The sequence below is a fragment of the Olsenella sp. An290 genome, from assembly GCF_002159535.1.
In the GTDB taxonomy this organism is placed as follows: Bacteria; Actinomycetota; Coriobacteriia; order Coriobacteriales; family Atopobiaceae; genus Thermophilibacter.
The window spans coordinates 1-41,525 of sequence record NZ_NFIU01000016.1 but is presented as its reverse complement, the minus strand read 5'-3'; the positions used below and the strand labels follow the sequence as shown (position 1 = coordinate 41,525).

The following is a 41,525-nucleotide window of genomic DNA, read 5'->3' as shown; positions in this document are numbered from 1 at the left end:
CCATTCCGAACCCGGAAGTTAAGCCCCCGAGCGCCGATGGTACTGCGGAGTCAGTCCGTGGGAGAGCAGGACGTCGCTGACCAACAAGGGGCATTTTCCTGTGGCGGGGCCCCATTGTTTCGGGCTCGTTGCCCCAGCTTCCCCGCTGCTTTCCGCTTGCTATCACTAAGCTTCCAAAATTGAACGAAGAGATTTATTAAACTTCCTCTTGCATTGTCATTTCGGGTGATACTGTACCTAGCGACCGCCTGTAAGCAATGTGTCGCGGAGGTAGTTCCCATGCCCGATCGCCAGAACGATGCGTCTCTCGTCGACGAACGACCCGCCGAGGTATCCCAGGACGAGCGCTTGATCGACGCCGACTACTTGGACGAGCTTCTCGAGGACGGGCGCGCCCGCTCCGTTTTTGGGTCATGTGCGCGCTCTAGAATCCTTGCGCTCTGCGTTGAGCCTGGAATGGGCGTCGAGGAGATGGTCGTGTCCATCGTCGCGCTCCATGCCCAGCAGGGACATAAGGTCTATCGCCATGATCTTCTCGCGCTCTCGCCCTCGGACGCGTCTTCGCTTATGGTGCGGGTCTGTCGCGAAGCGACTCGCTCGAAGTCCCCCGCCTTCGTCGCGTTTGAGAACGTCCCGCCCTCTGATGAGGGAGGGGTTCGCCGGCAGGCTCGCGCCGTGCGGAGACTCATCGAATCGGGCATCTCCTGCGTCCTCACCCTTGCTCCCGAGGCGCGGCAGCTCCTCGAGCCTCTGCCCGAGTGCCTTGTCCTCGGATCGCGCGATCTTCTCGCCCGGCGCGTGATGGGAGCCGAGCGAGGGGAGGCCGCCTATCCGATCAGGCGCCTTACGCACGGGATTCCTACGCTCGTCCGCGGCCTTCTCTCGGCGCGTCTTGCGGAGGGGCGCGTCGTTGACCTCCCCGCCTCCTATACTGATGCGTTTCGCGCGCTCGTTGACGGCTGCCTGAGGCTCACGCTCTCAGATGAGGAGCTGCGCCTCAGGTATGCGCTCCTTCTTTTGGGCCAAGGGACCCTCCACGATCTTGAGGTCGCCCTCGGCTCCGTTCCCTCCGAGCTTGTCGGAATGGTGGCCGACAACGTTGCGCTGCTCGAGTTCTCGTCTGACCTCACGCGCTTCAGCGCGTTGCGCGGCCACAGCCTGCGCGTGCTCGCGTCGCTGAGGCCGGAGCTCTCCTCTATGGCGGGCCTTTTCCCAGATGTTTTGGTGGGTGTCGTCCGGGCGCTCACGGAGCGTGGCGACTATGCGCGCGCCGCGGCCATCTGCGACTTCTCGCGCTCCCTGGATTGGCGCGAGGTGGCGCTTGGGCATGGGGCGGGCTTTCTGGAGGCGGGGTGCACCAATCTGATGAGGGACGTTCTTGGGCCGGGGCCGTCCATCGCTCCGGACGGCTCCCGTGACTTTGCCCTCTGGGCGGCGACGCGCGCGCTCTCGCTCTCAAATCCGGGCCGCGAGGTCTTTTCCTGGGCGCCCGACGAGCAGGAGGCGATAGGCGGCGACCTGCGCGAGGCCCTGCTCTTTCTGGACGCACGCCGGGCCCTCCGGGCGCTGCCCCCGCTTGTCGCCTTTGCGGAGGGTGCGTGGAGCGAGCTCGAGACGCGTCTTCTGGCGCATCGCGAGGCGACGCAGCTCATGGCGCAGGGGCGCTTTGCGTCGGCCATGCGTCTGCTCGTGGCAAACCCCGGCACGGGAGACGGGCCGTCCGTCTCTCGGGCCCTTCTCAGGATTGATCTTGAGCTGGCGCGGCTCTTCCTCTGCGACCCGCCCGTGCAGGGCACCGCAGACCTGGAGCGAGCTCGAGGGATGCTCTCCTCCGAGCAGCTGCGCGGCCTCTCCGGCACCGTGGCATCCGTGAGCGTGCTGCGCGGGCTGCTGGGCGAGGGGGAGAGCGCCGGCGCGCTGGCAGACGACCTTGTCTCCCGGGCGGAACGAAGCGGCGATGTCGTCGTCCAGGTCTTCGCCCTTGTGGCCGGCTGCATCTTTGACCTGCGCAGGGGCGCGCTCGCGCGAGCTGGCGTCCGCTCCGTGCTCGCCCGCGCCGTCGCGGGCCGCGCGGGGCTCGAGTACCTTGCGCGCGTGGCGGTGATGGTGGGGGACGTGGCGAGGGGCCTCTCCGGCGACGAGGTGACGCCGCTTTCCGTGCAGCCCCACGATGACCTGGGGCGGGTCTGCGTTGTGCTCCACGAGACGCTCGTGCCGGAGGGCGAGCTCGCCCATGAGGAGGTGGACCTTCCCGACGACCCGCCTCGCGAGGCGCTCTGGCTGCTCGTTGCCCTGAGCATCGGGGTGGGTGACTTCTCCCGACGCCTGCTGAACGCAATCCCCCCGAGCTGGCGCCAGGCGCTGATGCGGCTGGGGACGGGATGGGCCGCCGCGTCGTCCGGAGCTGCGCCCGCGGCCTGGGCGGGCGATGCCTGGGCCGGTCGGCCGCCGCTCGACGCGGCGCCCATTCAGATCAGGCTCCTGGGCGACTTCGTGCTCAACGTGAGGGGCGTGCGCGTCCCGGACGCCCGCCTCGAGCAGCGCGGCGCCAAGTCCATGCTCGAGTTTCTCGCCCTGCGGCACGGGGCTGCCGCACGTCGTCACCAGCTCGTCGAGCAGGTCTGGCCCGACTGCGAGTATGGGGCGGGGTTCGGGCGGGTCTACCAGGCGACGAGCGTGGTGAGGTCGATCGTCTCGGAGATCGACGACGGGCTCGACCCGTTCATCGTGAGCAGGACCACGCGCGCGGTGTCCCTGGACCCGGCCCTGGTGAGCGTGGACGTGGACGAGTTCAGGACGTGCGCCCGCGAGGCCTCGGACGCGCGCGACGACATGCGGGCGCTCGAGATGGCGCGCCGTGCGGAGGAGCTCTACACGGGCGACCTCTACCTCCCTGCGGTGGACGCCACGGGCTTTGTGTCGGCACGTCGGGACGAGCTGCGAGAGCTCTACGCGGACGCCATGGTGGCGGGCTCAGACGCGGCGCTTCGCCTGGGCCGGCGCCGCACCGCGGTGCGGCTCGCCCAGAACGCGCTTGCCATCAACGAGCTGCGAGAGGATGCGGTCATCGCCCTCGTGCGGGGCCTCAGGGCAAGCGGGCGCAACGTGGAGGCAGAGCAGCAGTACCGGCGCTACGCGCGCCGCCTCATGCTCACGGTGAAGGAGCCGCCCTCGAGGCTTCTGAGACGGGCCGCGCTGGGGGAGCGGGAGGAGCGTCCCGGGGTCATCCGGCAGGAGGTGGTGCCGGCCTAGGGCTGCGGTGCGCTTTTGGTGAGTGACGACCTTGTCGGCCGTTGGCCGAAGGGGTATGGGTAAAGTGGTGGGCGTGGCTGTGCCGTAGGGAGCACGGTCCTGAGAACCAACAGGGGAGCCGCATGCCTAACTTTCTCTCCAAGCTGCTGTCGATAGGCGCCGACCGCGAACTCAAGGAGTTCGAGAAGATCGCGGCGCGCGTCAACGACCTCGAGCCCAAGTTCACGGCCATGTCCGAGGACGAGCTCAGGGGCTGCACGGCAGCGTTCCGCGAGCGCTACGCTCAGGGCGAGACCCTCGATGACCTTCTGCCGGAGGCCTTTGCCGCGGTGCGCGAGGCCTCTCGTCGAACGACGGGCCTGCGCCACTTTGACGTCCAGATCATCGGTGGCATCGCGCTTCACCGGGGCACCATCGCCGAGATGAAGACCGGCGAGGGCAAGACGCTCGTCTCCACCCTCGCGGGCTACCTCAACGCCATCCCCGGCAAGGGCGTCCACATTGTCACGGTGAACGACTACCTGGCCCGCCGAGACAGCGAGTGGATGGGCCAGATCTACCGCTACCTGGGCATGAGCGTGGGCCTCATCCAGAACGGCATGCGCCTCAACCTCAAGAAGCCTGCCTACGCGGCCGACGTCACGTACGGCACGAACTCCGAGTTCGGCTTTGACTACCTGCGCGACAACATGGTCACGCGCGCGAGCATGCGCGTCCAGCGCGGTCACCACTACGCCATCGTCGACGAGGCGGACTCCATCCTCATCGACGAGGCGCGCACCCCGCTCATCATCTCCGGTGCGGGCACCAAGTCCGCAAGCACCTACAAGGACTTCGCCCGCGCCGTGCGCGGCCTCACCCCCGAGGTCGACTACACGATGGACGAGGCCAAGCACACCATCGCCACGACCGATGACGGCCTGAAGCGCGTCGAGGCGGCCCTGGGCATCGAGGACATCTACGCCGACGTCTCCGGCCAGCTCGTCAACCACCTGCAGCAGGCGCTCAAGGCCGAGTACATGTTCCATCGCGACCAGCAGTACGTGGTCGTTGACGGCGAGGTCAAGATCGTCGACGAGTTCACGGGCCGCATCATGGAGGGCCGTCGCTACTCCGAGGGCCTGCACCAGGCGATCGAGGCCAAGGAGGGCGTGCACATCCGCGAGGAGAACCAGACGCTCGCAACCATTACCCTCCAGAACTACTTCCTCATGTACGACAAGCTCTCCGGCATGACGGGCACGGCCATGACCGAGGACGCGGAGTTCCGCGAGGTCTACCACATCCCGGTGCAGGTCATCCCGCCCAACAAGCCGGTGATCCGCGTGGACCACGACGACCTCGTCTACCGCACGCTCGACTGCAAGTTCAAGGCGGTGGCCGATGACGTCGTCGAGCGCCACGCCAAGGGACAACCGTGCCTCGTGGGCACCGTCTCCATCGAGAACTCCGAGAAGCTCTCCCGCATCCTCGACAAGCGCGGCATCAAGCACAGCGTGCTCAACGCCAAGTATCACGAGCGCGAGGCCCAGATCGTGGCGCAGGCCGGCCGTGAGGGCGCGGTCACCATTGCGACGAACATGGCCGGCCGTGGCACGGACATCCTGCTGGGCGGCAATGCCGAGGAGCTGGCCGAGGAGGCGGTGCTCTCCCTCGACTTCGGCGTCGAGCAGGCCACGGTGAAGAGCGTCCTCGCTGCGGGCGACCCGGCCAGGCTGACCTCCGAGGAGCTGGCCAGGCAGGGGATAGAGATCGAGCCCGAGGTTCTTCTCGCCATCGCCGAGGAGCGCACGCGCGCGCTCGCCGAGGCGAAGGAGCGCTGCGCGGTCGAGCGCGAGCACGTGATCGCCGCCGGTGGCCTCTACGTCATCGGCACCGAGCGCCACGAGAGCCGCCGCATCGACAACCAGCTCCGCGGCCGCTCCGGCCGTCAGGGCGACCCGGGCGAGACCCAGTTCTACCTCTCGCTCGAGGACGACCTCATGCGCCTCTTCGGCGGCGATCGCATGGAGAAGATCGCGGCCATGATGCAGAAGTACCAGATGCCCGACGACATGCCCATCCAGTCCAAGATGGTCACGCGGGCCGTCGAGAGCGCCCAGCGCAAGGTCGAGGAGGTCAACTTCTCGATGCGCAAGAACGTCCTCGACTACGACAACGTCATGAACACGCAGCGCCAGGTCATCTACGAGGAGCGCAACAACATCCTCGACGGCAAGGACCTCATGGCGCACATCGACGAGGTCACCCTTGACGTGGCCAAGCGCGTGGTGGGGGCGTACTGCCCCGAGAACGCCCCGCGCGGCGAGTGGGACGTGAAGGGCCTCAACGGCTGGCTCGAGGAGCTTACGGGTCGCAAGGGCGACCTGGAGGTTCCCGAGAAGGCCAAGCAGGCCGACGTCGTGGAGCTCGTCGACGCCTTTGTCGACCGCTGCTTCTCCGAGAAGAGCGAGCGGCTTGGCGCGGACATCATGCAGGCCCTTGCGGCCCAGGTCATGCTGCGCGTCATTGACACGCGCTGGATGTCCTACCTGCAGGAGATGGACTATCTCAAGACGGGCATCGGCCTGCGCGGCTTTGGCCAGCGCGACCCGCTCGTGGAGTACAAGAGCGAGGCCTACGCGGCCTTCACCGAGCTTGTGGCCACGATGTACGAGGACTTCCTGCGCATGATCCTCCACTTCGAGGTCATCGTGAAGCCCGCCGCCCCCGCCAAGGAGGAGCCCGTCGAGGACGAGCCCGCGGAGCTCCGTGGCGCGCAGTACTCCGGCCCGCGCGAGGTCGACGGCGACCAGGGCGCCCGCCCCGCCATGGCGCCCGCGCCCGCCGGCGCGGCCCCGAGCGCGCCGCAGCCCGGTGCCGGCAAGCCGCGCACCTACCGCAAGTCCGAGGACCCCGACCCGTACGTGGGCGTGGGCCGCAACGACCCCTGCCCGTGCGGGAGCGGCAAGAAGTTCAAGAACTGCCACGGCAGGAACCGATAGATGGCCGACGTCACCGCGGCGACCTTTGACGCGCTCGCCGGACGCCTTGCCGAGGTGGAGGGGTACCTCCACCTCGACGAGCGGCGCCTGGAGGTGCGCGAGCTCGAGGCGAAGAGCTCCGAGCCGGGCTTCTGGGACGACGCCGACTCCGCGCGCGAGCTCATGGCGCGCCTGGCCTCCGCCAGAGACGACGTCTCGGCCATCGAGGCGGCGCGCGCCAAGCTCGAGGACGCCCGGGCCGCCTTCGAGCTCGGCGAGGAGACGGGCGACGAGGACCTGCTCGCCGAGTCCGCCTCCCTCGCTTCCGGGCTCGAGCACGACCTCTCGGAGCTCGAGCTCTCGAGCTGGTTCACCGACGAGCTCGATCACGGCGACGCCATCGTGACCATCACGCCGGGCCAGGGCGGCCTCGAGGCGCAGGACTGGTGCGAGATGCTCTTCCGCATGTACCAGCGCTACTGCGACCGTCGCGGCTGGAAGGTCACCGTCAACGACGCGGTGCCCGGCGAGGCCATCGGGCTCGACCGCGCCACGTTTACCGTGAGCGGGAAGAACGCCTACGGGATGCTTCGCGCCGAGCAGGGCGTGCACCGCCTGGTGCGCATCTCACCCACCGACGCCAAGAAGCGTCGCCAGACCACCTTTGCCGGCGTCGAGGTGCTGCCCGTGCTGCCAGATGACGTCGAGGTCGAGATTGACCCCAACGACCTGCGCATCGATGTCTATCACGCGTCCGGCCACGGTGGCCAGGGCGTCAACACCACGGACTCTGCCGTGCGCATCACGCACCTCCCCACGGGCATTGTGGTCACCTGCCAGAACGAGCGCAGCCAGCTTCAGAACAAGGCGTTTGCCATGAGCGTGCTCAGGAGCCGCCTCTACGAGATGGAGCTCGCCCGCCGTGCCGAGGAGCTCGACGAGCTGCGCGGCCCCAAACGCGACATCGGCTTTGGCAACCAGATCAGGAGCTACGTCCTGTATCCCTATCAGCTCGTCAAGGACCTGCGGACCGGCGTGGAGACCGGCAACGTCGAGTCCGTCCTCGACGACGGCGACCTCGACCGCTTTGTCGTTGGCTACCACCGCTGGGCGGTCGGTGAGGAGCGCGCGTCGTGACCCTGTGGCGCACGGTCGTTCGCGACGCCTTCCTCATCATCGTGGGCTCGCTCATCTTTGCCGTCGGCGTCGACGTCTTTGAGATTCCCTACGGCCTGGCCGCGGGTGGCGTCACGGGTCTCGCCACGGTCTTCTCGGCCATCGCCGACGGCCTGGGCGTCTTTCTGCCCGTGGGCCTGCAGACCATTGCCATGAACGTGCTGCTCCTGGCGCTCGTGGTGCGCTCTGGGGACCGCGGCTACATCGCGCGCACCGTCGCGGGCATTCTGGCCTGCGGGTTTTTCACGGATGCCCTCGTGCCCTTCCTGCCGGCCGTCGGCGGGGAGAACGACCTTCTCCTCTGTGCGCTCTGGGGCGGCATCATCACGGGCGTAGGCCTGGGGCTCGTCTTTCGGACCGGCGGGAACACCGGTGGCACCGACATCGTCTCCCAGCTCCTTGCGAGAAGGACCGGCATGCCCGTGGGCACGGCCGTCATCATCGTGGACGGCGTGATCATCGCCTTCTCCGCCACGGTCTTCTCGATCGAGCAGGCGCTCTACGCGGCCGTGGCCATGTTCATCTGCGGCAAGGTCATCGACGCCGTGGTCGACGGGCCGCGCTCCGCGCGCGCCGCCTACATCATCTCGACGGAGCACGAGAAGATCGCCAACGAGATTCTCTACACGCTCAACCGAGGGTGCACGGAGCTTCAGGCGCGCGGCGTCTGGAGCGGCAACAGCCGTCCCGTGCTGCTGTGCGTGCTCGGGCGCTCGGAGAGCATGCGCCTCAAGCAGATCGTGGCGGGCATCGACCCCGACGCCATCGTCATCATCTCCGAGGTGCACGAGGTCTTTGGCGAGGGATTCCGCCAGATTGGCGGCTCGTGATTTCGGCTTGGTTCATTTTGTCCCGCGTGCGATGACAGCGCGGGCCCGCGCGTGTATCGTAGGGCGGGTAGGTGACGGCGAGGAAAGGGGCCGAGCATGAAGTTCTTCATCGATACTGCCGACCTGGACGAGATCAGGGAGGCTCTTTCGTGGGGGTGCCTTGCGGGCGTCACCACCAACCCCTCCCTCTATGCCAAGACGGGCGGGTCGCTCTCGGGCTTTGAGGAGCACATGACCAAGATCGCGCGGCTCTGCGAGGGGCTCCCGGTCTCCGTCGAGTCCTGCGCCAAGACCGTCGAGGACATGGTCGCCGACGGGCGGCGCCTCTCCGCGCTTGCCCCCAACGTGGTCGTCAAGCTGCCGGTCTGCGCCGAGGCGCTCGCCGCGACGCGCACGCTCGCCTCCGAGGGCGTCCGCGTCAACATGACGCTTGTCTTCTCCGCCCCGCAGGCGCTTCTCGCGGCAAACGCGGGCGCGCGCTACATCTCGCCGTTCATCGGGCGTTTTGACGACATCTCCGAGGACGGTCTCGACCAGCTCGGCACCGTCATCGCCTGCGTTCACAACTACGACTGGGCGGGGAGGAACCCTGACGACACGGTGGAGATCATCGCCGCGTCGGTGCGCACGCCGCACCACGTGACGCAGGCGGCGCTGCTTGGCGCCGACATTGCCACCGTGCCGCTCGCCGCCCTCAGGAAGTGCCTGCGCCACCCGCTGACCGACCAGGGGCTTACCGGCTTTGACGCCGCCTGGGAAAAGGTCAGGGCGCAGGGCTAGGACCGCACGAAGAGACGAGGAGACTCATGAGCACCACCATCGCGGCGCAGGACGCCGGCTCGGTCCTTGAGATCGAGCTCGTGGCCAACGCCATGCGCCATGACATCATCCGGATGCTGGAGGCCGCAAAGTCCGGTCACCCCGGCGGCTCGCTTTCCGCGACCGACATCATGGCGACGCTGTACTTCTCGGGTGAGATGGACTACGACCGCGAGAACCCCGACGACCACTCCCGCGATAGGTTCTTCCTCTCCAAGGGGCATGCGGCTCCCGCGCTCTACGCGGCGTTCCACCAGCTCGGCTGGGTTGCCGACGAGGATCTTCCCACCCTTCGCCACCTGGGCAGCAAGCTTCAGGGCCATCCCGACTGCCACGCGCTGCGCGGCCTTGAGGTGTGCTCCGGCTCCTTGGGGCAGGGCCTGTCCATCTCCGCGGGCGTTGCCCTGGGCCTCAAGCTCGACGACGCCCCCGAGGCGCGCCGCCGCGTCTTCTGCGTCCTTGGTGACGGCGAGATGCAGGAGGGCTCCAACTGGGAGGCGATGATGTTCGCCGCCCACCACGGCCTCGACAACCTCGTGGCCTTCCTCGACCTTAACAACCTGCAGATTGACGGTCACGTGACCGACGTCTGCTCGCTGGGCGACATCGACGCGAAGTTCGCCGCCTACGGGTGGGGCGTGCGGCGCGTCTGCGGCCATGACGTCGCGGCGCTGCTGGACGCGCTGCGCTGGGCCAAGGGCAACCTCGGGTCCGGGCGCCCCACCGCTATCATCTGCGAGACCGTCAAGGGCAAGGGCGTCTCCTTCATGGAGGACGCGTGCGGCTGGCACGGCGTCGCCCCCTCGGCCGACGAGGCCGCCGCCGCGATCGCTGAGCTCGACGCCGCCCGCGCCGAGCTGGAGAAGGAGGTCTGCCATGGCTAACCGTGCCACGCGCGAGGCGTTTGGCGAGACGCTCGTCGAGCTTGTTGACGAGGGCATGAACGTGGTCGCCGTCGACGCCGATCTCGCCGGCTCCACCACCACCGGCAAGCTCGCCGCGGCTTATCCCGAGCGCGCGTTTGACGCGGGCATCGCGGAGCAGAACATGGTGACCGTGGCCGCGGGGCTCTCGCTCACCGGCCGCATCGCCTTCACCGCCTCCTTTGCCGTCTTTGGCACGGGGCGTTGCTACGACCAGATCAGGAACACCGTCTGCGACGCCGACCTCAACGTGAAGATCTGCCCGACGCACGCCGGCGTCACGGTGGGCGAGGACGGCGCGACGCACCAGATGCTCGAGGACATCACGCTCATGCGCGTGCTCCCCGGGATGCGCGTGCTCGTCCCGGCGGACTATCGCGCGGCCAAGGCGGCCATCCGCATTGCGGCCCAGACGCCCGGCCCGCTCTACGTGCGCATGGGCCGGCACAAGGTGCCCGAGGTGTACGACGAGTCCGCCTCCTTCTCGCTCGGCGGGGCCAACGTGCTGCGCGAGGGCACCGACGTCACGATCTGCGCCTGCGGCGTCGAGGTGGCCCACGCGCTGCGCGCGGCCGAGGGCCTGGCCGAGCGCGGGATCTCCGCCGAGGTGATCGACGTCTACTCCGTGAAGCCGCTCGACGAGGCCACAATCCTTGCGAGCGCACGGAAGACCGGTCGCGTGGTGACCTGCGAGGAGCACATGGTCTATGGCGGCATGGGCTCGGCCGTGGCCGAGCTTCTGGCCGAGCGGCTGCCGACCCCGATGCGCTTCGTGGGCATGCGCGGCTTTGGCACCTCGGCGCCTGGCGACGAGCTGCTCGTGCACTTTGGGCTCGACCACACCGGCATCTCGCGCGCCGTCGAGGAGTTTCTTGCCTCGAGCGCGTCGTAGCGCCCCGGGGCTCGCCTCGTGTGTGCGGGCTGTGTGCGGTGCGAGAAGAAGGTGTGACGAGCTTCTGCTTTATGTGGACTCAAGACGGCCTCCGAATGGGGGAAAGCTGGGCTTTTGCTAGACTGTGGCCCGTATTTGCCCGTTTGTGAGCACAAGAAAAGGAGCTTCTGTGGCCAGTCACTTTCGCAGCGCTGAGCGACAGGGGTCGGAGGGCGACGAGCGTCTCGACGCCGCCATGCCCGACGCGGCTCCGCAGGTAGAGGCAGAGGCCGAGCAGGCCGAGGACACCGGCGACCTTCTTGCCGCCGCGACGCCCGCCCCCGAGGCCGCCCCTGCGCCGGCCGTCGAGGGGGACGTCCCGGCCTCCGCTCCGGCCGTCGAGCCCGTGAGCGCCCCCGAGGCCGCCCCGGCGTCCCAGGACGCCGACCTCGAGGCCGTGCATGTCGTCACCGCCTCCGAGCCCGCGGATCCCACCGATCAGCCGGGCTTCACGAGCGTCTTCGCGCCCCTGGCAAGCGATGACGCGCCTGAGGTCCAGCGGACCGGCACCCCGACCGTGTCGTTCAAAAACGTCTCACTCATCTACCCGGCCCAGCCCAACAAGCCCGCCCTCGACGACGTGAGCCTCGACATCTACCCCGGCGAGTTCGTCTTCATCGTCGGCCACTCGGGGTCGGGCAAGTCGTCGCTGCTGCGCCTCATCACGCGCGAGCTGCGCGCGACCTCCGGCCAGGTGATCGTGGCCGGGCAGGACCTCACCAAGATGCGCAACCGCAAGGTCCCGTACCTGCGTCGCCAGATTGGTACGGTCTACCAGGACTTCAAGCTCCTGCCGGACAAGACGGTGTACGAGAACGTCGCCTTTGCCCTTGAGTGCATCGGCAAGCCCAAGTCCGTCATCAGGGCCCAGGTTCCCGAGGTGCTTCGCCTCGTCGGCCTCGCGGAGCGCATGAAGAGCTTCCCGGACCAGCTCTCCGGCGGCGAGCAGCAGCGCGTCTCCGTGGCGCGCGCCATGGTCAACCGCCCGCCGCTGCTCGTCTGCGACGAGCCCACGGGCAACCTCGACCCGGCCATCTCGCTGGGCATCATGAAGCTGCTCGACCGCATCAACCGTGCCGGTACCACCGTCGTCATGGCCACGCACGACCGTGAGATGGTCGACTCCATGCGCAAGCGCGTCATCGCGCTCGAGGCCGGCCACGTGGTCCGCGACCAGGAGAGGGGAGGCTACGGCTACTATGGTGCCCTCTAACTTTGGCTACTCGCTCCGCGAGTGCGGCCACCACTTCCGCCGCAACTGGACCACGGTGCTCGGTGCCGTCGTCACCATCTTCCTGTCCCTGTTCATCATCGGCGTCTTTGCGCTGGGCTCGGTGCTGCTCAACAGCGCCCTCGGCAACGTCGAGGACCAGGTCACCATCCAGGCGTTCATCTCCGACGACGCCGACGAGCAGGCCGTCGAGGACTACCAGGAGGCCCTGCGCGGCTGGGACAACGTCGAGTCCGTCACCTTCAAGACCAAGGAGCAGGCGCTCGAGGACTTCCGCACCTCGATGTCCAACCGCAACGCGGCCGACGCCGTGACTGCCCTTGACGGCGAGAACCCGCTGCCCGCCTCCATCGTCATCAGGCTCGACGACCCGCAGAAGGTTGCCGAGACGGCCGAGCGCATCATGGAAGACCCCGACTTCGTGGAGATCTGCGACGACTCCAGCGACCCGTCCGGCGACGTCCAGTACGGGCAGGGTACCGTCGAGCGCCTCCTGAGCGTTGGCGTGTACTTCCGCATCGCGGCCGTGGCGCTCATCGCGCTGCTGACCTTTGTGGCCTTCGTGTTCATCAACAACACGATTCGTCTGGCCATCACGGCGCGGCGTCGCGAGATCGGCATCATGCGCCTCGTGGGCGCCTCCAACGGCTTCATCCGCGGGCCCTTCGTCATGGAGGGCACGATCGAGGCCATCCTCGGCGCGCTGCTTGCCATCGGCGCCCTGGCCGCGGGCATGAACACCCTCATGCCCGCCCTGGCGGAGAACCTCTCGTTCCTCGCCTTCGACCTGCCGGCCAACGTCGTCTACCTGACCTACGCCGCCCTCCTGGGCATCGGCGTGCTCATCGGCCTGTTTGGCTCTGCCATCGCGATGCGCCGCTACCTCAAGGTGTAGGACCAGCCGATCGGGCTGTCGGAGGGCCCCGGCCGCGTGCGGCCGGGGCCCTCTTGTTTGGCGTGGGATTGGCCTGGCGGCCGCCGACGGCGTCGCTTGTGATTGCCGGGGCCGGCTGCGCAAAGTTGGCCTTCTGGTAGCGAAAAGGCCGCCACCGTGTGCAGAAGGAGCCTTTTGGCAGTGGGGTTGCGCGCTCCGGTGGCCGTCCTTGCGGAAGAATGCGCAGGATGGCGTTTGCAGGCTGGGCCGAAATGGGTCTGGACGGCGGATTGGGGCACTGCCAGAATGCCGTATCTGCACATGCTCGGACGAGTTTCACTGCCAGATGGGACAAACTGCACAGTCGGGAGGGTTCGACGCGCGCTCGTGGGCCGGGGCCCGGTCGAGCGGCGCTGGCGTGCGATACCATCTTGATGAAGGAGGGCAACGAAAGGGGATGCCATGGGGCGCGGGAGGCCGCACCGGGGAAGCAGGAGGCGGGGGCGCACGGGCGGCCCGCGCGGACGCAGCCAGACGGTCACGGGAACCCTTGTGGTGACACGTCCCGGCGCGGCGCGCGTCGAGACGCCCGAGGGCTCGTTTGACCTGATGCGCCACGGGCAGCGCGAGGCCATGAACGGCGACGAGGTCGAGGTGGCCCTTGTGGAGCGCCACGGCCAGGCGCCGCGCGCCGTGGTGCGCTCGGTGCTCTCCCGTGCCGTCGAGACCTTTCTTGGCCGCTTCGAGGACGCTGGCCCCCTGGGGGCCGTGGTCCCGCTCGATGCCCGCCTAGGCCGCGACTTCTTCGTGGTCCCGGAGGACCCGACCCCGGAGCGGCTGGGCGTGCGCCCGGGGGACGTCGTGGTGGCGCGCATCACCGAGTACCCGACCCGGCGAAGCGCCGCCGTGGTGACGCTGGACCGCCGCGTGGGGTCATCGGACGAGCTCGACCTCAACGTCGAGTCCGTCATTGCGTCCTTTGGGCTTCCCGGGGACTTTCCTGCCTCGGCGCTCGAGGAGGCGGAGGGCCTCGCGGATGACGTCGCGGCGACGCTTGCCGCCGAGCCCGCCCGATGGGACCTGCGCGACGGGCTCTGCGTGACGGTGGACCCCGCCGACGCGCGCGACTTTGACGATGCGGTCGGGGCGAGGCGGCTCGAGGACGGGGGCTTCGAGGTCTCCGTCCACATTGCCGACGTCACGCACTACGTTGCCCAGGACGACCCCCTGGACAACGAGGCCAAGCGCCGCACCTGCTCGGCCTATCTCGTTGACCGCGTCATCCCAATGCTGCCCGAGCGGCTCTCAAACGACCTCTGCTCCCTGCGCCCCCGGGAGGACCGCCTTGCCGTGAGCGTGGTCGTGCGCCTTGACGGGAGGGGGAGGGTGACGGGCTTCCGGGCCCGCCCCTCGGCCATCCGCTCCGCGGCCCGCCTGAGCTACGACGAGGTTGACGCGCTGCTCGAGGGGCGCCTCTCCGCGGGGGAGCTCCCCTGCGAGGGCGGGCGCTCCACGGACGTTGCCGAGGCGCTTCGGGTGCTCGACGAGGTCCGCGCGCTGCGCGAGCGCGTGAGGCGCGACCGGGGCGCCATCGACTTCGAGACCGTCGAGGCCAAGGTCCGGCTTGATGAGAGGGGCCGCCCCACGGACGTCACCGTCCGACGTCGCACGCGCGCCACGGGCCTCATCGAGGAGGCCATGCTCCTGGCGAACGAATGCGTGGCGAGCCTGCTCTCCGAGGCCGAGGCGCCCGCCGCCTACCGCGCCCACGAGCGCCCCGCCCCCGAGGACCTGAGGGCGTGCGTCCAGCCCCTTCAGGAGCTTGGCCTGCTCGACCGCGAGCTCACGGCCGGCCTGCTGGCGGGCGACCCCTTTGCCATTCGTGACGTGCTCGACGGCGCGCGGGGGACCGATGGCGCCCTCCTTGCGAGCGCCCTGCTCCTGCGCGCCCAGCGCAGGGCCGTCTACCTGCCCTACAACGTCGGCCACTATGCCCTGGGCGCCCCGGCCTACTGCCACTTCACCTCGCCCATCAGGCGCTATCCCGACGTCCTCGTGCACCGGGCCCTCAAGGCTCGCCTTTCGGGCACGCTCGAGGGCCGGGCCATGCGCGCGCAGGCCCAGGCGCTCCCCCAGCTCTGCCGAACCTGCTCGGAGCGCGAGCGCGCCGCCGACGCCGCGGGGAGGGCGTCCCAGAAGATCAAGATGGCCGAGCTCTTCTCCGAGCGCATCGGCGAGCGCCTTTCCGGCGTGGTGACGGGGTGCGAGCGCTATGGCGTCTTCGTGATGCTTGACGACACCTGCGCCGAGGGCCTGCTGCCCGTGCGCGAGCTCGGAGACGAATGGTTTGCCTACGACGAGGCCCGCATGACGCTCACGGGGGAGGCCTCCGGAGAGGTCTGGGGCCTCGGCCGCCGCGTCACGGTGGTGGTCGATGACGTCAACGTGGCCCGCGGCCAGATCGACTTTGCCCTTCCCGCGTAGCGCTCGCGGGCGGGCGTGACAAAGGCGACGGGCCGCCGGCCCTGCCGCGCCTCCCGCCGCGGCCCCACAAGGGATTGCGCGTGGGGGATAATGGGAAGACTAGGAGTCAAGGGCACGAGACGCGGCCGCACGGCCGCGAGGAGGTTTGATGAGCCAGACGGAACTGACGGGAGAGCTTGAGCGCGCCGAGGGGATCATGCTCCAGGGCCAGGCGGACGCGGCGGCGGAGCTGCTCGCCCGTCTTGCCGAGGACGCCGAGGAGTACGTGGACAAGAACTGTCCCACCACCGACGAGGTGCAGTGGTTCAGCTTCCCCACGCTCTTTGAGCGCCTCGCGTACCGCCGGGTGGAGAAGGACCCGCGCGAGCTGCGCGACGTCGGCGAGCCGCTCGACCGGCTCTACAACGACCTCGCGCTCGCAAACGTCCAGGCCGGCGACTATGACGCCGCGATGGCCGCGCTCAAGCGCGCCGTGCGCTGGAACCCCATGGACTGCGGCTACCGCCTCAACCTCGCCGACCTCTTCCGCGTGGCCGGCGACATGCAGGAGTACCTTGCGCTCACCTACACCGTCTTCGAGCGCGCGAGCGACCCGCGCCACCTTGCGCGCGCCTTCGTGAACTTTGCCGGCTACTTCGAGGTCTCCGAGAAGCCCCGCACCGCCGCCGCGGCCCTGCGCGCCGCCCGCGCGCTCGACGTCACGGACGGCACGCTCGCGGCCGCGCTCAACCAGGCCGCCGGCACCGAGCGCGACCCCGACCTCGTGGACGATGCCGAGGCGGCCGAGCTCCTCGCCGCCGAGGGCCTGCCTGACGGCGCCAACGCCGAGATCGCCATCTGCCTGCTCATGTGCGCCTCCGACGCCGCGGCGGCGGGCGAGCGCGACGTGGCCGCCACGCTCGTGCTGCGGGCCCGCGACCTGGTGGGCGAGCCTGCCGCCAAGGCGCTCCTCGAGCTCATCCGCGAGACCGACGCGAGCGAGGGGGCGGGACATGGCCAAGAGTAAGGTCCTGCGTCAGGCCGCCGCGGCCGCCAGCCAGAAGGCCGGCGGAAAGAAGACCATTGCCAAGAACCGCTCCGCGCGCCACGAGTACTTCGTCGACGAGACGCTCGAGGCGGGCCTTGTCCTTACGGGCACCGAGGTGAAGAGCCTGCGCGAGCGCGCCTGCCAGCTCACGGACGCGTTCTGCCTCATCCGAGGCCACGAGGCGTGGCTTCACGGCGTCCACATCCACCCCTACTCCAACGGCGGCGTCTGGAACGTCGACCCGGACCGCAAGCGCAAGCTGCTGCTGCACCGCCGCCAGATCGACTACCTCGACGGCAAGCTCCGCCAGAAGGGCGCCGCGCTCGTGCCCCTGGAGCTCTACTTCGACGAGCACAACCGCGTGAAGCTCTCCATTGGCCTCGCGCGCGGCAAGAAGCTCTACGACAAGCGCGCCGACATGGCTCGCCGCGACTCTGACCGCGAGATCGCCCGCGCGCTCAAGGAGCTCAACCGGTGACCCAAGGGGTGGCCCCTTTGGATCGGAGAGGAGAGGGTATGGACGCCAGCGCACTGTTCAAGTTCTCGTCGGGCCTCTACGTGGTCTCGGCGGCGGGCGGGGAGCACGCGGCCGCCTGTCTCGTCAACACGGGCATGCAGGTGACCGCCGAGCCGCTTCAGGTCAGCGTGACCGTGAACAAGGAGAACGTCACCTGCGGTGCCATCGAGCGCGCGGGGCACTTCTCCCTTGCCGTCGTCGACGAGTCCGCGGACATGCTCTTTGTGGGCCGCTTTGGCTTCAGGTCCTCGGCCGACGTTGACAAGTACGACGGCATCGCGCACGGCCTCGCCTCCACGGGTGACCCCTATCCCGCCGAGCACACCTGCTCCTTCGTGGCCTGCAACGTGGTTCGGTCCCTCGACGTGGGCACGCACGTGACCTTCGTCGGCGAGGTCGTCGACGCGGCCAACCTTTCTGACGTGCCGCCGATGACCTACGCCTACTACCATGGTACCCTCAGGGGCAAGACGCCCGCCAAGGCCTCGTCTTATGTGGCCGGCCTGAGTTAGCACGGCGCGCGGCGAGAAACGCCACCGTTGTGATAGCATTTATTGAGCAGTGCGTACGTCAAACGAGAGGAGAGAAGCATGGCCGAGGAGAAGAAGTACACGTTCCGTTGCACCGTCTGCGGCTGGGAGGTCACCGTTGACACCCCCGAGCTGCCCGAGGACTTCGTCTGCGAGGTCTGCGGCGTCGGTCCCGATCTGTTCGAGCTGGTCGAGGAGTAGGCCCGCACCCACGGTGCGTCCGCAGGGCGTCCCCAGACGCCCGGCGCTGCCTCACGGCACAGGGCGGCCTCCCGCGGGAGGCCGCCCTCTTTCGTTCCCACAGACGAAGCCCGGTCCCGCGACTGGCGGGGCCGGGCTCGTTGGGCGGTCGTCGGGGAGTGGGAGGAGATGGGCGGCCGCCGCGGGGAGTGTCATCGGGTGGGTTGCCGGCGTCAGCCCTCCGGCGTTACCACCGGGTCGGCGTTCACGAGGTCGCTCCCGCGCCCATAGCTCGGGCGCGCCGCGGCGTACTGGATGTCGCGCGCGAGCTGGCGCACCTCGGACGCGTCGACGTCGTTGTAGCGGTGGCACGCGCAGAGGTGGTCGGGCAGCACCTCGCGCTGGTCGGGCGCCGAGACGTCGCAGGCGCCCACCTTGGCAAAGCAGCGGCTCGCAAAGCGGCAGCCCGCCGGCGGGTCAATGGGGCTCGGGACGTCGCCCTCGAGGATGATGCGCCGGCGCTGGAGCTTGGGGTCGGGGCTCGGGATGGCCGAGAGGAGCGCCTGGGTGTAGGGGCAGAGCGGCTCGTGGTAGAGGCTGTTCTTGGGCGCGACCTCCATGAGGCGGCCCAGGTACATGACGCCCACGCGGTCGGAGATGTGCTTGACCACGTTGAGCCCGTGCGCGATGAAGAGGTACGTGAGCCCGAACTGCTCCTTGAGGTCGTCAAGAAGGTTGAGCACCTGCGCCTGGACCGAGACGTCGAGCGCCGAGACGGGCTCGTCGCAGACGATGAGCTTGGGGTTCACCGCAAGCGCCCGCGCGATGCCCACGCGCTGGCGCTGGCCGCCCGAGAACTCGTGCGGGTAGCGGTTCTTCATGTAGCTCGCCAGCCCCACGCGCTCGAGCAGCTCGTCCACCCGGTCGTCCACCTGGTCTCTGGGCAGGATGTCGTTGGTGAGGATGGGCTCGGCCACGATCTGCCCCACGGTCATGCGCGGGTTCAGGCTCGCGTAGGGGTCCTGGAAGATGAGCTGGATGTCGCGGCAGAGCCCGCGGCGCTCCCGGGGGCCGAGCGCGGTGATGTCGCGCCCCTCAAAGAGCACGCGCCCACTCGTGGGCCGCAGCAGCCCCACGATCATCTTGCCGATCGTGGTCTTGCCGCAGCCGGACTCGCCCACCAGGCCAAAGGCCTCGCCCCGACGGATGGTGAAGCTCACGTCGTCGACGGCCTGCACGAAGGAGGTCGGCTTCCCAAAGAAGTTGGTGTCGGCGACAAAGCTCTTGGTGAGGTGCTGGACCTCGATGAGGTTGTCGTTGGTGTTGGCTGGCATCTCAGCGCGCCCCCTCTTCTGTCGTGGCGTCCTGCGCGCCGCGAGCGGTCCTGCGAGCACGCCCGGCGGAGCGCATCGCTCGCTCTATGCGCTCGCGCTCCTCGGCCTCGAGCCGCGCCTTGACCTCGTGCGCCGCCTCGGTGGCGGCCACGGCCCGCCGGACCTCGGCCTCGTCCTCGTAGAGGAAGCACCGCACGCGGCGCGTGGTGCCCGGGACCGTGGAGAGCTCGGGGCACTCGTGCCGGCAGCGCTCGAGGCAGCGCTCGCAGCGGTCCGAGAACGGGCAGCCGCTCGGCATGGAGAGCGGGTTGGGGACGGAACCCCGAATCATGTAGAGCCGCTCGGACTCCTCGTCCTCGAGGCGCGGGATCGACTCCAGAAGGCCGAGCGTGTACGGGTGCAGCGGGTGCTCGAAGAGCTCGAACTTCTCGCCCTCCTCGACCACCTGGCCGCAGTACATGACGACCACGCGGTCCGCGACCTCGGACACGACGCCCAGGTCGTGCGTGATGAGCAACACCGCCATGTTGAACTCGCTGCGGAGCTTGTAGATGAGGTCCAGGATCTGCGCCTGGATGGTCACGTCGAGGGCCGTGGTGGGCTCGTCGGCGATGAGGAGCTTGGGGTCGCAGGAGAGCGCCATGGCGATCATGACGCGCTGGCGCATGCCGCCCGACATCTGGTGCGGGTAGTCGCGGGCGCGCTCCTCGGGGGAGGGGATGCCCACCACGCGCAGCATCTCCACCGCGCGGGCCCAGGCGCTCTTCTTGTCCATGTCGGAGTGCGTGCGGATGGCCTCGACGATCTGGTCCCCCACGCGGTAGACGGGGTTGAGCGAGGTCATCGGCTCCTGGAAGATCATGGAGATCTGCCCGCCGCGCACCTGCTCCATCTCGGCCTCGGTGGCCGCGAGCAGGTCCTTGCCGTCAAAGGTGATGGACCCCCCGGTCACGTGCCCCGGCTTCTGGAGCAGCCCCATGATGGAGAGCGACGTCACGCTCTTGCCTGAGCCCGACTCTCCCACCACGGCCAGGATCTCCCCGCGCTCCAGGTCAAAGGTGACGCCGTTCACGGCGCGCACGACGCCCTTGCGCGTGGGGAACTCGGTGACCAGGTCATGTACCTCTAGCAGCGCCATGTCAATCACCTGTTCCTGCTCTTGGGGTCGAAGGCGTCGCGGATGCCGTCGCCGAGCAGGTTGAACGCCAGGACGGTGACGGTGATGGCGAGGCCGGGGAAGATCATCGCGTAGGGCGCCGCAAAGATGTAGTTGCGCCCGCGCCCGAGCATGTCGCCCCACTCCGCGGCGGGCGGTTGGACGCCGAGGCCCAGAAAGCCGAGTGCGGCGGCGTCGAGGATGGCGCTCGAGATGCCGAGCGTCGCGCGCACGATGATCGAGGGCATCACGTTGGGGAGCACGTGACGGAAGATGATGACCGCGTCGGAGTCCCCGATGACGCGCGCGGCGGCCACGTAGTCGGACTGCTTGACGGCGAGCACCTGGCTGCGCACGATGCGCGCGTACTCCGGGATGGAGACAAAGCCGATGGCGATGATCGCCTTGTCGATGCCGCGCCCGAGCGCCGCCATGAAGGCGATGGCCAGAAGGATCGACGGGATGGCGAGCATCATGTCCATGAAGCGCATGATGACGGTGTCCACCACGCCGCCCTTGTAGCCGGCGAGCGCGCCCAGGGTGACGCCGATCGTGAGCGAGATGGCCACCGAGAGCAGGCCCACGGTGAGCGAGATCTGGCTGCCGATGAGGATGCGGCAGAAGATGTCGCGGCCCTGCTGGTCGGTGCCAAACCAGTGCGCGGCGCTCGGCCCCTGGAAGGAGGCCGAGAGGTCCTGCTGGTAGGGGTCGTACGGGAGCACCTGCGGCGCAACAAAGGTGATGATGGCCACCAGGGCGAGAAGGACAATGATCGCGAGGCTCACCATGGCGGGCACGTTCTGGCGCAGCGAGTACCAGACGTCCTTCCACAGCGACTCGGTCTTCTCGGCCGGGCGCTCCTCGGGGGCACCGCCGGTCTGGGCAACTGCCTCTGCCATGCCGATCACCCCTCTTCCTTGGCGTAGGTGATGCGCGGGTCAAGGTAGGCGTAGATCACGTCGACCACCAGGTTGATGACGATGAAGATCGCGCCGATGAGCAGGACCGCGCCCTGCACCACCGGAAAGTCCGACTTGAGGATGGAGTCGACCACGTACTTGCCGATGCCCGGCCAGGCAAAGACGGTCTCGGTGAGCATGGCGCCGCCGAGCAGGCTCCCCAGCTGCAGGCCGATGACCGTGGTCACCGGCAGCATGGCGTTGCGCAGCGCATGATGGATGTCCACGCGACGCTTCTTCAGGCCCTTGGCGCGGGCTGTGCGGACGTAGTCCTCGTTGAGCGTCTCGAGCATGCTCGAGCGCGTCATGCGCGTGATGACGGCCATCGAGTACATGGAGAGAGCCACGGCCGGCAGCACGATGTGGGCCGCCGCGTCGGCAAAGGCCTCGAGGTCGCCCATGAGCAGGGTGTCCAGGAGGTAGAAGCCGGTGCCGCCCACCGGCTGCAGGAGCGGGTCGATGCGTCCGGAGCTCGGCAGCACGTGGAGGACGCCCGCAAACAGGATGATGAGCAGGACGCCCAGCCAGAAGATCGGCATGGAGACGCCCACGAGGGCCAAGATCGTGGAGAGGCCGTCGATGGGGGTGTTCTTGTGCGTTGCGGAGACGACGCCCAGCGCCACGCCAACGATGGCCGCGATCACAATGGCCACGAGCGCCAGCTCGACGGTCGCCGGAAAGCGCGAGAGCAGCTCCTCGGTCACGGGCGTGTGCGTGTAGTAGCTCTCGCCGAGGTTGCCCGTGAGCGCCCCCGTGAGGAAGGTGAAGTACTGGACGATGATGGGGTCGTTGAGGCCGTTCGCGTCACGCCAGGCCTCCATGGCCTCGGCCGTGGCGTGCTGGCCCAGCACGACGGGCGCCGGGTCGGCCGAGAAGACGCGCATGATCAGAAAGACGATGATCGAGACGCCCAGCAGCACGGGAATCGCCAGAAGAATGCGCTTGAGCACGTATTTCAGCACGTGGCCTCCTCCTCTCTCTTAGGGGTCGGGCGCGAGAAGGACCAGGTACTTCTCGCCAGACGGAGACGGGCCGGAGGGGCCGGCCCGTCTCGGGGAGTCGCTGGGGTCGGGCGGGGGGGGGCGCTAGGCGGACTTGGTGACGCCCTCCAGGTGCACGACGCCCGTGGGGTGGTAGTAGAAGCCCTGGACCTTGGGGCTGTAGCCCGCGAGGTTCTTGGCGTGGCTGATGACCATCCACGGCATCTGCTCGGCGACCATCTGCTCGCACTGCTTGTAGATCTCGTCGCGCTCGGCGCCCTCCTCGGTGGCGAGGCCCTGCTGGATGAGGGCGTTGTACTCGTCGTTGCGGAAGCGGCCCACGTTCATGGAGACGTTCTCGTCGGCAAGCAGGTTCATGAAGTTGTCCGGGTCGCCGTTGTCGCCCACCCAGCCGTAGAGGCAGACGTCGAACTTGTCGGTCTCGACCTTGGTCTGGTACGTGGTCCAGTCGTAGGAGACGATCTCCATGTCCACGCCGGCGTCGGCCAGGTAGCCCTGGATGGCCTCGGCGAGCGCCTGGCCGCCGATGGAGTTGTAGGGGCGCGGGTTGGTGTAGGCGAGCATGGTGCAGCTCGTGATGCCGAGCTCGGCAAAGGCGGCCTTGGCGGCCTCGGGGTCGTAGGCGGTCTGCTGGATGTCCTCGTCATAGGGGGCCATCCACAGCGGCATGACGGAGGTGGCCACGCCCGCGTAGTCGCCGTAGAGGCTCTTGACCATCTCCTCGACGTTCACGGCCTGGCAGAAGGCCTTGCGCGCGGCGACGTCGGTGAACTGGCCCTCGTCGTTGCGGAACGCCATGTAGTTGATGTTCATGCCGTCCTCTTCGAACAGCTCGTTGCCCGCGTCGGTGATGGTGGGCACCACGGAGGCGTCGATGCCGTCGATGATGTCGACCTCGCCGTTGTTGAGGGCGGTCACGCGGCTCGAGTTCTCGGCGATGAAGCGGAAGATGACGTTTTTGGTCTGGGGCATGCGCTCGGCGTCCCAGTAGTCCTCGTTGGCCTCGAGAACGACGTTCTCGCCCTTGGACCAGGAGACGAACTTGTAGGGGCCGGAGCCGACGGGGCTCTCGTTGGAGGTGCCGGCCTCGAAGGCGGAGGGGGCCACGACCGGGGCGGCCAGCGCCATCGCCATGTTCTTGATGAAGGGCGTGGAGGCCGCGCGCAGCGTGATGACGAGCGTGGTGTCGTCGGGGGCCTCGACGGAGGCGACGCCGGCGCCGGTGTCCTCGGCGCCAAAGACGAAGGACGCGTAGGGCATGTCCTCGGTGCGGCTGGGCTCGAGCTGGCGCTCGATGGAGGCCTTGACCGCCGCGGCGTTGCAGTCGGTGCCGTCGTGGAACTTGACGCCCTCGTGTAGCTTGAAGGTGTAGGTCAGGCCGTCCTCGGAGATGTCAGGCATGTCAGCGAGGCCGGGGACGACGTCGCAGGTCTGGGTGTCGTAGCGCAGCAGCGTGTCGTAGATGTTGCACATGATCTTGGCGGACTCGCCGTCGTCGACGTAGGCGGGATCGAGACCGCGCGGGTCGGCGCCCTGCGCAAACGTGATGGTGTCGGCGTTGCCGCCCTGACCCTCCTCGCCGGTGTCGCTCGCGCGCTTGGCGCCGGTGCAGCCGCTGAGGCCCACGACGCCGAGGACGCTCGCGGCGCCCATGGCCTCGACGAAGCGCCTCCTGGAGATTTCAAACGCCTTGGACATGTTTCCTCCCTTGTCCCGCTGGTGACAGCGCGCCGCCGGGCGGCGCGCCCTCAGATGGGGGCGATGGTACGCGCCCCGCGGCGTTGCCCCGTGCGGAATCGGCGCGGATTAACTTTACTGAGCTAAAGTGTTAATCGGCCCGAAATCGGGTAGAATGTCCCTGCGCCGCCCGCCGGCGCACGGCCGCCTCCGGCGGCGCGAACGTTGACATCCGCATGGTGGCGGTCTTCCCTTTTCCACCCGGGGGTGACTGGTTTCGACAGGGTGGGTCTGAGATGGGCAGCAGGCCGTGGTCTCCTCGCCACGTTAAACAGGGGTACCGTCAAATTGAATTGACGACAACAACTCTTTTGGGCCCCAGCTGGCTCTCGCCGCTTAATTAGATAGCGGCGCGCCAATCCGGTGATCGCTCCCGTTGCCGGTGCGGTGTCATCTGAGGGAGATGCTCGGGCGGACGTAGTCGGTATGCCGCCCGAAAAGACCGAACCGACTGGGGCGCCAAGCGCGGGCAACCGGGTGCGCGGCGTCTGAGACCCAACCGGTGGCTGAGCCTGGAGACACCTGTCAGGGACCTGCTTTGGACCGGAGTTCGATTCTCCGCACCTCCACCATGGCTGTATTGGGCGAACGCCTCGAAGCGTTCGCCCTGAGGAGGACGATCGTGATTGTCGTCCTTACGAGGCGAGGGGCCCTCCCGGGAGGGCCCCTCGCGCTTTTTGACGCCCGGCGCCCGCCCCGGCGCGCCGCCGCGGCTCTCTCGCACGCGCCCTTCTTGCCCATGTTCTTCTCGCCCGCGCGATGTGGTGTAAAGTCTGGTGCGCAAGCGGCAAGCGAGAGGGGACGGATGGAGACCAAGGGGGGCATGGCGCCCGCGCTCGTCCTTGAGGGCGGCGGGTTCAGGGGCATGTTCACGGCGGGCGTGCTCGACGTCTTGCAGGAGCGCGGCCTCACGGGGTTCTCGAGCGCGTGGGGCGTCTCTGCGGGCGCCGTCAACGCCTCGAACTTCCGCTCCCGCCAGATCGGCCGCACCATGCGCGACATGCTCGCCTTCCGGGACGACCGCCGCTTCATGTCCCTCTGGTCGTTTGCCACGACGGGCAACATGGCGGGCGCCGACTTCATGTACGACGAGGTCCAGAACCGCCTTGACCCCTGCGACGTCGAGACCTTCAACGAGAGCCCGCTGCCGCTTTGGGTCGTGGCCTCGGACGTGACCTTTGGCACGCCCGCCTACCTGCGCGTGCGGAGCTTCCCCGAGGACATTGACAAGGTGCGCGCCTCGGCCTCGCTGCCGGCCGTCTCCGAGCTTGTGGAGATCGAGGGCCACCGCTACCTTGACGGCGGCACCACGGACTCCATCCCCTTTGAGGTGGCCCTGGGCCTGCCCGGCGCTCGTGAGGTGGAGGGCCACGTCCCGGCGTCCCGCGCGCTCGTGGTCCTCACGCAGGACCGCACCTACCAGAAGCAGCCCGGCGGGGGAGAGGGCCTTGCGCTGAGGTCTCACCGCTACGACCGCTACCCCTACTACCGGCAGGCCCTCGCCACGCGCGCGGAGCGCTACAACGCCCAGCGCGAGCGGCTCTGGGAGCTCGAGCTGGAGGGCGCCTGCCTGGTGATCGCCCCGGAGGAGCCGGTTAGCGTGGGCTCCACCACGCGCGACGGCGAGGCGCTCCTCTCGCTCTACGTGGCCGCGCGCCGCCAGACCGAGGCCCGCCTCGCCGAGATTGACGCCTTCCTCTGTCCCGGTGGGGAGTAGCCCCTCTTGGGACAGGGCGGAAACGTCCCCCGAAGTGCCCAGCTGAAGCAGGAGAACACCGTGATATATGACGCTTGCCCCCATCCTGGCCGTCCCTACCAGGTCGACCTGACGCTCGCGCCGGGCGGCGTGCCCGTCCCCGCGCGCCTGGCCTTCCTCGAGGAGGGCATCATCCGCTACACCCTCGACCCCACGGGTGCGTTTGCCCCCTACGCCCGTCCCAACAGCCCCGCGCACGCGGCGCGCATCCCCGCCCAGCCGGACGAGTCCGCGCGCTACGCGCACCCCCGGCCCACCCTCGAGGCGCGCGAGGGCGCGCTTGCGATCCGGGTGGGCTTGACCGAGGTGCTGCTTGAGGGCCCCTCCGGCCTCCTCACGGTCCGTCGCCGCGGCCACGTGGCCCTGCGCGAGGCGGCGCCCGCCGAGCTGGGCCCGACCGCGTCCTCGCAGCGGCTTGCCATGGGCGCGCGCGAGCGCTTCTTCGGCGGCGGCACCCAGAACGGGCGCGCGAGCCACGAGGGTGCGGTCGTGCGCGTGGTGACCACGCCCACCAACAGCAACCAGTGGGGCGACGGCGGCGTTGCCTCGCCGAGCCCGTTCTTCTGGTCGAGCGCGGGCTACGGCATCATAAGAAACACCTTCGCCCCGGGGACCTACGACTTTGGCAGCGCGGCCGCGGCCGTGACGGCCACCCACGAGGACCCCTGCCTCGACGCGTACCTCCTGATCGCCGACGACCCGGCGGCGGGCCTTCCCCGGGTGGCGCAGAGCGTCCTTGCCGCGTACTTTGCGGTGACGGGCGCCCCCGTGCTGCTTCCCGAGTACGCCTTCTACCTGGGCCACCTCAACGCGTACAACCGCGACGCCTGGTCGGAGGAGCCCGAGCGGGGCGCCCAGGCCTGGACGGTCCTGGGGTCCGCGCCCGCGGGCGCGCCGGGCCGGGTGCGCTACGAGCTGGGGCGCCGCCGCGGCTACGTGGTGCCCGAGGGCCACGACGCCGAGTCCCTGAACGGTCCCGACGAGGTGCTGCGCGCCTCGGGCGAGAAGTACCGCGGACGGACCCCCTACGCCTACTCGGCGCGCGCCGTCATCGACGAGCACGCCGCCCACGACATGCCGCTCGGCTGGATGCTCCCCAATGACGGCTACGGCGCCGGCTACGGCCACAACGGCTACGAGATGACGGGCGGCGTGGGGCCGGACGGCGCGAGCTCGCCCGAGCGCCTCGAGGCGATTGCCACCAACGTGGAGAACCTCGCCGCCTTCACCGCCTACGCCAACGAGCGCGGCGTGGAGGCGGGCCTTTGGGCCCAGTCGCAGATCACGCCCGACCCCAGCCCCGACATCACCTGGCAGAACCTGCGCGACTTTGCCGCCGAGGTTTCTCGCGCGGGCATCACGGCCCTCAAGACCGACGAGGAGTGGGTGGGGGAGGGCTACTCCTTCGGCCTCGACGCCACCAAGCAGGGCTACGAGATCCTGGCGGCGCGGACCGGCCGGCGCCCCTTCGTGCTGACCCTGGACGGCTGGGCCGGCACCCAGCGCTTTGCCGCCGTCTGGTCCGGGGACCAGAACGGCGACGACTGGGAGTACATCCGCATGCACGTCCCCACCTACCTGGGGCAGGGGATGTCCGGCAACCCCAACGTGGCGTCGGACATGGACGGCATCTTTGGCGGCAGCGCGGTGGTGGCCACGCGCGACTTCCAGTGGAAGGCCCTCACGCCCCTCATGCTCGACATGGACGGGTGGGGGTCGCTGCCCAAGCTGCCCTACGCCAACGGCGACCCGCACACCGGCATCTGTCGGATGTACCTCAAGCTCAAGAGCCGCCTCATGCCGTATGCCTACACCTGCGCCGCCGCGGCGTCGGGCATCGAGTGGGGCAACGGCGACACGTGGCTGCCGCCCGTGCGCTCGCTTCTGCTCTCCGGCGCGCCCGACGTCCCCGCCGAGGCCGCGACCTACCAGTTCACCCTGGGCGACGCGCTGCTCGTGGCGCCCGTCTATCGCAGCGTGCGCGCGGACGGGCGCGGCAACGACGTCCGCGACGGCATCTTCTTCCCGGGAGGCGCGGACGACCTCTGGTTCGACTACCTCACGGGGGAGGCGCACCGGGGCGGCCAGACGCTCAACGGCTATGACGCGCCGCTCTGGAAGCTCCCGCTCTTCGTGCGCGCCGGCGCGATCATCCCCTGCTACGAGCCTCACAACAACCCGCTTCCCCCGGGCGAGAAGAACCCGGCCGGGCTCGACCGCACGCGCCGCGTGGTCGAGTTCTACCCGGCGCTCGGCCGTCCCGGGCGCACGGAGACCCGCTACACGCTCTTCGAGGACGACGGCCGCACGGGGGTGAGCCGCGCCCACGAGGAGCCGGGCTATGGCGTGGTGGACGAGATCGACTACGGCGGCCGGGTGCTCACGGACTTCCGGTGCGTGGTCGAGGGCGGCCGCGCGGTCCTTCTCGCCGAGCCGTCGCGCGGCTCCTACGAGGGCTACGACCCCTTCCGGCAGACGACGTTTACCGTGCGCGTGACGTCGCGCCCCGAGGGCGTGGCGGCGCGCTGCGGCGGGCGGGAGCTCCTGGTCCGCGAGGTCGCCGACCGTGCGGGGCTGCTCGCGGCCGAGCCCGCGCCGGGGGAGGTCGCCTATCTCTTCGAGGGGGCGCCCGCCGTGGAGACGTACGCGCCCGCGGAGGAGCGGGTGCTCGCCGAGATGGTGGCCGCCGCGCACGGGGCGCCGCGCGTGACCGTGCGCTTTGCTCGTGCGGACGTGAGCCGTCACGCGCAGGAGCTCACGCTCTGGGGGCTTGCCGAGGAGAACCTCGATCAGGTCTGATGCTGTTTGTGCATGATTTATGTACTGGTATGGAAGAGATACCAGTTAACGTGTTGCGATGACGTTGGGGCCCCGGGGCCGACAGGAGGCCTCCGGGGCCCAACTTGTATTTGATTGTAGATACCAATTACCAGCTCAAGGGCTATTTTTGTCCGTCTGCGGGGCCGTTTGCTACCGCTAGCGTGACTGTGGGCGACGGCGAGCGGAACTTTGCGCATAATGACTAAACCATGGGTGAATTGTCTCGGTTATAGGTATTGAACCTAATACCAGTTGTCAATTCGCTCTGAACGTATTGGGAAGGAAGGACACGAGAGAAAGGTGGGCGTATGAGTAAGCGCCATGTCCAACCCCGGAAGAACGAAAGAGGGGAGGTGTGGTCCAAGGCTCGTCGTATCGCCGGTGGCATCATGACGGCGACGCTCTTCGCGACGTCCCTGCCGGTCCAGGCGTTTGCGGCTCCCGCGAACTACCAGGGCTCCCTGAGCAGCGTCGAGAGCGTTGCGGAGGGCGACTCGGCCAACGAGGCCGTCATCAGCTTCAAGTCGGGCGATGAGACCATCGAGGGCCGCATCACGTTCCTCGAAGACGGCATCTTCCACTACGTCGTCGATCCTACGGGCGAGTTCGCGGAGTACGCGACGCCGCGCTCCAAAGATCACGTGGCCCGTATCCAGGCGCAGCCGGACGATTCCGACAAGTACTCGCACCCTGCCGTGACGGTTGAGGACGCCGGCGAGGCGTACACCATCACCTCGGGCGACACCACGATCTCCCTGGACAAGGACACGGCCCTCATGACCGTGACCGATGGCGATGACGTGGTCATGGAGGAGACCTCGCCGCTGAGCTTCAACGGCAACTCCACCGTGCAGTCGCTCGACAAGGGCGAGGCCGAGAACTTCTTCGGCGGCGGCACCCAGAACGGCCGCTTCATTCACACCGGTAGCACCATCGCCATCTCCAACACCAACAACTGGGTCGACGGTGGCGTTGCCTCCCCGAACCCGTTCTACTGGTCGAGCGATGGCTACGGCGTCCTGCGCAACACCTTTGCCGAGGGCTCCTATAACTTCGGCAGCGAGCAGGACTACGTGAGCGCTACGCACAGCGACAACAAGTACGACGCGTACATCTTCACGTCCGACGCCGAGGGCATCTCCTCCACGGCCCAGGACCTGCTTCAGGACTACTACAAGGTGACGGGCGACCCGGCACTGCTCCCGGATTACGCCTTCTACCTTGGCCACTACAACGCCTATAACCGCGACTCCTGGTCCGACGAGGCGCTGAGCGGCTATAACGACTGGCCCATCTACGGCCACTCCGCCTCGGGCGGCACGCCTGACTCCGTCACGTATGAGAAGGGCGGCACGGGCGCTGCGGCGAGCGCGGGCGAGACCGTCGAGACCCTGAACGGCTACGGCCCCACGGTCTCCACCGAGAAGGTCCCCGAGGGCGTCAAGTACGACGTCAAGTTCTCCGCTCGCGGCAAGCTTGACCAGTACCAGGACTATGACATGCCGCTGGGCTACTTCCTGCCCAACGACGGCTACGGTTGCGGCTATGGCCAGAACGGCTACAACATGACCGGCGGCGTCAACCCCGACGGCACGAGCTCCCAGGAGCGCCTCGATGCCATCGCGGCCAACGTCCAGAACCTCAGGGAGTTCGCTGACTACGCTGACGAGCGTGGTGTCGCCACGGGCCTCTGGACCCAGTCCAACCTCGAGCCCGACTCCAACGCCAACACGCTCTGGCAGACGCTCCGCGACTTTGACGCAGAGGTCTCCGAGGGTGGCGTCACCATGCTCAAGACGGACGTTGCGTGGGTCGGCCCGGGCTACTCCTTCGGCCTCAACGGCACGAAGACCGCCTATGACATCGTGACCACTGAGGCCGGCGAGCGTCCGCTCATCGTCTCCCTCGACGGTTGGGCGGGCTCCCAGCGCTTCGCGGGCATCTGGACCGGCGACCAGACGGGCGGTAACTGGGAGTACATCCGCTTCCAGATTCCGACCTTCATCGGCCAGGGCCTTGCGGGCAACCCCAACATGGGCTCCGACATGGACGGCATCTTCGGTGGTCACTCCGTCGTCGCCACGCGCGACTACCAGTGGAAGACCTTCGTTCCGCTGATGCTCGACATGGACGGCTGGGGCTCCTACGCCAAGATGCCCTACACCTACGGCGATCCCTACACGGGCATCAACCGCATGTACCTCAAGCTGAAGTCTCAGCTCATGCCGTACATCTACACCACCGCCGCGTCCGCGTCCAACATCGACACGGGCAACGGTGACACCGGCATGCCGTTCGTGCGCGCGATCATGCTCTCCGATGACTCCGCGTACGCCGCGAGCACGAGCACCCAGTACGAGTTCACCATGGGCGAGGACTTCCTCGTGGCGCCCATCTACCAGAACACCGACGGCGATTCCGCCAACGGCGGCCTGGGCGATGGCAACGACGTCCGCGACAACATCTATCTCCCGGGCGGCTCGGACACCATCTGGATCGACTACTGGACGGGCGAGCAGTACCGCGGTGGTCAGGTCCTCAACAACTTCGACGCTCCGGTCTGGAAGCTCCCGGTGTTCGTGAAGGCCAACGCCATCATCCCGATGTACGAGGCCAACAACAACCCCGAGCCGATTACCGACACCAACCCCGAGGGCACCGATCGCACCAAGCGTATCGTCGAGTTCTTCGCGGTTGACGGCGAGAACGAGTACACCCTCTTCGAGGACACGGGCTCCTACATCGAGAACAACATCGACAACTCCGATCCCGAGTACGGTGCCGAGGACAACATCAGCTACGGCAGCAACGTCTCCACGACGTTCACCTCCTCGGTCGAGGGCGACACGGCCACCTTTACGGCCAACGCATCCGAGGGCACCTACGACGGCTATGACTCCAACCGCACCACCACCTTTGTGGTGAACGTGTCCGCGGAGCCGAAGAGCGTCGTTGCCAAGAACGGCGACCAGGAGCTCGCGCAGACGAAGGTTGACTCCAAGGAGGCCTTCGACGCCGCGACGCCCGAGGCTGGCCGGGCCATCTACTTCTACGATGAGTCCCCCAACCTCAACTCCAACGCCTACTCTGACGACGAGGCCATCAAGGGCGAGGCTTTCAGCAGCACCGAGATCACCACGACCCCGAAGCTGTACGTGAAGTTCGCCAAGACCGACGTCAACAGCGCTGCCCAGACGCTGACCGTCAACGGCTTCGCCAACGAGGGCAACCTGCCGAGCGACGCTCCCAACCCGAACCTGTCCGCGCCGGCCAACCTCGCGGCTCCCGAGGACCAGATGACCCCGACGAGCATCACGCTCACCTGGGATGAGGTCGAGGGCGCCGAGAGCTACGAGCTCCTCGTGGACGGCACGCTCTTCAACGTGGGCGATGCGACCGAGTACACGCACACCGACCTCACGTACAACAGCACGCACACCTACAAGGTCCGTGCGCGCAACGCCGAGGGCTACTCTGACTGGAGCGACGAGCTCAGCGCTACGTCCCTCGAGGACCCGTGGCGCAACGTGCCCGCGCCCGTGAGCGTGTCCTATGACGGTGGCGAGGACTGGGGCGCGATCGACAACGCGTTCGACCACGACCTCAACACCATGTTCCACTCCTCCAACGGCGTGGAAGAGGGCATGCCGATGACCATTGACTATGGCCAGGCATACGCGCTCGACAAGTTTGTCTACACCCCGCGCCAGGACAACGGCGGCAACGGCAGCGTCATCTCCATGAAGGTCGAGACGAGCCTTGACGGCGTCAACTGGGTCACCCAGCAGGAGAGCTCCAAGTGGGCCACCGGCAACAACGCCGAGGGCCTTGCCTCCAAGACGGTCGAGCTGACCGGCTATGCTCGCTACCTGCGCCTCACCCCGATTGACACCAACAGCGGGCACTTCTCTGCCGGTGAGCTCGCGCTCTACAAGACCGACGGTTCGCTGGCCTTTGAGGTTGGCTCGCTCCCGAGCTCTCCCACCACGGTGGGCACCGAGGACGTCCAGCACCTTGAGGGCAACGCCCTTGGTCGTGAGAACCGCGCTCCCTACGCCGACGAGTTCCAGACGCACGTGGGCAGCAAGGCCTTCGACATCAACAACAACGGTGTCTACGACGTGTACGACATGTCCTTCACCCTTTCCAAGGTGAACGGCGGCACGACCAAGACCGGTGCGGTTGACGGCAGCCTTGCGGTCATCCCGAGCGCCTCTGCGGTCAAGACCGGCGATGTCATCACGGTTGACCTGTACGCGAGCGACGTTGCCAACGCAAACGCCCTCGGCGCGGTCATCCACTTTGACAGCAGCATGTTCGAGCTGGTCGGCGACAGCATCACCACGAGCCCCTACCTTGCGGGCATGAACGATGAGACCACTTCGACCACGACCTTTGACGATGGCATCCAGACGGTGAACATCGCCCTTGCCAACGAGGCCGACAAGGACCTCTACAACGGCACGGCGGTCGTTGCCTCCTTCCAGCTGAAGGCTGTTGCTGACGGTGCGGTGGAGCTTCCCTCCACGGGTTGGCTCGTTGGCCCTGCGTGCGACGCCAAGGTCTTCGAGTCCGACGGCACCGCTCCGGAGTTCCCCGAGCCGCCGGCCTCCCAGTCTGGCGAGTATGGCCAGGATGCGTTCTCCAGCATCACCATGACGAACGACATTCTTACGGCCGATGACGGCACCAACGTCGGGAAGATCGTCCAGCAGGGGAACTATGACGGTCTCTTCAACGGCGACGAGTCTAGCAACGACTTCGAGCTCAAGTGGGACGTCTCGTCCAACTGGACCGAGGACGGGTTCCTTCCCGACTACGTGAAGCTTCCCACCACCATGACGTTCACCTTCGCCGAGCCGTCCGTTCTTGACAACGTCGAGGTTGTCAACCGTAACGGCAGCAACGGCACCGTGACGAGCATGGATGCGGTCATCACCTTTGAGGGCGGCGAGACGCAGGAGTTCTCCTTCGCCGAGCAGCAGGACGTCTTCACGCTGACCGTCGACGAGGCTCACAAGGGCCAGAAGGTGACCTCGGTTGCCCTCACCCCGAAGACCTCGCTCGGCACCGCGAGCACGAACCCCAATGAGACCGACACGGCCAACCGCATGCTCACGCTGCGTGAGGTCAACTTCAACTACAAGACCGCCGACGTTACCGTTGACAGCATCGAGCTGGGTGAGAACGCCACGTCCATCTATGCTGGTGAGCTTACCCGCGTTGATGCCAAGGCGGTTACCGCTGACGACGCGTATCCGTACGTGACCGTTGAGAGCTCCGACTCCGCTGTCGCGAGCGTCGTGTCCAACACGGACGCCGACGGCAACGTGGTCTGGTACGTCCGTGGCAACAAGCCTGGCACCGTTACCATCACGGTGAAGTCCGCGCTCGATCCGAGCGTGACGGCTGAGTACCAGCTGACCGTCGAGGAGGGCGTTGACACCTCCGAGCTCGTTTCCGCGATCCAGGAGGCCGGTGCTTACGATAAGGCCGCCTATACGGCGGACAGCTATCAGGCCCTCGCTGATGCGGTTGCGGCCGGCCAGGCGCTCATCGCCTCCGATGACTACACGGCCAACGACGTGGCCACCGCCGCAGTGGCCATCCGCGACGCCATCGATGCTCTTGTGATGCGTCCGGTCGACGAGGCCACGCTCATCAACACCGAGGACAAGAAGGATGCCGTCACGGTTGTTGGCGCGTCCAGCGAGGTCACGGTCGAAGAGGGCGAGGACGGCGAGAAGGAGAACCTTCTCGACTACGACGAGTCCAGCTACTGGCACTCTGACTACATGCACGATGTCTACATGCCGCAGTGGGTCATCTTTGACCTTGGTGGCACCTACGACCTGACCGACGTCACGTTCCTGCCGCGTCAGAACGGCACCAACGGCGACATCTTCGAGGTCGAGATCGTCACCGCCATGAGCGCTGAGGACCTCCAGGCGTACGCTGACAACGGCTACGCTCCCACCGAGGGCTCCTCTGCCGTCAGCCTGGGTACGTTCACGTATGACAACAACGGTAAGACCCTGATTGACCGTACCGAGTGGCACCAGGCCGCCTTTGCGGGGCAGGCCGCGCAGTACGTGATGTTCAAGGTCAACCACGCTGGCGGCCCTGCTCAGGACCAGTACTGCAGCGCCTCCGAGGTGCGCTTCTACGGCACCAAGCACGAGGACCCGGTCACCGTTGACAAGGCCGCGCTCCAGCAGCTTGTTGACACGATCGAGGCCGCCGACCTCAAGGCCGAGGATTACACCGAGGCCACCTGGACTCCGTTCCAGAACGCCCTCGTCGACGCCAAGGCCGTCCTTGAGGACGACGCCGCCACGCAGGACGACGTCAACGCCAAGCTCGCCGCTCTCCAGACCGCCTACGACGGCCTGAAGAAGACGGAGATCCCGCCCGTGGAGAAGCCCGACAAGACCAAGCTCCAGGAGCTGGTCGACCAGGTGAAGGACACCGACCTCTCCGCCTACACGCAGGAGACGGCCGAGCGCTTCACGGCCGCCCTCTCCGGCGCGCAGCAGGTCCTCGCCAACGACGAGGCCACCGAGGCCCAGATCTCTGCCGCCTACGACGAGCTCAAGGCCGCCTACGACGGTCTTGCCGAGCCCGAGCCCTCCGAGCCGGACACCTCCGAGCTCGAGGCCGCCATCGACGCGGTCGAGATCCTCAACGGCGATGACTACACCGCCGAGTCCTGGGCCGCCCTCCAGGATGCCCTGGCCAAGGCCAAGGCTGCCCTGACCTCCGGCGACCAGGCCCAGATCGACGCCGCGCTCGCCGCGCTCGAGGCCGCGCAGGCCGCGCTCGACCCGGCCGACCCGGAGCAGCCCGTCGTCAACAAGTACGCCCTCGCCAAGGCTATCGCCGAGGCCGAGGCGGTCGACACGACCGGCAAGACCGAGGAGTCCGTGGCCGCGCTCGCAAGCGCGCTCGAGGCCGCCAAGACCGTTGCCGCCGATCCCGAGGCCACCCAGGCCGAGGTTGACGCCGCCGCCCAGGCGCTCGTCGAGGCCATCGAGGGCCTTGAGGACGTCACGGAGGAGCCCGGCGACGACCAGAAGCCTGGCGGTGACGACCAGAAGCCTGGCGACGACCAGAAGCCTGGCGACACCACCAAGCCCGGCGACGACACGCAGAAGCCGAGCGGCAGCAAGCCGTCCACCGGCGGAAGCACCGTCCCGGAGACGGGCGACGCCGCCCTCGCCGTCGCGCCGATCGCGCTCGCTGGTGCGGCACTTGCCGCCGCGGGCCTGGTCGCGCGCCGCAGGGAGCGTGAGTAGCCCAAGGGTCCCCTAGGGGATCAGGGGAGGGGCGGCACCTTCGGGTGCCGCCCCTTTTTTCGCGGGGCGCGGTTGCGGGCGCGCGGTTTTCTCGTCCCGCACTAGTTTTGGAGGCGGAATAACATACACAAATCGCCCGTTTGGGCCGGTTTTTTCAGGTTCGAGGCAAGATTTGTATGCTATCTGGGCGGCTGCTCTGCGGGCAGTTGCTCTCTGGCGGGATGCAGCGCATGCCGGGCACGCGGGCCCGCGTCCGGCTGCCAGAGATTGCGTCGGGTGCGCGTCGGCCACGCGTGCCCAGCGCGCACTCGCCGTCGTTTTTATCCGTTCGGACTGATAATTTGTCCACTGCGCGCTGCCCGGCGCGCACTCGGCGCAATTCCTGTCGGCTGAGCAAGGGTCGCCCGCCCGCACGGGGGTTACCCGCCCGCGCAAGGGCCGCCCGGCTGTGCAGGCCCCGGCGCCCAGCCTCAAGCCCCGCGCCCAGCTACGTGAACGCCTTGTGGACGCAAAATTCACCGGTCCCAAGCTGGCCCGATGCTGTATACTCTTACAGCTTTTCCACAGAGCCCCGTAATCTCTGACAAAAGCACGATGGTTCGTCCAGGGGCCATCATCGCATGTAGGTACGTAGGAGGAGTCAAGTGAAGAAGTCGACTCAGTTCGCCAAGGCCGGCGAAGTCGAGCGCAAGTGGGTGCTCATCGACGCTGAGGGCGCCACGCTCGGCCGTCTTGCCACTACGGCTGCCATGATTCTTCGTGGCAAGAACAAGCCGCAGTTCACCCCCAACGCCGACACCGGTGACTTCGTTGTCGTCATCAACGCCGACAAGGTCGTCCTGACGGGCGTCAAGGCCGATCACAAGCAGTACTGGCGCCACTCCGGCTACCTCGGAGGCATCAAGTTCGAGAGCTTCCGCGAGGCTATGGAGAAGCACCCCGAGCGCGTCGTCGAGCACGCCGTCAAGGGCATGCTCCCCAAGACCACCCTCGGCCGCAAGCAGGGCACCAAGCTCAAGGTCTACGCTGGCCCCGAGCACCCGCACACGGCCCAGAACCCCGTCAAGATTGATTGGAGGGCCTAACGATGGCTGAGAACACCGTTGTCTACACCGGCACCGGCCGCCGCAAGGAGGCCGTCGCCCGCGTCCGTCTGGTTCCCGGCACCGGCAAGGTCGTCGTGAACGGCCGCGAGGCCTCCCAGTACTTTGGCCGTCAGCAGCTCGTTGACAACGCCTGCGCCCCGCTGCGCGTGACCGAGACCGCCGAGCGCTTCGACGTCCTCGCCAAGTGCGACGGCGGCGGCATCACCGGCCAGGCCGGCGCGCTGCGCCTCGGCATCGCCCGCGCCCTCCTGGACGCCGGCGAGTACCGTGACGACCTCAAGAAGGCCGGCTACCTCACCCGCGACTCCCGCGCGGTCGAGCGCAAGAAGTACGGCCTCAAGAAGGCCCGCAAGCGCCCGCAGTTCTCCAAGCGCTAAGCGCACCTTCGCATATGCGCCTTCTGGCCCGTCGAGCCTGGCTCGGCGGGCCTTTTCCGTCGGCGCTCGCCCGCGCGGGCCTTGCGGCCCCGTCCGCTCGCGCGGGCCTCGCGCCCACCCGTCGCGCCCCGTCCCGTACGCAATCTGTCGAGTTTGCCCGTGGCCCGGGGAGGGGCCCATTCTGTGAGAGAATGGGGACGTCTTTTTCTCCAGACTGCGGGAGGGTTGCGCATGAAGTACTTTGGCACCGACGGCTTCCGCGGTGAGGCCAACAACGGCCTGACCGTCGAGCACGCCTTCAAGATTGGCCGCTACGTGGGCTGGTACTACGGCGCCCGCCAGGAGCGCAAGGCGCGCGTGGTGGTGGGCAAGGACACCCGCCGCTCGAGCTACATGTTCGAGAGCGCGCTCGTGGCAGGCCTCGTTGCCTCTGGCGCCGACGCCTACATGCTGCACGTCATTCCCACGCCGGGCGTGGCCTACGAGACCGTGGACGGGCGCTTTGACTGCGGCATCATGATCTCCGCCTCCCACAACCCCTACACCGACAACGGCATCAAGCTCGTGAACGGCGAGGGCTACAAGATGGACGAGGACGTCCTCGAGCTCATCGAGGCCTATATCGACGGCGAGTCCGAGGTGCCGCTCGCCACGGGTGACGCCATCGGCTGCACCGTTGACTACATGCAGGGGCGCAACCGTTACATCGCGCACCTCATCGCGAGCGCGAACTTCTCCCTCCAGGGCGTGAAGGTGGGCCTGGACTGCGCCAACGGCTCGGCGTCCTCCGTGGCCAAGCCGGTCTTTGACGCCCTGGGCGCCGACGTCCGCGTGATCAACAACAGCCCGGACGGCTTCAACATCAACGTGGACTGCGGCTCTACCCACATCGACCGGCTGCGTCGTCACGTGGTCGAGCAGGGGCTCGACGTGGGCTTTGCCTACGACGGTGACGCCGACCGCTGCCTTGCCGTGGACGAGCGCGGCAACGTGGTGGACGGCGACCTCATCCTCTACGTCTGCGGCGTCTACCTCAACAAGCACGGCCGCCTCTCCGCCGGCACCGTGGTGCCTACGGTCATGAGCAACTACGGCCTCTTCAAGGCCTTTGACGAGGCCTCGCTCTCCTACGAGACCACCGCGGTGGGCGACAAGAACGTCTACGCGTGCATGCGTGAGAACGGCTACAGCCTGGGCGGCGAGCAGTCCGGTCACATCATCTTCGGTGACATCGAGTGCACGGGCGACGGCATCATGACGTCCCTGCGCGTGATGGAGGTCCTGCGCGCCGAGCGCGAGACGCTCTCCCAGCTCTGCGCGCCCGTGAAGCTCTTCCCGCAGGAGCTCGTGAACGTGCGCGTGAAGGACAAGGATGCCGCCATGGGTGACGAGACCGTGCTCGCGGCCGTCAGGCGCGCCGAGGAGTTCCTCTCGGGCCAGGGCCGCGTGCTCGTGCGCGCCTCCGGCACCGAGCCGCTCGTGCGCGTGCTCGCCGAGGCCCCGACCGAGGAGCTCTGCCGCGAGGCCAACGAGATCGTCCTTGCCGCGCTGGAGCCGCACAAGGCCTAGGCCGGCAAAAAGGCTCTGCCATCAGCTGCGGGCGCCCTCTTGGGCGCCCGCTTGCGCATGGGCCCGCCCCCGCCCGACGGAGCGGGGCGGGCCTCGTGGTTTAACCGTCTGGTTTCCCCCGGGACGTACCGGCACTGCTACAATCGTGACGCAGCTCAAACACACCCACCCGAGGAGGCTCGCATGTGCGGGATTGTTGGCTATACCGGGAGAGAGCAGGCCGTCGGATACCTGCTGGACGGCCTTGCCACCCTCGAGTACCGCGGCTACGACTCGGCCGGCGTCGAGGTGGTGGGTGCCGACGGGGCCCTTCACGGCGTGAAGTGCGCCGGCCGCGTCTCCGTCCTGCGCGAGCGCTGCGAGACCGCCAACCTCGTGGGCACCACGGGGATCGCCCACACCCGCTGGGCCACGCACGGCGCCCCCACGGACAAGAACTCCCACCCGCACCGCGACTGCACGGGCCGCATCGCCATCGTGCACAACGGCATCATCGAGAACTTCCGCGAGCTGCGCAGCTACCTGCAGCGCATCGGGCACACCCTCGTCTCCGAGACCGACTCCGAGGTGATCGCCCACCTCATCGAGGACGCCTGGTCGGGCCCCTGCAAGGGCGACCTCGTGACCGCGGTGCGGCACGCGTGCCGTCGGCTGCGCGGCTCCTGGGCCATCGCCGTCGTGTGCGCCGACGCGCCCGGCCAGATCGTCTGCGCGCGCAACGGGTCCCCGCTCGTGGTGGCCCCCACGCCCGACGGCGCCTACGCCGCCTCCGACGTGACGCCGCTCGCGGGCGTGACCTCCGACGTCATCCAGCTCGAGAACGGCCAGGTCGCCCGCCTCGACGCGTCGGGCTCGGTCGCCGTCTTTGACGAGGAGGGGCTTCCCGTCGAGGCGCCCTCCATGGTGAGGATCGACTGGGACGCCTCCGCGGCGACGCTCGGCGGCTACGCCGACTTCATGGCCAAGGAGATCGCCGAGCAGCCCGAGGCCATCGAGCGCCTCCTTGACAAGCGCCTGGGCGAGAAGGGCGTTCTTCTCGACGAGCTCTCCCTGAGCGAGCGGGAGCTCGCCTCGATCGACCTGGTCTACCTCATCGCCTGCGGCACGTCCTATCACGTGGGGCTCATTGCCCGCACGCTCATCCAGACCTGGGCCAAGGTGCCCGTCGTCTGCGACTTTGCGTCCGAGTTCAACTACGAGCAGGACGTGCTCGTGACGCCGCACACCCTCTGCGTGATCATCACGCAGTCGGGCGAGACGGCGGACACCCTCACGGCCGCACGCCGCATGAGGGGGATGGGCTGCAAGGTCTTTGCCGTGACCAACGTGCTCGGCTCGACGGCCGCGCGCGAGGCCGACGGCGTGCTCTACGTCCAGGCGGGCCCAGAGGTCTGCGTGGCCTCCACCAAGGCCTACACCGCGCAGATGGTGGCGAGCGCCCTTCTGGCCCTGCGCCTGGCGCAGGCCAAGGGCAGGATGACCCGCCCCGAGGTGGAGCGCCACTACCGCGACCTCTGCACCCTCCCCGGCCTCATCCGCGAGGTCATCTCGCGCTCCTGGCAGGACAAGCGCGCCGCCGCGGTGTTCCGGCGCGCGCACTCGGCGCTCTTCCTGGGCCGTGGCGTCAACGCCACCACGGCCTCCGAGGGTGCCCTCAAGCTCAAGGAGATCAGCTACCTCCACGCCGAGGCCTACCCGGCCGGCGAGATGAAGCACGGACCCATCGCCCTTCTGGAGCCGGGGTTCCCGGTCGTGGCCATTGTCCCGGCCGACCGCGTGCACGACAAGACGGTCTCCAACATCCAGGAGGTCATTGCCCGCGGTGCCGTCTGCGTGGCGGTGGCGACGGACGGCGACGAGTCCGTGGCCTCGCTCGTCGAGCACGTGCTGTGGATTCCGCCGGTGCCCGACGAGCTGCTCGTGCCCATCGTGGCCGTGGTGCACCTCCAGATCCTTGCCCGCTACGTGGCGCGCACGCGCGGCTGCGACGTCGACAAGCCGCGCAACCTCGCCAAGTCGGTCACGGTGGAGTAGCCATGCCGGCAGCTGGCATTGGCGTCGACATGCTCGAGATCTCGCGCATGGAGCAGGTGATCGAGCGCAGGCCCTCCTTCCTGCGGCGCGTCTTCACCGAGGAGGAGCGCGCGTACTGCGACCGCAGCGCGCGCCCGGCCGAGCACTACGCGGCGCGCTTTGCGGCGCGCGAGGCGGTGCTCAAGGCGCTTGGGACCGGCTTTGCGCAGGGGATCGGGCTCAAGGACGTCTCGGTGACGCGCGACCCGTCCACGGGCCGGCCGCGCGCGCTGCTCGCGGGCCGTGCGGCCCAGATCGCGCAGGAGCAGGGCGTCCGAGAGATCGCGCTCTCCATCTCCCACACGCGCGACGTGGCCGTGGCCAACGCCCTGGCGGTGACCGACGACGTCCGTCCCGCCCCTCCCTCGCGCGACGAGGCGGCCCGCGCGCTCGCGACCTCCTTCAAGGAGGCCCGCGCGGTCCTCGACGAGCTCGAGCGCGTGCAGGAGGAGGCGCTGGGGCACCTGGGCGGCGGGTCCGACCGGACGCCCGCGGCCGACGTGGCCGTGGCCAACGCCCTGGCGGTGACCGACGACGTCCGTCCCGCCCCTCCCTCGCGCGACGAGGCGGCCCGCGCGCTCGCGACCTCCTTCAAGGAGGCCCGC

At 68.1% G+C, this 41,525-nt stretch carries 27 protein-coding genes and 1 other RNA gene; 23 read left to right on the top strand and 5 right to left on the bottom strand.

Features of this window, described 5'->3' with window-relative positions:
* Window positions 1–279 precede the first annotated feature (279 nt).
* The 14 genes from B5F84_RS08160 (at window position 280) to B5F84_RS08095 (ending at window position 17,758) form a co-directional block, all read left to right on the top strand.
* Complete coding sequence (locus B5F84_RS08160; protein ID WP_087322653.1) at window positions 280–3,252, top strand: bacterial transcriptional activator domain-containing protein; 2,973 nt, start codon at window positions 280–282, stop codon at window positions 3,250–3,252.
* A gap of 122 nt (window positions 3,253–3,374) precedes the next feature.
* The gene (gene secA, locus B5F84_RS08155) at window positions 3,375–6,236 is read left to right on the top strand and encodes a preprotein translocase subunit SecA (protein WP_087322650.1); all 2,862 of its coding nucleotides are present in this window, start codon (window positions 3,375–3,377) and stop codon (window positions 6,234–6,236) included.
* A complete protein-coding gene (gene prfB, locus B5F84_RS08150) occupies window positions 6,237–7,352 on the top strand; it encodes a peptide chain release factor 2 (RefSeq protein WP_087322649.1) in 1,116 nt (371 codons plus the stop codon).
* Entirely contained in the window at window positions 7,349–8,221 is an 873-nt protein-coding gene (locus tag B5F84_RS08145) for a YitT family protein (protein WP_087322646.1), read from the top strand. Before prfB ends, B5F84_RS08145 begins: the two co-directional genes overlap by 4 nt.
* Window positions 8,222–8,317: 96 nt before the next feature.
* Window positions 8,318–9,001, top strand: coding sequence for a transaldolase family protein (locus tag B5F84_RS08140; RefSeq protein ID WP_087322644.1), 684 nt, complete (start codon window positions 8,318–8,320; stop codon window positions 8,999–9,001).
* 26 nt (window positions 9,002–9,027) lie between these two features.
* Complete coding sequence (locus tag B5F84_RS08135; RefSeq protein WP_087322641.1) at window positions 9,028–9,924, top strand: transketolase; 897 nt, start codon at window positions 9,028–9,030, stop codon at window positions 9,922–9,924.
* Window positions 9,917–10,855, top strand: a complete 939-nt coding sequence (locus B5F84_RS08130; RefSeq protein ID WP_087322635.1) for a transketolase C-terminal domain-containing protein — start codon at window positions 9,917–9,919, stop codon at window positions 10,853–10,855. Before B5F84_RS08135 ends, B5F84_RS08130 begins: the two co-directional genes overlap by 8 nt.
* A 169-nt stretch (window positions 10,856–11,024) precedes the next feature.
* Window positions 11,025–12,107 (top strand): cell division ATP-binding protein FtsE, encoded by a 1,083-nt coding sequence (ftsE, locus tag B5F84_RS08125; RefSeq protein ID WP_087322631.1) that lies wholly within the window; start codon window positions 11,025–11,027, stop codon window positions 12,105–12,107.
* Window positions 12,094–13,020: a permease-like cell division protein FtsX gene (ftsX, locus tag B5F84_RS08120; protein WP_087322628.1), complete on the top strand. Its 927-nt coding sequence runs from the start codon at window positions 12,094–12,096 to the stop codon at window positions 13,018–13,020. Before ftsE ends, ftsX begins: the two co-directional genes overlap by 14 nt.
* Window positions 13,021–13,461: 441 nt before the next feature.
* Entirely contained in the window at window positions 13,462–15,483 is a 2,022-nt protein-coding gene (locus B5F84_RS08115; protein WP_087322625.1) for a VacB/RNase II family 3'-5' exoribonuclease, read from the top strand.
* A gap of 148 nt (window positions 15,484–15,631) precedes the next feature.
* Window positions 15,632–16,489, top strand: coding sequence for a tetratricopeptide repeat protein (locus B5F84_RS08110; RefSeq protein WP_087322621.1), 858 nt, complete (start codon window positions 15,632–15,634; stop codon window positions 16,487–16,489).
* Complete coding sequence (gene smpB / locus B5F84_RS08105; protein WP_087322619.1) at window positions 16,476–16,988, top strand: SsrA-binding protein SmpB; 513 nt, start codon at window positions 16,476–16,478, stop codon at window positions 16,986–16,988. Before B5F84_RS08110 ends, smpB begins: the two co-directional genes overlap by 14 nt.
* 38 nt (window positions 16,989–17,026) lie before the next feature.
* Window positions 17,027–17,539 carry a flavin reductase family protein gene (locus tag B5F84_RS08100; RefSeq protein ID WP_087322616.1) on the top strand — a complete coding sequence of 171 codons (513 nt, stop codon included), beginning with the start codon at window positions 17,027–17,029 and terminating at the stop codon, window positions 17,537–17,539.
* 78 nt (window positions 17,540–17,617) lie between these two features.
* Complete coding sequence (locus tag B5F84_RS08095; protein WP_087322613.1) at window positions 17,618–17,758, top strand: rubredoxin; 141 nt, start codon at window positions 17,618–17,620, stop codon at window positions 17,756–17,758.
* Window positions 17,759–17,970: 212 nt separating this feature from the next.
* Here B5F84_RS08095 and B5F84_RS08090 read toward each other — a convergent pair whose 3' ends face one another.
* The 5 genes from B5F84_RS08090 to B5F84_RS08070 form a co-directional block, all read right to left on the bottom strand.
* Window positions 17,971–19,071 carry an oligopeptide/dipeptide ABC transporter ATP-binding protein gene (locus tag B5F84_RS08090; protein WP_087322610.1) on the bottom strand — a complete coding sequence of 367 codons (1,101 nt, stop codon included), beginning with the start codon at window positions 19,069–19,071 and terminating at the stop codon, window positions 17,971–17,973.
* A gap of 1 nt (window position 19,072) precedes the next feature.
* Window positions 19,073–20,209 carry an ABC transporter ATP-binding protein gene (locus B5F84_RS08085; protein WP_087322659.1) on the bottom strand — a complete coding sequence of 379 codons (1,137 nt, stop codon included), beginning with the start codon at window positions 20,207–20,209 and terminating at the stop codon, window positions 19,073–19,075.
* A gap of 5 nt (window positions 20,210–20,214) precedes the next feature.
* Window positions 20,215–21,126, bottom strand: a complete 912-nt coding sequence (nikC, locus tag B5F84_RS08080; RefSeq protein ID WP_087322607.1) for a nickel transporter permease — start codon at window positions 21,124–21,126, stop codon at window positions 20,215–20,217.
* A gap of 5 nt (window positions 21,127–21,131) precedes the next feature.
* Window positions 21,132–22,148: an ABC transporter permease gene (locus B5F84_RS08075; protein WP_087322604.1), complete on the bottom strand. Its 1,017-nt coding sequence runs from the start codon at window positions 22,146–22,148 to the stop codon at window positions 21,132–21,134.
* Between the two features lie 123 nt (window positions 22,149–22,271).
* The gene (locus B5F84_RS08070) at window positions 22,272–23,885 is read right to left on the bottom strand and encodes an ABC transporter substrate-binding protein (protein ID WP_087322601.1); all 1,614 of its coding nucleotides are present in this window, start codon (window positions 23,883–23,885) and stop codon (window positions 22,272–22,274) included.
* 242 nt (window positions 23,886–24,127) lie between these two features.
* Between B5F84_RS08070 and ssrA the strand changes: the two genes are divergently transcribed.
* The 9 genes from ssrA to acpS form a co-directional block, all read left to right on the top strand.
* Window positions 24,128–24,496: a transfer-messenger RNA gene (gene ssrA, locus B5F84_RS08065) on the top strand.
* A 233-nt stretch (window positions 24,497–24,729) separates the two neighbouring features.
* The gene (locus B5F84_RS08060; protein ID WP_204205540.1) at window positions 24,730–25,641 is read left to right on the top strand and encodes a patatin family protein; all 912 of its coding nucleotides are present in this window, start codon (window positions 24,730–24,732) and stop codon (window positions 25,639–25,641) included.
* A 60-nt stretch (window positions 25,642–25,701) separates the two neighbouring features.
* On the top strand, window positions 25,702–28,479 hold the full coding sequence (locus tag B5F84_RS08055) for a TIM-barrel domain-containing protein (RefSeq protein WP_087322597.1): 2,778 nt from the start codon (window positions 25,702–25,704) through the stop codon (window positions 28,477–28,479).
* 329 nt (window positions 28,480–28,808) lie between these two features.
* A complete protein-coding gene (locus B5F84_RS08050) occupies window positions 28,809–35,795 on the top strand; it encodes a discoidin domain-containing protein (protein ID WP_087322592.1) in 6,987 nt (2,328 codons plus the stop codon).
* A 644-nt stretch (window positions 35,796–36,439) separates the two neighbouring features.
* Window positions 36,440–36,880: a 50S ribosomal protein L13 gene (gene rplM, locus B5F84_RS08045; RefSeq protein WP_087322590.1), complete on the top strand. Its 441-nt coding sequence runs from the start codon at window positions 36,440–36,442 to the stop codon at window positions 36,878–36,880.
* 2 nt (window positions 36,881–36,882) lie between these two features.
* Window positions 36,883–37,278: a 30S ribosomal protein S9 gene (rpsI, locus tag B5F84_RS08040; protein WP_087322587.1), complete on the top strand. Its 396-nt coding sequence runs from the start codon at window positions 36,883–36,885 to the stop codon at window positions 37,276–37,278.
* Between the two features lie 231 nt (window positions 37,279–37,509).
* Window positions 37,510–38,847 (top strand): phosphoglucosamine mutase, encoded by a 1,338-nt coding sequence (gene glmM, locus B5F84_RS08035; protein WP_087322585.1) that lies wholly within the window; start codon window positions 37,510–37,512, stop codon window positions 38,845–38,847.
* Window positions 38,848–39,030: 183 nt separating this feature from the next.
* A complete protein-coding gene (gene glmS / locus B5F84_RS08030; protein WP_087322583.1) occupies window positions 39,031–40,881 on the top strand; it encodes a glutamine--fructose-6-phosphate transaminase (isomerizing) in 1,851 nt (616 codons plus the stop codon).
* A gap of 2 nt (window positions 40,882–40,883) precedes the next feature.
* A partial coding sequence (gene acpS, locus B5F84_RS08025; protein WP_143786077.1) for a holo-ACP synthase occupies window positions 40,884–41,525 on the top strand: 642 nt, incomplete at its 3' end.

Excerpts from the sequence above, each read along its gene's own strand:
- B5F84_RS08160 (WP_087322653.1), top strand. The coding sequence starts at position 280 with ATGCCCGATCGCCAGAACGATGCGTCTCTCGTCGACGAACGACCCGCC.
- secA (WP_087322650.1), top strand. The coding sequence starts at position 3,375 with ATGCCTAACTTTCTCTCCAAGCTGCTGTCGATAGGCGCCGACCGCGAA.
- prfB (WP_087322649.1), top strand. The coding sequence starts at position 6,237 with ATGGCCGACGTCACCGCGGCGACCTTTGACGCGCTCGCCGGACGCCTT.
- B5F84_RS08140 (WP_087322644.1), top strand. The coding sequence starts at position 8,318 with ATGAAGTTCTTCATCGATACTGCCGACCTGGACGAGATCAGGGAGGCT.
- B5F84_RS08135 (WP_087322641.1), top strand. The coding sequence starts at position 9,028 with ATGAGCACCACCATCGCGGCGCAGGACGCCGGCTCGGTCCTTGAGATC.
- B5F84_RS08130 (WP_087322635.1), top strand. The coding sequence starts at position 9,917 with ATGGCTAACCGTGCCACGCGCGAGGCGTTTGGCGAGACGCTCGTCGAG.
- ftsX (WP_087322628.1), top strand. The coding sequence starts at position 12,094 with ATGGTGCCCTCTAACTTTGGCTACTCGCTCCGCGAGTGCGGCCACCAC.
- B5F84_RS08115 (WP_087322625.1), top strand. The coding sequence starts at position 13,462 with ATGGGGCGCGGGAGGCCGCACCGGGGAAGCAGGAGGCGGGGGCGCACG.
- B5F84_RS08110 (WP_087322621.1), top strand. The coding sequence starts at position 15,632 with ATGAGCCAGACGGAACTGACGGGAGAGCTTGAGCGCGCCGAGGGGATC.
- smpB (WP_087322619.1), top strand. The coding sequence starts at position 16,476 with ATGGCCAAGAGTAAGGTCCTGCGTCAGGCCGCCGCGGCCGCCAGCCAG.
- B5F84_RS08100 (WP_087322616.1), top strand. The coding sequence starts at position 17,027 with ATGGACGCCAGCGCACTGTTCAAGTTCTCGTCGGGCCTCTACGTGGTC.
- B5F84_RS08095 (WP_087322613.1), top strand. The coding sequence starts at position 17,618 with ATGGCCGAGGAGAAGAAGTACACGTTCCGTTGCACCGTCTGCGGCTGG.
- B5F84_RS08090 (WP_087322610.1), bottom strand. The coding sequence starts at position 19,071 with ATGCCAGCCAACACCAACGACAACCTCATCGAGGTCCAGCACCTCACC.
- B5F84_RS08085 (WP_087322659.1), bottom strand. The coding sequence starts at position 20,209 with ATGGCGCTGCTAGAGGTACATGACCTGGTCACCGAGTTCCCCACGCGC.
- nikC (WP_087322607.1), bottom strand. The coding sequence starts at position 21,126 with ATGGCAGAGGCAGTTGCCCAGACCGGCGGTGCCCCCGAGGAGCGCCCG.
- B5F84_RS08070 (WP_087322601.1), bottom strand. The coding sequence starts at position 23,885 with ATGTCCAAGGCGTTTGAAATCTCCAGGAGGCGCTTCGTCGAGGCCATG.
- B5F84_RS08060 (WP_204205540.1), top strand. The coding sequence starts at position 24,730 with ATGGAGACCAAGGGGGGCATGGCGCCCGCGCTCGTCCTTGAGGGCGGC.
- B5F84_RS08050 (WP_087322592.1), top strand. The coding sequence starts at position 28,809 with ATGAGTAAGCGCCATGTCCAACCCCGGAAGAACGAAAGAGGGGAGGTG.
- rpsI (WP_087322587.1), top strand. The coding sequence starts at position 36,883 with ATGGCTGAGAACACCGTTGTCTACACCGGCACCGGCCGCCGCAAGGAG.
- glmM (WP_087322585.1), top strand. The coding sequence starts at position 37,510 with ATGAAGTACTTTGGCACCGACGGCTTCCGCGGTGAGGCCAACAACGGC.
- glmS (WP_087322583.1), top strand. The coding sequence starts at position 39,031 with ATGTGCGGGATTGTTGGCTATACCGGGAGAGAGCAGGCCGTCGGATAC.